General features: G+C 49.7%; 36 protein-coding genes. 12 read left to right on the forward strand and 24 right to left on the reverse strand.

Going from position 1 to position 43,256, the window contains the following annotated elements; translation table 11 throughout:
• Window positions 1-174: 174 nt before the first annotated feature.
• Window positions 175-681 carry a MarR family winged helix-turn-helix transcriptional regulator gene (locus C8E01_RS07005; protein WP_116542630.1) on the forward strand — a complete coding sequence of 169 codons (507 nt, stop codon included), beginning with the start codon at window positions 175-177 and terminating at the stop codon, window positions 679-681.
• A gap of 307 nt (window positions 682-988) precedes the next feature.
• Here C8E01_RS07005 and leuS read toward each other — a convergent pair whose 3' ends face one another.
• Window positions 989-3,760: a leucine--tRNA ligase gene (gene leuS, locus C8E01_RS07010; protein WP_116542631.1), complete on the reverse strand. Its 2,772-nt coding sequence runs from the start codon at window positions 3,758-3,760 to the stop codon at window positions 989-991.
• Between the two features lie 354 nt (window positions 3,761-4,114).
• On the opposite strand from leuS, the gene C8E01_RS07015 reads away from it, so the two are divergent.
• The gene (locus C8E01_RS07015; RefSeq protein ID WP_165820582.1) at window positions 4,115-4,765 is read left to right on the forward strand and encodes a DsbA family protein; all 651 of its coding nucleotides are present in this window, start codon (window positions 4,115-4,117) and stop codon (window positions 4,763-4,765) included.
• A 1-nt stretch (window position 4,766) separates the two neighbouring features.
• Window positions 4,767-5,462: a DUF1003 domain-containing protein gene (locus C8E01_RS07020; protein WP_116542633.1), complete on the forward strand. Its 696-nt coding sequence runs from the start codon at window positions 4,767-4,769 to the stop codon at window positions 5,460-5,462.
• 6 nt (window positions 5,463-5,468) lie between these two features.
• On the opposite strand, the gene C8E01_RS07025 is transcribed toward C8E01_RS07020, so the two are convergent.
• Window positions 5,469-6,206: a DUF3291 domain-containing protein gene (locus C8E01_RS07025; protein WP_116542634.1), complete on the reverse strand. Its 738-nt coding sequence runs from the start codon at window positions 6,204-6,206 to the stop codon at window positions 5,469-5,471.
• 117 nt (window positions 6,207-6,323) lie between these two features.
• The gene (locus tag C8E01_RS07030; protein ID WP_116542635.1) at window positions 6,324-6,818 is read right to left on the reverse strand and encodes a pyridoxamine 5'-phosphate oxidase family protein; all 495 of its coding nucleotides are present in this window, start codon (window positions 6,816-6,818) and stop codon (window positions 6,324-6,326) included.
• 141 nt (window positions 6,819-6,959) lie between these two features.
• Here C8E01_RS07030 and C8E01_RS07035 point away from each other — a divergent pair, with 141 nt between their 5' ends.
• On the forward strand, window positions 6,960-7,547 hold the full coding sequence (locus tag C8E01_RS07035) for an acyl carrier protein phosphodiesterase (protein WP_243409465.1): 588 nt from the start codon (window positions 6,960-6,962) through the stop codon (window positions 7,545-7,547).
• A gap of 65 nt (window positions 7,548-7,612) precedes the next feature.
• On the opposite strand, the gene C8E01_RS07040 is transcribed toward C8E01_RS07035, so the two are convergent.
• The 4 genes from C8E01_RS07040 to C8E01_RS07055 all read right to left on the reverse strand — a co-directional run bounded on the left by C8E01_RS07040 (window position 7,613) and on the right by C8E01_RS07055 (window position 13,378).
• The gene (locus C8E01_RS07040; protein WP_116542637.1) at window positions 7,613-8,128 is read right to left on the reverse strand and encodes an FKBP-type peptidyl-prolyl cis-trans isomerase; all 516 of its coding nucleotides are present in this window, start codon (window positions 8,126-8,128) and stop codon (window positions 7,613-7,615) included.
• Window positions 8,129-8,250: 122 nt separating this feature from the next.
• On the reverse strand, window positions 8,251-10,191 hold the full coding sequence (locus tag C8E01_RS07045; RefSeq protein WP_116542638.1) for an AAA domain-containing protein: 1,941 nt from the start codon (window positions 10,189-10,191) through the stop codon (window positions 8,251-8,253).
• A 286-nt stretch (window positions 10,192-10,477) separates the two neighbouring features.
• A complete protein-coding gene (locus C8E01_RS07050; protein ID WP_116542639.1) occupies window positions 10,478-11,062 on the reverse strand; it encodes a coiled-coil domain-containing protein in 585 nt (194 codons plus the stop codon).
• A 60-nt stretch (window positions 11,063-11,122) separates the two neighbouring features.
• The gene (locus C8E01_RS07055) at window positions 11,123-13,378 is read right to left on the reverse strand and encodes an efflux RND transporter permease subunit (protein ID WP_116542640.1); all 2,256 of its coding nucleotides are present in this window, start codon (window positions 13,376-13,378) and stop codon (window positions 11,123-11,125) included.
• 110 nt (window positions 13,379-13,488) lie between these two features.
• Here C8E01_RS07055 and C8E01_RS07060 point away from each other — a divergent pair, with 110 nt between their 5' ends.
• Complete coding sequence (locus C8E01_RS07060) at window positions 13,489-13,773, forward strand: hypothetical protein (RefSeq protein ID WP_116542641.1); 285 nt, start codon at window positions 13,489-13,491, stop codon at window positions 13,771-13,773.
• Between the two features lie 191 nt (window positions 13,774-13,964).
• On the opposite strand, the gene C8E01_RS07065 is transcribed toward C8E01_RS07060, so the two are convergent.
• Window positions 13,965-15,392 carry a DEAD/DEAH box helicase gene (locus tag C8E01_RS07065; protein ID WP_116542642.1) on the reverse strand — a complete coding sequence of 476 codons (1,428 nt, stop codon included), beginning with the start codon at window positions 15,390-15,392 and terminating at the stop codon, window positions 13,965-13,967.
• A 25-nt stretch (window positions 15,393-15,417) separates the two neighbouring features.
• On the opposite strand from C8E01_RS07065, the gene C8E01_RS07070 reads away from it, so the two are divergent.
• Both C8E01_RS07070 and C8E01_RS07075 read left to right on the forward strand, forming a co-directional pair.
• On the forward strand, window positions 15,418-16,521 hold the full coding sequence (locus C8E01_RS07070) for an AI-2E family transporter (RefSeq protein ID WP_116542643.1): 1,104 nt from the start codon (window positions 15,418-15,420) through the stop codon (window positions 16,519-16,521).
• A 204-nt stretch (window positions 16,522-16,725) separates the two neighbouring features.
• Entirely contained in the window at window positions 16,726-17,295 is a 570-nt protein-coding gene (locus tag C8E01_RS07075; protein ID WP_116542644.1) for a DUF2062 domain-containing protein, read from the forward strand.
• Between the two features lie 85 nt (window positions 17,296-17,380).
• Here C8E01_RS07075 and C8E01_RS07080 read toward each other — a convergent pair whose 3' ends face one another.
• The 3 genes from C8E01_RS07080 to C8E01_RS07090 all read right to left on the reverse strand — a co-directional run bounded on the left by C8E01_RS07080 (window position 17,381) and on the right by C8E01_RS07090 (window position 19,799).
• The gene (locus C8E01_RS07080) at window positions 17,381-18,238 is read right to left on the reverse strand and encodes an OmpA/MotB family protein (RefSeq protein WP_116542645.1); all 858 of its coding nucleotides are present in this window, start codon (window positions 18,236-18,238) and stop codon (window positions 17,381-17,383) included.
• 43 nt (window positions 18,239-18,281) lie between these two features.
• A complete protein-coding gene (locus C8E01_RS07085; RefSeq protein ID WP_116542646.1) occupies window positions 18,282-19,001 on the reverse strand; it encodes a tetratricopeptide repeat protein in 720 nt (239 codons plus the stop codon).
• A gap of 84 nt (window positions 19,002-19,085) precedes the next feature.
• The gene (locus C8E01_RS07090; RefSeq protein WP_116542647.1) at window positions 19,086-19,799 is read right to left on the reverse strand and encodes a tetratricopeptide repeat protein; all 714 of its coding nucleotides are present in this window, start codon (window positions 19,797-19,799) and stop codon (window positions 19,086-19,088) included.
• A 230-nt stretch (window positions 19,800-20,029) separates the two neighbouring features.
• Here C8E01_RS07090 and parS point away from each other — a divergent pair, with 230 nt between their 5' ends.
• Window positions 20,030-20,458: a type II RES/Xre toxin-antitoxin system antitoxin gene (gene parS, locus C8E01_RS07095; RefSeq protein ID WP_116542648.1), complete on the forward strand. Its 429-nt coding sequence runs from the start codon at window positions 20,030-20,032 to the stop codon at window positions 20,456-20,458.
• Window positions 20,455-20,916, forward strand: a complete 462-nt coding sequence (locus C8E01_RS07100) for an RES family NAD+ phosphorylase (protein WP_116542649.1) — start codon at window positions 20,455-20,457, stop codon at window positions 20,914-20,916. Before parS ends, C8E01_RS07100 begins: the two co-directional genes overlap by 4 nt.
• Before the next feature lie 8 nt (window positions 20,917-20,924).
• On the opposite strand, the gene C8E01_RS07105 is transcribed toward C8E01_RS07100, so the two are convergent.
• Window positions 20,925-22,304 carry an MBL fold metallo-hydrolase RNA specificity domain-containing protein gene (locus tag C8E01_RS07105; RefSeq protein ID WP_116542650.1) on the reverse strand — a complete coding sequence of 460 codons (1,380 nt, stop codon included), beginning with the start codon at window positions 22,302-22,304 and terminating at the stop codon, window positions 20,925-20,927.
• Window positions 22,305-22,472: 168 nt separating this feature from the next.
• Between C8E01_RS07105 and C8E01_RS07110 the strand changes: the two genes are divergently transcribed.
• Entirely contained in the window at window positions 22,473-23,732 is a 1,260-nt protein-coding gene (locus tag C8E01_RS07110) for an alkaline phosphatase family protein (RefSeq protein ID WP_116542651.1), read from the forward strand.
• Between the two features lie 73 nt (window positions 23,733-23,805).
• Here the strand turns inward: C8E01_RS07110 and C8E01_RS07115 are convergent, their stop codons facing one another.
• The 9 genes from C8E01_RS07115 to C8E01_RS07155 form a co-directional block, all read right to left on the reverse strand.
• Window positions 23,806-24,417 (reverse strand): hypothetical protein, encoded by a 612-nt coding sequence (locus C8E01_RS07115; protein ID WP_116542652.1) that lies wholly within the window; start codon window positions 24,415-24,417, stop codon window positions 23,806-23,808.
• Window positions 24,418-24,808: 391 nt separating this feature from the next.
• Window positions 24,809-25,906, reverse strand: a complete 1,098-nt coding sequence (locus C8E01_RS07120) for an N-acetylmuramoyl-L-alanine amidase family protein (protein WP_116542653.1) — start codon at window positions 25,904-25,906, stop codon at window positions 24,809-24,811.
• Window positions 25,907-26,178: 272 nt separating this feature from the next.
• Window positions 26,179-26,922, reverse strand: a complete 744-nt coding sequence (locus tag C8E01_RS07125; protein ID WP_116542654.1) for a metallophosphoesterase — start codon at window positions 26,920-26,922, stop codon at window positions 26,179-26,181.
• Between the two features lie 170 nt (window positions 26,923-27,092).
• A complete protein-coding gene (locus C8E01_RS07130) occupies window positions 27,093-27,710 on the reverse strand; it encodes a hypothetical protein (RefSeq protein ID WP_116542655.1) in 618 nt (205 codons plus the stop codon).
• A gap of 95 nt (window positions 27,711-27,805) precedes the next feature.
• Entirely contained in the window at window positions 27,806-30,706 is a 2,901-nt protein-coding gene (locus C8E01_RS07135) for a PD-(D/E)XK nuclease family protein (RefSeq protein ID WP_116542656.1), read from the reverse strand.
• Window positions 30,707-30,841: 135 nt separating this feature from the next.
• The gene (locus C8E01_RS07140; RefSeq protein WP_116542657.1) at window positions 30,842-31,261 is read right to left on the reverse strand and encodes a VOC family protein; all 420 of its coding nucleotides are present in this window, start codon (window positions 31,259-31,261) and stop codon (window positions 30,842-30,844) included.
• A 57-nt stretch (window positions 31,262-31,318) separates the two neighbouring features.
• Entirely contained in the window at window positions 31,319-31,873 is a 555-nt protein-coding gene (locus C8E01_RS07145) for a DUF4287 domain-containing protein (RefSeq protein WP_116542658.1), read from the reverse strand.
• A 100-nt stretch (window positions 31,874-31,973) separates the two neighbouring features.
• Complete coding sequence (locus tag C8E01_RS07150) at window positions 31,974-35,372, reverse strand: UvrD-helicase domain-containing protein (RefSeq protein ID WP_165820583.1); 3,399 nt, start codon at window positions 35,370-35,372, stop codon at window positions 31,974-31,976.
• 176 nt (window positions 35,373-35,548) lie between these two features.
• Entirely contained in the window at window positions 35,549-36,085 is a 537-nt protein-coding gene (locus C8E01_RS07155) for a hypothetical protein (RefSeq protein WP_116542660.1), read from the reverse strand.
• Window positions 36,086-36,747: 662 nt separating this feature from the next.
• Here C8E01_RS07155 and C8E01_RS07160 point away from each other — a divergent pair.
• Window positions 36,748-38,607: a DEAD/DEAH box helicase gene (locus tag C8E01_RS07160; RefSeq protein WP_116542661.1), complete on the forward strand. Its 1,860-nt coding sequence runs from the start codon at window positions 36,748-36,750 to the stop codon at window positions 38,605-38,607.
• A gap of 343 nt (window positions 38,608-38,950) precedes the next feature.
• On the opposite strand, the gene C8E01_RS07165 is transcribed toward C8E01_RS07160, so the two are convergent.
• From C8E01_RS07165 to C8E01_RS07175, 3 genes are all read right to left on the reverse strand, one after another.
• Window positions 38,951-39,394, reverse strand: a complete 444-nt coding sequence (locus C8E01_RS07165; protein ID WP_116542662.1) for a ferritin-like domain-containing protein — start codon at window positions 39,392-39,394, stop codon at window positions 38,951-38,953.
• Window positions 39,395-39,474: 80 nt separating this feature from the next.
• Complete coding sequence (locus C8E01_RS07170) at window positions 39,475-40,704, reverse strand: BaiN/RdsA family NAD(P)/FAD-dependent oxidoreductase (RefSeq protein WP_116542663.1); 1,230 nt, start codon at window positions 40,702-40,704, stop codon at window positions 39,475-39,477.
• A gap of 35 nt (window positions 40,705-40,739) precedes the next feature.
• Window positions 40,740-41,567 carry an SDR family oxidoreductase gene (locus C8E01_RS07175; protein WP_116542664.1) on the reverse strand — a complete coding sequence of 276 codons (828 nt, stop codon included), beginning with the start codon at window positions 41,565-41,567 and terminating at the stop codon, window positions 40,740-40,742.
• An 81-nt stretch (window positions 41,568-41,648) separates the two neighbouring features.
• Here C8E01_RS07175 and C8E01_RS07180 point away from each other — a divergent pair, with 81 nt between their 5' ends.
• Entirely contained in the window at window positions 41,649-43,103 is a 1,455-nt protein-coding gene (locus tag C8E01_RS07180) for a phytoene desaturase family protein (RefSeq protein ID WP_116542665.1), read from the forward strand.
• Window positions 43,104-43,256: the final 153 nt, after the last annotated feature.

Below are 43,256 nucleotides of genomic sequence, written 5' to 3' on the forward strand. Positions count from 1 at the left end.
ATTATAACACAAGATATATTTTTTTGCCTGTTTGTGAGTGTTTGGCATTAAAACCTACTCAAAGCATTCTAAATGCATATCTGAAGGTAAGAAAACTGCGAAGAAAGTTGCAACGTATATAAAAGTTTATATGTATATTAAGATCTATTTCGCAACTATTCACCCTATCTCACTATGCAATCTCAACGCGATGTAGGCATATTTGCCTACAGAAATGAATGGCAAAATGCCAGTCTAAACATTATCCTAACAAACAGTTTGCTGATTAACAGTTACGAAGAGTTTTTTAAAAAATATGACGTAACTGGCCAGCAGTACAATATTCTGCGCATTCTGCGCGAGCACTATCCTAAGCCGGTATCCACTTCGGTATTGCGCAATAATATGCTCGACAAAATGTCAGATACCTCCCGGTTGGTTGGTCGCCTCAAAACCAAAGGCTTGGTGGAGGTGGAGCGTAACATCTCTGACAAACGTCTGGTGAACATCGTGATTTCCGACAAAGGATTCAGTCTACTGGATCAGATAGGAAATGACTTGTACAAGCTAGACAACCTGCTACAGGGGCTGACTGAAGAAGAAGCAACCACGTTAGCTGGTCTGCTTGCAAAAGCACGGGAGTCGATTTCTACAGCAGAAAATCGTCTGTCACCTGCTCTCCAGTTTAACGAGGCTGTTTAAGAAGCTCCGGACCAAACAAAAAAGGATAGCCAATAAGGCTATCCTTTTTTGTTTTTAGGCTATGTAAGTAATGATAAATTGATACGGTTAGCACAAGGCATTAAGGCAGACCTTCTAACACTAGCAATCTATAGTGAATTGTAAAATTCACTGCCCATTTTAGCCCATCAGGTAATACAAAATACAGGAGCGGTGCTTGATATGCTTTTTGCTATTATGACAAAATATGAAGAGGTATGAAAAACCAAAAGCCGCCAGATTTGGGGTCTGAGCGGCTTTTGGAAAGTTAGTGGTAAGATGGAAATCCTTATACCACCACGTTGATGATTTTGTTAGGGACGATAATAATTTTCTTTGGTGTTTTTCCTTCCAGGAATTTAATGATCGTTTCGTCAGCCAATACTGCTTTTTCCATGTCCTCGCGTGGCGCGTCGGTGGCAAAAGCAAGCTTTCCTCGTGTTTTGCCATTTACCGATACCGGATACTCAAACGTGTTTTCAACCAGGTACTTCTCATCCCAAGTCGGAAAGGAGGCGAACGTAATGCTCTCTTTGTGACCTAGCTTCTCCCAAATTTCCTCCGCAATGTGCGGTGCGTAAGGGGCCAAGGCAATGGTAAGAGGCTCCAGAATAGCCCGCTTGTTCGTCTTAAGGGGCGTTAGCTCGTTCACGCAGATCATGAAAGTGGCAACCGAAGTGTTAAACGAAAAGCGCTCAATGTCTTCTTCTACCTTCTTCACTGTCTTGTGCAACGACTTCAACTCAGCAGCTGTCGGTTCTTCATCAGTCACGGCAAAGTTACCATCGTTGCTATGGAAGAGATTCCAGAAACGCTTCAGGAACTTAGTCACGCCATCCATGCCGTTGGTGTTCCAAGGCTTGAACTGCTCCAGTGGCCCTAGGAACATCTCGTACATGCGCAAGGTATCGGCGCCATTGCGTTCTACCAGTATATCCGGGTTCACCACGTTATACTTTGACTTCGACATCTTTTCGATCTCAACGCCGCAGATGTACTTGCCATCTTCCAGCACAAACTCAGCATTGGCGTTTTCCGGTCTCCAAGCTTTGAAGGCCTCCAGATCCAGTTCGTCGTTCTCCACGATATTCACATCCACGTGCAGGGGAGTGGTGTCGTACTGCTTGCGCAGGCCAAAAGATACGTAAGTGTTGCTGTCCTTCACGCGGTACACGAAGTTAGAGCGACCTTGGATCATGCCTTGGTTGATCAGCTTTTTGAAGGGCTCCTGTTCTACCACCAGTCCCAGGTCGAACATGAACTTGTTCCAGAAGCGGGAGTAGAGGAGGTGACCTGTCGCGTGCTCGGCGCCACCCATGTACAAGTCCACATTGCGCCAATATTCCACCTTGGCTTTGTCGGCAAAGGCCTGATCGTTCTGTGGGTCCATGTAGCGGTACCAGTACCAGCTCGAGCCTGCCCAACCCGGCATAGTGCTCAGTTCATATTCGTACTGATCCTGATATTTCCAGTCTACGGCGCGGCCCAGCGGAGGCTCACCTGTCTCGGTTGGCAGGTAGGCGTCGATCTTTGGTAACTCTAGCGGCAGCTCGTTCTCATCGAGCAAGTGCGGTATACCGTCTTTGAAGTATACAGGCACCGGCTCACCCCAGTAGCGCTGACGGCTGAACACGGCATCGCGCATACGGAACTGCGTGCGGCCTTTGCCCACGCCCAGTTCTTCGGCTTTGGCTATACCTGCAATGATCGCATCTTTTACCTCCAGTCCGTTCAGGAAACCTGAATTGATGATTTTTCCCTCTTTGGCAGCATAAGCCTCTTCCTCCAGATTACCGCCAGCTACCACTTCACGGATAGTCAGGTTGAAGTGCTTGGCAAAAGCGTAGTCACGGGAGTCGTGGCCCGGAACGGCCATCACAGCACCGGTACCGTAGCCAGCCAACACATAATCGGCGATCCAGATCGGCACACGTTCTTCGGAAATCGGGTTGATGGCGTAAGCTCCGGTAAATACACCGCTCACGGTTTTCACGTCGGTCATACGCTCACGCTCCGAGCGGTTTTTGGCCACGTTCACATAAGCTTCCACCTCGGCGCGATGGTCATCTGTTGTGATTTCATCTACCAATTCGTGCTCTGGTGCCAGCACCACGAAAGTGGCACCGTAAATCGTATCAATACGTGTTGTGAAGACTTTGATCTTCTCGGAAGCACCGCCTTCGATGGCAAAGTCAAGCTCAGCACCCACTGATTTGCCTATCCAGTTGCGCTGCATTTCTTTCACCGGCTCCGGCCAGTCGATGGTGTCGAGGCCCTGCAATAGGCGCTCGGCGTAGGCGGTGATTCGCATCATCCACTGGCGCATCAGTTTGCGCTCTACCGGATAACCGCCGCGCTCAGAAAGACCGTCTTTCACTTCGTCGTTGGCCAGCACCGTACCCAGGGCAGGGCACCAGTTCACCACAGCGTCGGCTACATAAGTCAATCTATACTTGAGAAGTGTCTCCGCTTTCTCCTGCTCGTTCATTGCTTTCCAATCTTCGGCCGAGAAGGCAGGGGTGTCTTCGTCGCAGGCAGCCTTGATGCTGGCGTTTCCGTTTGCCTCAAAGGCAGCGATCAGTTTATCAATGGACTCTGCTTTATCGGATGTATAGTTATAGTAGCTGTTGAACAGCTGCATGAAGATCCACTGCGTCCACTTGTAATAGCTTGGATCGGAAGTGCGTACTTCGCGCTCCCATTCGTAAGAGAAACCGATGTTCTTGAGCTGCTCAATGTAGCGGCCAATGTTCTGCTCCGTTGTGATGGCGGGATGCTGGCCCGTTTGGATGGCGTATTGCTCGGCTGGCAAACCAAAGGCGTCGAAACCCATCGGGTGCAGCACGTTAAATCCTTTGGAGCGTTTGTAGCGGCTCACGATATCAGAGGCGATGTAACCGAGTGGGTGTCCTACGTGCAGACCCGCCCCAGATGGGTAGGGGAACATATCCAGCACATAATACTTCGGCTTATCGGTGTTTTCATTGGCTTTAAAAGTCTGGTTCTCTTCCCAGTAACGCTGCCACTTCTTCTCTATCTGATTGAAATTATACTCTGACATAGTTTATCCTGTAATCGCTTGATCTAAACAAGCTGCTAAGATACGTTAAATTGCTAAATGGTTAAATTGTTGATTACTGATTGTTAATTGTCGGATGTTTGAATTGTTAGTGAATAGTGGTTGTGCGAAAGGTACAGATGAAGCGGGCCTTGGAAGCTTTTTAAAAGTTGTGATGCTCCAGGTATAGGCATCCTGTTTGGCGATAGTATTGCGAGATGTTAGATTTTGTATCAACTCCTAAAGTGCGAATAATTATAAATCAAAAAAATTGTGTGAATACCATTTAACAATTTAACTATGTAACAATTTAACAATGAATAAATACCTTTGCACTTTGAAGCAAAATGGAATACGATGGAAAAATACGATCTGCTGGATGTGCCGCACCTGATCTATGTGATGGACCCGATGTGCTCGTGGTGCTATGGATTTGCGCCGGTGCTGCACAGGCTCAAAAAGGAACAGGAAGGTAAGCTGAACTTTAAGCTGGTACTGGGGGGATTGCGCCCGGGTACTACTGAGCCGATGGGGGATGAAATGAAAGCCGCTATTAAGCAACATTGGCAGGAAGTAGAGAAGGCGACAGAACAGACTTTTGATTTCGGCTTCTTTGAGCGGGAGAGCTTTGTGTATGATACAGAGCCGGCTTGCCGCGCTGTGGTGACCATGCGTTACCTGCAGCCTGAAAAAGAGCTGGAGATGGCAGAGGAAGTACAACGTGCCTTTTATGCCCGCAATAACGACGTGACCAAAGCCGAAGTGCTCGCAGAGATCGCATTGGGATTAGGTATAGCGGAAGACACTTTTCTGGAGAAGTTTCACTCCGATGAAATGAAAGAGAAAACGCAGCAGGATTTCCTGATTGCCCGGCACCTGCAGGCCAACGCTTTCCCAAGTGTATACCTGCTCGTTGGCCACAACCTGAGTCTGCTTAGCCGTGGCTATTATTTATACGATGCGCTGAAGGCCAAATTGGAAGAAGCCCTGAAAGGGGCACAACATTAAAATGAAAACCGCTGTCTGCCACCTTACCAAAAGGCATCTCCCTCTAAACCAACTGGTGCTGGGAGCCAGCATCCGGCGGCCTATCTTTAAGCTGATTCAAGCCGACTACCCTGATTTCACAGATGCATCTTATGTAGCGGCGGGGAATTTAAACAAGTACCGAAAGATATATCTGGAGCAACTGTTGGAAAAAGAACTGGGCGAGATCTCGGATCTGGAAAAGGAGGTGCTCGACAGTATACAGGAAAACGAATTGCTATCTTCCAACATCGAAGAGGAGTTACAGGAAAACCTGTCGCTAGGAGACCGTATGGCCGACAGGATCGCTACCTTTGGTGGCAGTTGGACGTTCATCCTGGCTTTCTTTGGGTTTATCCTGCTCTGGATGATGGTGAATGTATACCTACTCGCAACACGCCCTTTCGATCCGTACCCCTTCATTTTGCTCAACCTGATCCTTTCCTGTCTGGCAGCCATACAAGCACCGATCATCATGATGTCCCAAAACCGTAAAGAGGTGAAAGACCGGCAGCGGTCGGAGTATGATTACCAAGTGAACCTGAAGGCAGAATTAGAGATTCGATTGCTGCACGAAAAGATCGATCACCTGATCGTGCATCAGAACCAGCGCTTGCTCGAAATTCAACAGATACAGGTAGATCTGATGGAAGACATCCTCAACCGCTGGCGGAAATAATGGGCCTTACTCGCTTTCACTGAGTACGGTAGCCAGCGGATTCACACCGTTCCACAGGCCATGGCTCTCCACAGGTATAAAGCGGGCAAACAATTCTTCGCTATACCACTTTTCAGCCCGTGTACGCCTGATCACTTCTTTGTGCAAATCACCGCGATAGGCATAAGTTTTCATGGCCTCCATCGACTCCCATACACTAAAAGTGGCCTGCCGGATCAGGGGAAGTTCGCCGAGCCCAATAGAACAAATCAGTCCTTTGGCTTCTTCCAGCGCTCTGCTCACCTTCGGCGTAAAACGCCAGAACTGAGGTAACGCCAGCCAATTAATAGAGGCTCTGGTTAATACTGCTACCGGCCCATCATACTGCTTTTCCGTCAGTTGTGGTGTAAAGGGTTGCACACCGTCCCACAGACCATGCGCTTGCATAGGTTGTAGCTTCACCGTCCAGATTTCGGATGCATGCAGCCTGTACTCCAGCATCAATTCAGAGCGCTCCAGAAACTCGTCAGCAGCCTCTTCGCTTTCCCAGGTGCACATCAGGCCATATCTGCGAAAGTTAGGTTTGATGCTGAAGCCTTTGCCCTGGCCGCTGCCTAATAATTTGTAGAATAATAATCCGGGGATTTGATCTAGTTCGGCGCCTTTGGTGCCCATTTGAGCCAAACCCCAACGGATATGGCCTTTCCGAAAACCGAAAAGCGTCAGGGTGGTTAGTCGATCGGACTGTGGGGTAATTTGTCGCAAGGGATTCGGTATTAAATGGTAAGTACAAATGCAATTTACAAAACGAATAAACCAAAAACACCTGCCGAACCGATTTGTTTGGCAGGTGTCTGGAGTTATTTTTAGCTGTTACTACAACTATAGGTCAATCTTTTTATTCTCACCCGGATCGTAGCTTTCGCCAGACAAAGTTGCTTTAACAAATCCAATCAGGTGCGTGACAGCGCTATTGGGAGAGTCCCAATATTCAGCTTTTTCAATATCAACTCTAATAAGCCCGATATTCGCGTCTTCTTTCCCATCCGGGAACCACGCCTTGAGTTCAGGAGTCCATAGCTCTTCAATTTTTGCTCTGTCTTTGGAGAGGGTTGCTTTGCCTGAAACAGAAACAAACACGTTGTCAGACGGCTTGGAGTAGCTCAGGTTCACATGCGAATCGTTTTTGATTTCGTGCGACTTGCCTGATTCATAACCGGTGAAGAACCAGACTACCCCATCTTCCCCGATTTTTTGAGTACTCATAGGGCGGCTTCTCAAACTTCCATCTTCGTCCACGGTAGTCATCATGGTAAAGTCAATGTCCTCTAACAATTCAATCAGTTTCTGCAGATTCTCTTTTCGATCGTTGTTCATAGTTTTCTAGGTTGTATGTGTTTAAGTGGTACGGGCTAATGTGCTAAAGTGTTTATACCCGTTTTGGCAATACCTTTACAACCGAATCAGGTATAAGATGTTTATATTGCAGCTGAACCAAACACAGAAACATTGAACTATTTGGCCCATATTTTCCTGTCAGGCGACGACGAAGAGCTTTTACTGGGCAATTTTATAGCCGATGCTGTGAAAGGAAAACAGCTCGAGCTATACCCGACGGGCATTGCACGGGGCATCAAACTGCATCGCCTCATCGACACCTATACCGACACGCACCCAGTGGTAAGCGAAACCAAAGCTCGCCTGCGTCCCTATTTTCGCAAATACGCTCCGGTTGTGGCCGACCTGTACTTCGACCATTTTCTAGCCAACCGTTTCGGGGAGTTTTCTTCTGAATCCTTGAAAGAATATACCTCCCGCGTCTATACTTTGATCAATCAACACTTACCTAATCTTCCGGAGCGGGTCCAGTATTTCTTTCCTTACATGATGCGGCAAAACTGGCTCTTGTCTTATGCCAAGGTGTCAGGTATAGCGCAGGCCCTTGGTGGACTAAGCCGACGTACTTCGTTTGAATCGGGTATGGAGAGGGCGGGGGAGGAGTTGCTGGAGAATTATGCGCTTTATAACGAAGACTTTTCCCTGTTCTTCCCGGAACTAATTGCCTATGTGGAGGAGGTGCTGCCGGAGTTGAGGAAGGTGGTATAGCAAGTAGGTGTAAAAAAAAGGAGCCGCTATACCTGCGACTCCTTCTTTATGAATACTGTTGGTTCTTAGTGGTGGTGCACACCGCCTTCACCGTGCACATGACCGTGGTCAAGTTCTTCGGTTGTTGCTTCACGCACTTTTTCAACCTTGCCTTTGAAGTACAGTTCTTTGCCAGCTAGCGGGTGGTTGAAGTCCATTACCACTGCATTGTCTTTCAGTTCAGCCACACGGCCCTGCAGTTGGTTGCCTTCGCTGTCCGCCATCGGGATGAAGTTGCCCACTTCCAGCATGTTTTCCGGAATGCCACCTTCTACTTCAAATACGCTCATGGGTAGCTCAACAACCGCGTTCTGGTCGAACTCACCGTAACCGGCCTCTGAATCCAGTTTAAAGTCAAACGTGTCACCAGCGCTCTTGCCGTCAAGGTTCTCTTCGAACTGATCTGGCAGGCCGCTCATGCCGTATATGAATACCATTGGATTTTCGTTATTGGCAGTTTCAACGAGGGTTTGCTCACCGCTTTCATTCTGAATACGGAGCTCGTAAGAGAGCGTCACCACTCTGTTTTTCTCAATTTTCATAATTGTGTGTTTTGTTTTGGTATCAGAAAGGTAAAAAGATTAACCGGAGAAGCATAACTCACCCGGTTTTATTTGAACGACTCCCTGATGATGAATAAATAAAATGTAAACTTATACCTACGCTAAGGCAGGCTCTCAGTTAGTTCCCAGGCACTTTTATAAGCACCGATGCTTTCCACGTAGGAAATCAACTTCGCAAAAAACGGGTTGGTGGATAGCGTGGCGCTGTCGCCTACAATAATCAGCTTGCGGCGGGCGCGGGTCATGGCCACATTCATGCGCCTTTCGTCCGCCAGGAAGCCGATCTCGCCGCGTTCGTTGCTGCGTACCAGACTCATGCAGATGATGTCGCGCTCCTGTCCCTGAAAACTGTCCACGGTACCGATGCTTAACTGGCGCTTCTGATGCAAATCATGCAGACGGGGCGTATGCTCCACTTTGTCCTGCAGGTAGTTGATCTGGGCACGGTAGGGCGCTATTACTCCGATCTTCAGCGGTGCTACTTCCTCATCCTCGTCGTAGTCCTTCAAGAGGTTCGAAAGATGGTTGATCAAAAGATCTCCCTCTTCCGGGTTGGCGGAGCTCTGCGTGTCGGGCATTTCGGCCTCATTATACCCGCATCCGGCTGTGTCGATAAACTCCACCGCCATGTCGGGTGAGAAGATCGTGTTATACCCGTGCAGTTCCGCGCTGTGCACGCTTTCGTGCGCCACCAGTTCGCCTCTGTAGAACTGCTGGTTCGAGAACTGCATGATGTGATGGTGCATGCGATACTGGGTTTTAAGCATCACCGACACCTCCGGCTGGCGATTGATACACTTCTCAAACAAAGTCACACTCAAACCGCCCTTATCCGCGTCCAGCGACTTGATGGTAGGAGGCAGCTGGCAGTGGTCACCGGCCAGCACCACGCGGTTCGTGCGGCTGATCGGAATCCAGCAAGCTGGCTCCAGGGCCTGCGCCGCTTCGTCGATGAAAACCGTGTCATAGGTCAGGTGGCGGATGGCCTTATTGGCTGCGCCCACTAAAGTACATGTGATCACCTGCACATTGTCCAGCAAGTCATCGGTGATGTAGTGCTCCACGTTGTCAGCCTCGTCGAGGAGGCGGTGGCTTTCGGATTTGTAAAGCTGGCGCTGCGCCCGCTCCTGATGCCCGAACTTACGCTTGAACTGGTAGGCCATGCGCTTATACTCTTCCGCTGTCTTTCTCAGATTCTTCAAGTCTTTGTAAGCCCGGTGCGCCATTACCTGTGCATCCAGGGTATGCTCCAACAGCACATCTGACACACGAGACGGATTACCGATGCGGATCACGTTCACCCCTTCGTTCGCCAGCTTCTCGGTGAGCAAGTCAACGGCTGTATTTGAAGGCGCCGTTACCAGCAATCGCTTCTGAGATTTCAGGGTATGGAGGATGGCCTGTACGAGCGTGGTGGTTTTGCCTGTACCCGGAGGTCCGTGGATGATCGCTACATCCTTAGCCTGCGCTATTTTCTGCACGGCTTCGTTCTGCGACTCGTTCAGCACTTGAATTACCTCCAGTTTCTCGCCCGTGAAGGTAGCCGGTTTTATACCCAGCATGATGTCACGGAGTTCGGCCAGACGCGTACCTTTGGCTTCCTGCACCTTTTTAAGGGCGATCTCCATCTCGCGGTAGCTGATCTCATCGAAGGTCAACTCGATGCCCATGCGTCCAGTTCCCACCCAGTCAGGCAGATCTTCCTTGTTCGTGGCCAGAATCACCTTGTTGCGCTTCACGCCCAGTACCACGCCGCTTAAAGTGGCTTTCTCACTGCTGTTTATGAAAAGAGAGGCTGTTTTACCGGGCTGGAAGAGGTGCAGCTGGTCACGGTCGGAGGTACGCTCCAGTTCAATCACCACTTTGTTGCCAAAACCGATTTCTTCTTTTGAGATCACGACCGGATACCAGCAAAGGCCCATTTGTTTGCGCTCGGTGATCGTGCTCTTGAGTGCCTTCAGCTTGTATTGCTGCCGGTCTTCTTCCTGTTCTATTTTCAACAGGTCCTGTACCTGCCGTAGTTCTTCAAAAATATCGATCATGCGTATCTAAAAAAGAAAGGCTGGGTACATAGCGCCAGCCTTTTCCGTAGCTTTTGTTCTATTGTCTATACCTGAAAAAGGTATCGTCTTATAACAAAAAGCGTGTACTAAATAATTCCGCTGCCACAGACTGTTTCTTATACCTGTCAGGGTTATTTCACTCTACTTTATTTGTCATCCTGTAAGGATCTTGGTAGCTCTTAGCTTAGGTTTAACCTCCGGGAGGAGGGGCCCTCTATTTCATTAAGTTTCTTAACAGAATGATACCTGTGGCAGCTATACGGCCCTAGGCCTTCTTGCGTTTTTTAGGCGCCTTCTTGGTGCTCAGTCTAACCTGCAGAAAAACTGCATAGAGGAAAAAGAGGAACGCGGCACCACCCAATATGGCGATCACACGGTCTTTGCCGTAGCGCACCTCATCGGTCGCTTTCAGTTGCTCTTTGAGATCCAGAATGACACGTTCGCGCTTCTTGGCCTGACTCTCAAGCGTGCTGATCTGCCCTTTGAGGTCGGTGATCTGGTTGTTGATCAGGCGCTCATCCTGTTGGATCATTTTACCGGCCCGCTGTCTCTCCACGGTGCTTTCGGCGATCTTGCGCACGCTGGCCTCTTTCACGGCCGCAATCAACTCCGAATCTTTGCGGATGATCTCTTTGAGGGTGTCGATGATGTTAAGGAGGTCTTTCTTGGATTGTTTACCCCAGAAATTGCTGTTTTGTCCGCTGTAATACTGGTACTCCAGAATCAGCTGTTCACGCTCGCCCATCAGACGGCTGAGCTTGTCTTCTTGCGGTGGTGCTTGTTCCTGTGCCTGCGCGCCCACAAACCAAAGGCAGCAAAAGCAAATAGCCAGTAGTTTCTTCATCATCATAAAAAGGAATGCTTTACTCTATCACGCAAATATGGCCATCCTTATTGGATTAGGCACAAATTATTTTTGTTTTGGCCTGTAAAAATAGAGGATCAGCACAGGCAAAAGCAAGAGGTCGGCCACCACGGCAAAAACAAAGGTGAGACTTACAAACACGCCCACATAAAAGGTAGCATCGAAGGACGATAGCACCAGCGTCAGGAAGCCGGCCACCAAAATGCAGGAAGTGATGATGATCGCCTTACCAGCCGAAATGATGGTGGTCTTGATGGCGTAAGGCAGTGTCTTGCCTTTGCGCAGCTCCACTTTAAGCTTGCCGAGGAAGTGGATCGTGTCGTCCACGGCGATGCCGAAGGCAATGGTGAAGATAATGGAAACGGACACCGTCATGTTAATGCCCAGGTAACCCATAATGCCCCCGATCATTAACAACGGAATGATGTTGGGCACAAGCGAAATCACAACCATACGGAGCGAGCGGTAGATAAAGCCAACCAGTATCGCTACTACCAAAAAAGCGATCAGCAAGCCCTGCAGCATGTTGCTGACCACGTAATCGTTGTTTTTGTCGAGCATCACAGCGCTGCCGGTAATGCGTGTCTGCAGTAGTTCTGGATTTAAATGCTGATCAATGAACGTACGTAGCGAGTCATTAAGCTCGGCAGCCCGCACGCTGCCCACGTCGGTCATTTTACCAGCCAATCGACCTTCCAGCTGATCAGCCGTCACTACCGCCCGCAGTTCGCTTCGTTTGCTGTAAGCCGCCAGCCGCCGTTGTACCTGTTGCATTTCGCGCTCGTTGGCCGGCAAGGTATAGTAGTCGGGTAAGCCGCCATTCTGGGCACGGTGTATAGCGCGCACCACGGTGGCAGGCGAGGTGATGAAGTTAAGGCCGTAGGTCTGGTATAGGTAGGTCTCGAGTTGATCGACCTCCTGCAACACCTCGAGATCATACATGCTTTTGCCGGGACCAGCGATCAGGTGCAGTTCGAAAGGGCGGACACCTGAAAATTTTTCTTCAAAATATTGAAAGTCCTTTATAATGGGGTCGTCATCGCCGAGGTCTTCCAGCAAAGTCGTGTCGACTTTTATCATGCTGATGCCGATGAGGGAAACCAGTACTATGCCCATGCTGGCGTAGAGGATCGGGTAAGGCTTGCGCAACACAAAGGTATAGACGCGTCGCAAAAGCATTGGCCACGACAGATCCGAACGTCGGGCACGCCGTGGGTTGGGCTTTTTGTTCAGGAGGAGAATAGCCGGCAACATGGTGAAGGCCAGTACAAAAGCCAGCGCAATACCAATGGCGGTGTATAATCCAAACTCACGGATAGGTACGATGGAGGTAGTGAGTAATGTCAAAAAGCCGACTGCAGTGGTGAGTGAAGTCAGTAAGGTAGCCATGCCCACTTCGCGGACGGTGAGCCGCAGCGCCTGTAGCTTGGTGGCGCCCTGCCCAATCTCAGTGATGTAGCGCGACATAATATGGATGACATCGGACATACCGACCACAAACATGATGGTGGGCAATAGCACCGTCATCACATCAATGGGTTTGTTGAACAGCCCCATCACCCCAAGGCTCCAGAGCACAGAAAGAAGTACCACCACCAAGGGCACCAGCACCCCCCATACTGTGCGGAAGGCAATCCACAGGAATAAGATGACCAAGAGGATGGAGGCCGACATAAAAATAGCCAGTTCGATCTTCATCTTCTCGATAAAGACTGACTGCGCCAGCACTTTTCCAGCCACATGGTGCTCCTGCAAGCCCAACCGCTCGACCTCGCCATACATGGCGGTAATCAGCGAGTCGCCGGGCTCCTTGCCCAGATCGTCCGAGGTCTGCACAAAAAGCGATACAGCCGTGGCGTCCTCTGAAAACAACGTGCCCACCAGTTCACGACTCTGGTAGATCAGCGTAGAGTCTTGGGTATAGCGCTCGGGCTCGTCAGGGTGCAGGTAGGGAATCTCAAAATAGCCAAACTGCTCAATGATTGGACTTTTGACGGTAGTAGGAGAGAGTACCGATTCCACATGCGGCTGTTGCTGCATGAAGCGGGTAAGGGTATCAACTTTCTGTAGAAATTGCTGTTCGAATAGACTGCTGCCATTGTCGAGGCCGATCAGCAAATAGTCGTTGTCGTTGCCGAACTTATCGCGGTAGCTGAAGTAGTAAGCTAAGTCCGGATCGCCTTTCGGGAAGAAGTTGTCGAAGTTATAATCGAAACGCAAACGGGAGGCGTAGAAAACGCTGAGAGCCGTCAGGATAGCGATGACGGTCAGGGCAAGTAAACTGCTGGTTTTGTGGCTCAAGGGATTAAAAAATGATGATGATCATTTTGGTGATTTGATAGAACGTGTATATTTACTCACTCAACAACAAAGGGTTGATTTCTGTTTAAACAATCGATAAACCAAGAGATATGAAGAAGATCGTTTTAGCGCTCGCACTGGCTGGATTTGTAGGTGCCGGCGTAGCCACCCCAGCCCTCGCTTGTGAAGGCGGCAAGTGCAAAATGGAGCACACCGACAAAGATGGCAAAGCGAAGAAAGCTAAAAAAGGCGAAAAGGCTGAGTCCTGCCACATGATGACGCCTACCGCGACTGCTAAAGATGGCAAAGCTACTGCAGCTGCGCCAATGTCTTGCTGCGCAAAGAAAGATGCTCCAAAGGCTGATGCTACGAAGGAAACGAAGGAACAGCGCTAAGCTTGTTTTATATTCAGAAGGGGTACTTGCTGAGAATTCAGCAAGTACCCCTTCTGAATTTTAGGGATAGCTTGTAAACGATTTGGCCTGGTTGACTTTATGTCATTTCGACCAACGGGAGAAATCTGAATCATTGTTAAATGCCTGAATTAATCCAGATCTCTCACTCGCGTTCGAGATGACATTTGGGATTACTTCACCAACCCAACCCGAAACTTCCTGCCTTTGATCTTCCCAGTCGTAAGCGCCTCTACAATTTCTTGCGCCCGCTCCGCAGGTATAGCCACATAGCTGGCTTTGTCCTGCACTTCGATGCGACCAATCTGATCGGCTTTGAGTCCAGCGGCGGCAATCAGGGCGCCCACAATATCCCGTGGACTGAGTTTGTCTTTTCGACCGGCGTTGATGTGGAGCGTAGCAAAGGCTTCTGTGGATTCCGGTTCTGCTTTCTCAACCCGTACGGCCAGTTCGGCGGTGTTCAGCCATTCATCCATGCGCACCAGACCCCAGTCACGTAGCGTTTTTTCGTCGCGGGTAGTCGCAAAGGTATAGACCTCGCCACTTCGACCGGCGCGACCGGTGCGGCCGCTGCGGTGTAGATAGGCTGCTTCTTCGTCTGGCAGTTCGTAATGGATGATGTTTTTGAGTGCGGCGATGTCGAGTCCACGGGCGGCCAGGTCGGTAGCGACCAATACCTGCGTGGTACCGTTGCGGAAGAGCGTCATGGCCTTGTCCCGGTCCTGTTGCTCCATGCCACCATGCAGGGAACGAGCTCCGAAGCCGTACTTGGCCAGCATGGCCGCTACATCGTCGGAAGCACCACGGGTGTTGCAGAACACAACGGTACCGGCGGGGTTGATGCTTTGCAGGAGGTGGAGCAAAGCTTGTTGTTTGTCCGGCTGTGCGACTTTTATACCTGTTAGACGCACCTGATCAGGTATAGTGTTGGGCGACACCTGTACAAACTGCGGATTTTTAAGTGATTCAGAGATCAGCTGCTTCACCTCGTCTGGCATGGTGGCTGAGAACAGTACCGCCTGTCGTTTTTTAGGTATAGCCTCCAATATCTGGTCTATTTCATCGGCAAAACCCATTTCGAGGAGCTTATCGGCTTCGTCGAGCACCAGCATGCGTACCTGACTAAAGTCAACAGTTTGGCGGTAGAGGTGATCAGTCAGACGGCCGGGCGTGCCCACCAGCACCTGTGGCGGGAAAGCCAGCGATGCCCGTTCCTGTGAAAATGAGTGCCCGCCATAAAAAGCGCTTATCTTGAGGTTGTCGATCTTCTGGGCGAGTTGCTTGAGTTCATGACGCACCTGAACGGCCAGTTCGCGAGTTGGAACTAGCACCAACGCCTGTACCACCTGCTTGGCGGTATCGATCTGCTGAAGTAGTGGCAAACCGAAAGCGGCTGTTTTTCCGCTGCCTGTTTCCGCCTGTCCGGCCACATCCTGCCCCTTTAGGAGCGCAGGTATAGCAGAGAGTTGTATAGGGGTGGGCGTGTGAAATTCCAGCTCAGCGAGGCGCTGTAACAGCGCAGGGGAGAGTCCCAGTTGATCAAAAGAAGCCATAGGCATGCGTACGTGAACCGCAAAGGTACGGATTCCAATATATCCCATCTGCTATTTTTTCAGTATTAGGGTTATGGCAAATGACTACAAGCGAGTAAAAAAGCTCACGTATTGGTTATTGTTCTCGGTGCTCCTGGTATTTGTCCTGGTGGAGGCGCGTGAGTTTCTTTATCCCATCGTCATGGCCTTGCTGTTTGCCTATCTGCTATACCCTGTTGTGAAGCGATTGGAGAATTGGGGCATACCGCGGCTGCTGGCCAATTTCGTAACCATTATCACTGCTATGGCCTTGTTTGCTGGCTTGCTGCTGCTGCTTTACAAACAACTATCTGTTTTCCTGACCGATTTTCCTCAACTAAAAGAGAAGGCCTTGGCCAACATTGACTTGCTTCAAGCGCACATCGACCGAAAGTTTGGCGATGAAAGCCAGGCCAACGAGCGCTGGCTGCGCCTTCAGGTTAGCAATGCAATGGATCTGAGCGGATCAGCCATCACAAACATACTGCTAGCCACTACCAACACCATTACCAAGTTTGCCCTGATGCCGGTTTACATTTTTCTGATGCTGTATTACCGCAACAAGTTTGAGACCTTTTTATTCAAGGCACTCTCGTCACACCGGCATGGCAAGGTGAAGGTGATGATCGATGAAATTTCGAGCGTGACCAAGCATTACATGGGCGGTGTGGTGATCGTTATTTTGATTCTCTGCGTTATTAACTCGGCCGGACTGCTGATCATCGGGGTGGAATACGCGATTTTACTGGGCATCGTATCGGCTTTTATCAATTTTATACCTTACTTCGGTACCTTAATTGGCGGTGCAGTTCCGCTGCTCTATACCCTGGTCGTGCAAGGAGATCCCCAGAAGACCTTGGCCGTCCTGCTCTTCTTCCTGGTAGTACAGTTCACCGAAAACAACATTCTCACACCAAATATCACTGGCAGTCGCGTCAACATCAATCCGCTCTTCACTATTCTCAGCATTATAGTAGGAGGTATGCTGTGGGGCCTTCCAGGTATGTTTGTAGCGGTACCAATCATGGGCATGTTTAAAATATACTTCGATAATAGCCCGAACCTCCAGGCTTATTCTTTTATGCTCGGCACGGAGGGTACCGAAGAACATGCGCTCACCATAGATAAAATTCTGCGTTTTCTGCGCCTGAGGAAGTAAAATGTACTTTGCGGGAGCGATTTCCGTTACTTTCAAAATAACTAATACAAAGCGGGCGTGGGCAGGTTACTTTTGCCGTATAGCGCGCATTAACCTTTAAAGCTGTGGTGGCATTATTTCTGATGCAACCCATGCAACTCTTTTAAGGTTTGGGGCGTCTTCTCTATAGTCCGATCACCCAAAAATATTTATATAGCTAACAGTTTGTCTACCTCTATCATCACTGCATTTTTCAAGCGTCGTATCGTACAGCCTGTGCTCAATCTGCTCCGGCAAGGTATGACACCGCACAAGCTGGCCGTTACGGTTGCGCTCGGCACGGTGGTAGGTATACTGCCTGCACTGGGCGTCACGACCGTGATGGGAACGGCGCTGGCCGCCCGATTCCGGCTGAATATCGCTGCCACCGTGCTGGTAAGCTATCTGGTGCATCCGCTGCAATTACTGCTGATCATTCCTTTTATCAAGGCGGGCATTTTCATGTTTGGTATGGATGACCTCAAATTGACACTCGATGAAATGATTGCTATGTTTCAGCTTGACTGGCTGGCTGCGCTGAACAAACTCTGGCTCGCCAACTTAGCGGCTGTTTCGGCCTGGGCGATATTGGCTTTACCTGTTGGAGCAGTGGTGTATTTTGCCTTGCTTCCTGTTCTAAAGCGGGTTTTGCCAAAGTCATCATCGGCTGCTGAGACTATACCTGTCAGTCCTATACCTGAGATCACTCTTCCGGTTATACCTATACATGAAGCAGAAGTGCAGCCTCAAGTCTAGTGTATAGCATTTATACTTAAGGCCTGTAAAATAAGAAAGTCAGCTCCATTTCGAAGCTGGCTTTTGTATTTATGTTTTATACTGATCAGGCTGACTCCAGGATCTGGAATAATTCGTCCAGCTTAGGCGTGAGGATGATCTCGGTACGACGGTTTTTCTGACGGGCCTCTTTTGTTTTGGCGTTGTCGAGTGGCACGTACAGGCTGCGGCCAGATGGCGTTACGCGATCGGGCTGCACACCGGATTGCGTCAGGATACGGGTGATCTCGGTGGCGCGGAGCACGCTCAGGTCCCAGTTGTCCTGCATGCCTACGGTGCCGCGGGCGATCGGCACATCATCCGTATGGCCTTCTACAACCACGTTCACGTCCTGCTGCTCTTTCAATACGGCGGCAAGTTTCTTCAGTGCCTCTACACCTTTCGGGTCTACTTTGGTAGAGCCGGAGTTGAACAGCAGTTGCTCAGCCAGCGACACGTATACCTTGCCGTTGCGAATGTTTACGGTTAGGTCTTTGTCGTTGAAGCCAAGCAGGGCATTGCTCACTTTAGCACGAAGGGCATTCACGGCCTTGTCTTTCTCGTCGAGGATGCGCTGCAGTTCGGCCAGTCGCTGCTCGCGGGCTTTAAGATCAGCGTTCAATTTATCGATCTGCGACTTGCTCATGTTCAGGTTATCGCCCAGTGCCTTGCCTTCTTTCAGGGCTTGCTGCAGACTTTGCTGATACTCTGTTTTCTGACGCTCCAGTTCGGCCCGTTCCTGCTCCAACTGGGCTTTTTCTTTTTCGAGCGCAGACTTCTGCTGCTCCAGGTCGGACTTATCCAGCTCTAGGGCGTTTTTGCGCGTCATCAGGTCATCGTATTTTTTCTTGGAAACGACGCAGGATGATAGCGAAAGACTCCCGATCAGAAGAAAGAGGGAAGCTCTGTAAAAATTCTTTTTCATATCAATCTTTAAGGTTGGATGGTGCTTGTGTGTTGTTCTTTGTCTAGTTAGCTGCCTCGGCAGCTTCGGTTTCGATGCGGAATATGCCTTTCGGGTCTGGCATGCGGGTCATAAGATCTGACAGGAAATTATAGTCGAGCGACATGATGTTGAGGTCACGTCCGCGGTGAAGGTAATCCCAGGCTTCGGCGTATTTCTTGTTGTGAAAATATACCTGCGACAAACTTGACATGGCAAAGGCATTGTTCTGATCTGCCTTTAAAGAGCGGTCAAGAAATGTAGTGGCTTGTTTTAGGTTCTTTTTCTTCTTGTCTGAAAGGTACTGCTGCAGGTAAGCGGAGCCCATATCAGACAGCAGCAGAGAATTATTCGGTTGGTACTCCAGAGCACGTTCCAACATGCCGATAGCCTCTTTGGAATTGCCTCTGCTGTTTTCCACCAGTCCAAATGCCCAGTAGGTGTTGTAATTATCCGGATTTAGCAGCCAGGCCAGGTTAAAGCGGTATACGGCCGTGTCGACCTGTCCTTCGTTCAGATACTCCCAACCGCGGTCCATAAAAAAGTTACTGGCCTCCGTGCGGCTTTCGAAGCTCTTGTCACAACTGGTCAGGAATTTTTCATCGGCTTTCTGCTGGGCATCTGTCTTAGCTACCTGCCCAAACATCGGGAGCACTTTAGGGTGCGAAGCAGGCTGCTGCTCTTGTGCGAAGGCCATGGAGGCGCTCAGGAAAATAGTGGCCGCAGCCAGGAAAATTCTTTTCATGTGATGGTATCAACTAGGTATGGTAATCCTTCCTGGTTTAAAAATACGCCACCTGACTTGAAATAACAAATGCCAACCTGTCATTTACTGGTATTTGCCGGCTGGGTCCTGCTGCTTTTCCAACAGGGCGGCAATGAAGGCGGCATCTGCTACACCTTTGTCCTTGCTGATACTCTTGTGCAGGTAACTCCACGCCTTGCCGTACTCCTGCAGGTAATAGTGGCTAATGGCTAACTTGTAATAAGCGTCCGCCGCGTTGGGGGAGTAGCGCACGGCAGTTTCGAGTAGCTTGCGGCTCTGCATCAGGTCTTCCGGGTTGCTTTCGGCATAGAACCGGCCGAGGTGACTGGTAGCCAGGTCGGTGAGCAGGCGCGGATTGTGCTGGTCCTTTTGCAGCGCGTGGTATAGCACGAAGAGCGCCTTGTCATATGCCTTTTGCTGCCCGTAAACCAGGCCGTAACCCCAGTATACCTCATTGTTAGTGCTATCCATCAGCCAGGCTCTTCCGAAAAGATGGCTCGCAGAGTCTAGCTTCTCTTCGTTAAAGTTGCGTTTAGCCTGAAATACATAGTAGGCAGAGGCTGCTTTGCGGTTCCTGAAGCGTTTTGCATCCCTGTCCAGCGTGCGCTTTAGCTGTTGCTTCTCCTGTGGGGTAAGGGCTTTTCTGGCAGTTATGACATCGGCCATGGTGAGTTCTGGCCTGGGTGCCTGTCGGTTTTCAGTAATGGCATTTTGGGAAGTACAGGCAGCCATTGAGCCTGCTATCAGTAATCCAAAAGCGATAAGGTGGCTTCGCATGCGTAAAGCGGGTTTGATTCTCGCTTCAAACGATCCAATCCCTCAGATAGTGCCTCTTCCATATAACCTTGCTGATATTGGTCTTATTGTCCATTTCCAAAAAGGTATTGCCCTATTTAATTATGAGTGCCTGTATTTAATTCGTGCGTCATAGGTATGGGTAAAATTAATTACGCAACTTGTCGTATTAATAACGACAATGTTCGTATATTTGAGAAAAGGAAATTAACATGGGAAAGGCACTAAAAATTAACGGCGGCATTAACTTTAGTCTGTTAGACGATAGGGACGTTTTTATGCTGATCACGACCGTTCGGGAAGGTATCAAATACACCACATTTCAGAATATCGCCAACAAAATTCCTTTTAGCCTGGGCGAATGGTCGGAGTTTCTTCACCTTTCTGAGCGCACCTTTCAGCGCTATAAAAAAGAGCAGCGCAAGTTTGACCCGCTGCATTCCGAGAAAATCCTGGAGATCACCCTGGTGTATAACAAAGGAGTAGAGGTGTTCGGTGAAAAAGAAGACTTTGATGCCTGGCTGGAGGCCAAAAACGTGGCCCTGGGAGGTATACGCCCCAAAGAACTGCTCGACAGCACCTTCGGCATCGGTCTGTTGCGCGACGAACTGACCCGCATTGAACACGGCGTGCTCGCATGATCGTATACCGCCTCAGTAGAAAGTTGTATTGCAATGACCTGTCCGGCAAAGGTGCTGAATTGGCGGGCGGCCGCTGGAACAGCAAAGGCACCGCCGTGCTCTATACCAGTGAATCCATTGCGCTGTGTACGGTGGAGATAGCCGTACACATGCCGCTCGGCATCGTTCCCAAAGACTACTACCTCGTTACCATCGAACTTCCGGACGATGCCCCCATCGGGGAGATTCATGAAAAAGACCTCGCTTCGTCCTGGAAATCATTTCCGCACAGCAGCGTCACCCAGAAGATAGGGGACAGCTATGTCAGGGATGGGGCATACCTGATCTTAAAAGTGCCCTCTGCCACCGTACAGGGTACGTTCAACTACCTGGTCAACCCCCGCCATCCCGAGTTCAACAAGGTGCGCATCCTTAAAACAGAGCCATTCGTGTTCGACAAGCGCCTGTTTATCAAATAATGTCGCCTTTAATGTAGGTAATAAGTGGTGCCCATTTCAGCAATGGTGCAGCCCCAGCCCAGTGTGTCCGTTATCTTCAAGCGGAGGGCCTCCAGCGCCTGGGCTTCGCCGTGGTTCAGAAAAACCTGCTGCGGCGCCTTCTTGAAGTGACTGAGCCACCAAAGCAGATCGGCTTGGTCCCCGTGCGCAGAAAGGGAGGAGATTTGCTGTATCTCGGCATGCACCGGGTAATAATTGCCCTGCATCTTGATCTCGCTAGCGCCGCTCAGTAGCAAACTTCCCCTGGTACCCGGCGCCTGAAATCCCACCAGCAGCACGGTGTTTTTCGAGTCGTCAATCAGGCGCTGCAGATAGTAGAGCACCCGTCCACCCGTTACCATGCCGCTTCCAGCAATTACAATCTTAGGCCCGGGATTATCCAGCACGCGCAGGGTCTGTTCAAAATCGCGAATCACACGCACATTGTGCATCATGGTGCGACACTCAGCGTCGCTCAGACTGTGCCAGTCCCGGTGATGCAGGTATAGCTGCGTCACATCAATGCCCATCGGCGTGTCGAGGTAGATCGGGACATTCGGTATGCTACGTTCTTCACGCAGCGTGTTCAGAATTAACAATAGCTCTTGTGCCCGTTCCACAGCAAAGCTCGGAATCACCAGCACGCCGCCTTTGGCGATGGTATGCTTCACATAGGCCTGCAGTTCGTCGTAAGCCGAGGCCTGTTCATGCAGTCTGTCGCCGTAAGTTGACTCCAACACCAGGTAGTCGGCCTCTCTCACAAAAGCGGGTGGCTCCATCAGCAGTGGTTTGCGCCGTCCGATATCGCCCGAGAAGACGATAGTGCGGCCCTTGCACTTCAGCTCTACAAAGGCAGAACCCAGGATGTGTCCACTCTTCCGGAAGCAGAACTTCATGTCCTCGTTGATGATCACCCACTCATTGTCTTTGTGCGTTTCAAAGAGCGGCATGGTTAGCTCTACATCCTCGGTAGTATAAAGCGGCTTGGCCGGGTGGTGTTTGGAGTAGCCACCCCGGTTGGCTTCGGCGGCATCTTCCTCCTGTATTTTGGCACTGTCGCGCAGGATGATTTCTGCTACATCGCGGGTAGGCAGAGTGGCATAAATTGGTCCGTTATAGCCATTTTGCGTGAGCACGGGCAGATAGCCGCAGTGATCCAGGTGACCGTGGGTGAGGATGACGGCATCCAGCTCTTCTACATCCAGGGGCAGTTTCTGCCAGTTGAGCAAGCGCAGCTGTTTTAAGCCCTGAAATAAGCCGCAGTCGATCAGCACCTGGTGCTTGTCTGTTTTGAGTAGCATTTTAGAACCCGTCACGGTGCCGGCACCGCCCAGAAAAGTCAGTGTAAATGGAGGAGTATCGTGTAGCATCTTTCTATTGGATAGTGGGTATGGGCAAGTTATACAATCCTGATATGTCGGATAATGATAAATGTTTCTTTTTCACATTTAAATTAATTAGACCTGCTGTTTAATGCTCAACATTAATTTAAAATACGCAGACTGGCAGCTAAGCAGCATTTGCCGTATCTTCGCCGCATGAAACAGATCTTCGTTTTGCTGGTTTGCCTGCTCTGGCATGGGCTTGCATTCGCACAAGTTGATACGGTGCAGCGCGTCATCTCTGACAGGTATAACAGCCCGGCGCAACAGGAAAAACCTTATGTCATCCTGATCTCAGCCGATGGCTTCCGCTACGATTACGCCGACAAATACGACGCTCAATTCCTGAAATCGAAGCGGGCGCAGGGTATAGAAGCGGAGTCGATGCTACCGGCCTTTCCGTCTAAGACTTTCCCGAACCATTATTCCATTGTGACGGGGCTCTACCCGGCCAGCCATGGCCTGATCAACAATTACTTTTACGACCCGCAGCGCAAAGAGCACTATACCATGCGCGACCGCAGCAAAGTGGAAGATGGCAGCTGGTATGGCGGTACGCCGCTTTGGGTGCTGGCTGAGCAACAGCAAATGGTGGCGGCCAGCTTTTTCTGGGTTGGTTCAGAAGCACCAATTCAAGGTATACTGCCAACTTACCATTACCAGTACAGCGAAGTGATGCCGATCGAACGCCGCATCCAGACAGTCGTAGACTGGTTGAATCTGCCAGAAGATAAACGTCCGCACCTGATCACTTTTTACCTGCCCGAAGTAGATCATGCCGGTCATCGCTACGGTCCGGATGCGCCTCAAACCAGGCAGGCTGTTTTGGAACTGGATAAGCACATGCAAATGCTAACGGAGGCCGTAGCCAAAACGGGGCTCCCTGTCAATTATGTATTCGTATCAGACCACGGCATGCTTAAAGTAGATACTGAGAATACGCTACCCATGCCAGCAGCCATCGATACAGCCAAGTTTATGGTTTCCGGAGGAGGTATGGTCGTGGAGTTGCATGCGAAGGATAAGAAAGCCGTAAAGCCAACCTACCGCAAGTTGAAGAAAGAAGCAAAGGACTATCAGGTATACCGGAAAAACAAAATGCCCAAGCACCTGCATTATGGCGCTAAAGACGACAAGTATAGTCGTGTGGGGGACATCCTGCTGCTGTCAGATGCCCCGAAGGTGTTCCATTTTTCATCACGGCCGCCATCACCCGGTCAGCATGGCTACGATGCCACACAAGTGAAAGAGATGCACACCGTATTCTATGCCTGGGGACCAGCCTTCAAGCAAGGAGTTAAAGTTGAAACCTTTGAAAACGTGGATGTATACCCGCTGATCGCAGAGATTTTAGGCTTGCCTTATACCTTTAAAATTGACGGGAGCAGACACCTGATCGAGAAAGTGCTACAATAATTCACGAGCCCTACTCACGCAAAAAGCCCGTTTCTGTTTGAGAGACGGGCTTTTTGCTTTGTGTAGGCAGCACTTATAAATTAGAACCACGGCCAGGCAGGTAGATCTGGAAACCTATCCCAACGGCGAGGCCGGAAGTACTGGTATCAACTGTGATATCGGCACTGGTACGGGTATAGTTGAGCGTGGCTTCAAGTGCCACATTGCGGGCAACAAAGTGCGCGTAGCCTGCCCGTAACCCGAGCACCGAACCGAAAATGCGATCACCGTCACTATCTTTTAAAGAACTGCCAGCAAAACCTGCCAACGCTTCACCGAACCACCGGCTGTTAGGGGAGGCTCCTTCCGGGAAATAATAGCGTGCAAAAGGTGTTAAACCATAGCTGAAGTTCTCGCCACCATCATACAATGTGAGACCGAGTTGGGCCTGTGCACCCAGCACGGCATTGTCACTGATAAAGTAACCTGCTCTCGGCTCAAGGATTAACTGGAAAGTTTCAGATTTAAAATTATAGCCAAGGGAGCCAACACTGGCACCCACCAGCCAATTACCTTGCTGTATGGCATCACTGGCCACGGCAGCTGATGTTTGGGGCTTCTCAATATTTAAATCAGTGTCCTGCGCCAGGAGCGTACTAGTTGTTAAAAATGCGCTTAAAGTAAATAGGAGATAGATTCTTTTCATAGTAGTAGAATTAGAAGTTTGTAATAAATTGTACTTAAATTATTGCAGTATAAACATTAATATTAACGAAGGGCATAGTCTTTTGTTCAGAGCAGCTCAAAATCAAGTACTTACAAAATATAAAACTCAAAAGTATAGTAGGAGATAAATTAGATTTACTAACAGAGTGATTGGCTAGTGAAGGCAGCTAGGCAATGGGTGAACACACACCTGAAGTGAGCAAAAGCGGTATGACGCTAGGGCGACCTGTTAGCTTTTTCAAGCTATGATACAAGGTTGATCAAATGAAGGGGTGATTGGGAAGGGGTGCACGTTCATACATGAACGGTACAAAGGGACATTTTGCAAAAAAAGGGCAGGCAATACCAAGATTGCCTGCCTCTTTGATGTTTTATTGAGCTGTGTAGTCGCTCAGTAAACCTTCGTAGATCCAGTTCGCAAGCGCCTGTCGGTTGTCTGCAATCACGAAGCGGCGCTGGTCTTTTACGTTACGTATATTACCGAGCTCGATAAATACAGTGGGCGGATGACTGTACTTGATAACATACAGACTGCCTCGCTGGGTCACATTACCGGAATAGTCGCGGTTGGGTTGGTAACGTCTGTACTTGTTCGTAAACGTCTGGTGAATGTTTTTGGCCAGTTGCTCCCCGTCCTTGCTGTTTTCGTGGTGGTAGAAAAACACATCGATGTTCTGGCTTTCGCTTCGGCTGTCAACGTGGATGGCCAGCATGCGCTGGTATCCACCTTTGTGCTTCAGGTATAAGCCATTCACCGCCTCTGTGCGCTGACGCAGGCGGGCGCTATGGTTGAGCGGGATGGGTTTGTTTGGGTACACGACTTCATTTCGGTCCATTTTGAGAATTCCCTCGTCCCGGATTCCGTTCTCCGGGTCCTGCACGATCATGTATACGGTAGCGCCGTGCTCCATCAGCACGCGGGCCAGGCGGATGGTCACATCGTAAGCATATTCATCTTCAGCCAGGTCGTGGTTGCCATACTTGCCCACAGCCCCTGGGTCGGGACCACCATGGCCGGAACTCAGGTAGTATACCGCGCCTTGTAGCTTCGTAGACTTTACTTCAACACGAGAATACTTCTCGCCAAACAGCGGCATCTCAATCACGCGGGCTGATACCTTGGCTGGGCCAGCAGTTACGTTGCTAAGGGTTTTATTGTCCACAGTAGCTACCCGCGTATTGTCGTTAGCAATCTCAGTATTGTCTACTGAAGCGGCGCCGTCAGGCAGGGTATAGGACTTACCGACGATAAGGCCATTGTCCTTGCCGAAGCGGTCTTTGTTGATCTCCACAAACTTATGAAGATGCTCCGAAGGGTTTAACCCATGACGGCGCAACAAGGTATAGATACCGTCGCCGGGCATGGCTACTACCTGCAGGTTAGAGCTCTGGGAGTAGGCGCTTAGGGAGACGACAAGCAAGAAAAGGGTGATGATAGAGGTACGCAATGGAATAAGATTTACCGGCATATTTTGTGATTCCGATATTACAAAAAATGGATGAAGGATAAAAGCTAATTTAACAGTTGGTGTTCTCCTTACTGCGTTTTAATACTAGGGGTTTTGTGTTTTTAACGAGGGATGCCCATGCAATATTTCGTATTGAATTAACCGGGAGGCTTAATTCGCTAACCCTAAATTAATTACAGGAGCAGCATCCAGAGCAATTTTAGTCAGAAGTTTATGCCTGGCCGGACGTGCCTTGTTAAGTTTTCGTGATACCTGATGATCAATTGCTATAGTCAGCAAAGCTTCCTGTCATTCCAGCTCATCCCGCTTCTGCCTTTCTCGCTGGGGTAAAGGGTCATGACCGGATCCGATTGCCATACCGCTTTGCTGTCAATATCCATGATGGAGAGGCAGCCTGTATAGCCGGCACCGGTGTCCAGCATGATCAGATTATCCATATGCAACGGAACTGTCTGCTTATTGTCCAGCAGGATGGTAGGGGTATGACCGATATAGACTTCTTTATAGCCGTTGATGTGAAGCGGATGCCCTTTCTGATAGCTGTTGTAGTGGTGTTCTATAAATTCCCGACTCCAGATCAGGGTATATGCATCTGTTTCTGCCACAGGTTTATTGGTGTCGAAGCCGGCATGCACAAACAGGATGTTGTCCTCGGTGATCAGGTATAGCTTTGCCTGCTGCAATAGCGCCAGGTGCTTCGGAGGCATGGGCTTACTTTCTCCATAAGAGGCAACAGTAGCTTCGCCTCCCTGTCGAAGCCAGCTTTTTAATTCGGCTTCCTGTGTTAACTGACCACTGTAATAGGCCATAGCCCACTGGTCGTGGTTGCCGAGCAGGTATACCAGGTGCTTTACTTTCAACAGCAGGTCTATACTTTCTTTTGTCTCCGACCAGCCATCCACCACATCTCCCAGAAAGATCAGTTGGTCTTTTTCTTCGTCCAACCCACACCGATCCAGGCACTGCACCAGTGCTTTATAACCCCCGTGGCTATCGGATGTGACAAACCTTTTCATAATGTACGTGAAAGGTAACCTGAATTAATAGTTGGTATCACATAGGTTAATACGTTTTTGCCTGGCACTATAATGCACTAAAACCATTAGACGTAAGAAAAAACCATTGAAACTCAATGTTTCAGCTTGCCAGCTGTTTTGCCTTTGCAGAGCCCAGACCTTACAAATCCTTACTGTACGCGGTAACTGACTAGCTCATAGCGCCGCATTAATTTGTCGGAGTCTGCGTAATACCAATCTGTTCGGATCATGCCAATCTCGGGAGTCACGTATTCTTTCACCCAGGTAGTGCTCAGCGATGAGGATGCTTTTTGCTCGGTTTGCCTTTCAAAGGTGAACTCCAAAGCCTGGTTTGCATGTGGTGAATCGGGCACAGCTACAAGGCCTGTTGTTCTTCTGTGGTAAATCCACAAGGTATAGTTCGGATATTGATAACCGTATGCGATACCAGACATGCTTGGGCTGGGGTAAGTAATATACTGTTCTCTGGCATCCTTTCTAAAGTGCACATAGCCGTCCTTGTCATTTCGGACGATCATGCCGTTATTTAAAATAAACCAGGTGGTTTTAATGATCAAGGTGTCTTTCACTACTTGTCGTCTGAACGAGCTGGTTGACAATACATCGCCGTCGGAATTATATTCGAAAACATCATACACCCATTCATTGCCAACCTGCAGGGGCATAATTGCCTCCACGGGTTCTATTACTTCTTCTTTATCACACGAGAAGAGGAAAAGTGACAGGAATAAAAGGGAGATGGAGCTGAAAAGCGGCTGTCGTTTCATGGAATAATGGTCTTCTTTTAAAAGTATGATGCCATTACCCGATGAAACGTTGCATGCTTCGTTAGAAAATATTAAGGAAATAAGATTCAAGTTTCTTACCGCGCACAAATGCCCCGGTACGGACAGTACTGGCAGATCTCCAGCTCTTTCGTTTTTCGGATCACTTCATTCGGGTCGAGCAGTTCCTGCACAAAGCGTGTGAGCAAGGTTTCGGATGCTGTGATAAAATCCTCTCCGGTCGCCTGCTCAAATGGGAAGTCGGCAGTCAGTACGCCGGCGTCCAGGTTTCGGAACGAAAGTATACCTGACTTGGGCACGATTCGAGTCGGGTCCATGTGACCGGCGTTTCGGAGTAGGACTTCCGGCTTCTGTTGTAGATTGCGCTGCAGGATGTACTCGTAGAGCCACAGCTGACGCGCTTTGTCATATTTAGGTGAGGTGATGAAATGCAGAGCCACGTCATCCGGCTTCACATTCACCTGGTTGCGTTCTACCTTGCCAGTCTTGTAGTCGATCACACGGAGTTCAGCGCCCTTCAGGTCGATGCGGTCGGCTTTGCCTGCCACCTTCACAGGTATACGCTCGTCGCCCACCTGCACCTCCAGTGTGGTTTCCAATTGCTCTTCTAGGCGCAGCACGTAGAGCGGCAGTTCATCCTCCGAGTACAGAAGACTCTCCAGGTATTTCTCGAGTACCTGCACCGCCACTTTAAAAAGCAGATAGTTCATGCCACGTTCAGGGCTCGCACCGCGTGTCACTTTTTTGAATTCTTCTTCTACCTTGGCTGACAGCTCCTTCAGCATAAGCTCCACATGTGGCTTCTCGATCGGATTTCCATTTTGCTCAAAAGGCCGGAAAAAGTCTTCCAGCACCTGGTGCACGATGGTACCAAATTGGTCGGCACCAAGCTGTTCTTCTACCTCGTCTATCTCCCTGATCTTGGCAATGCGGCTGAAGTAATACTGCAGGGAGCAGTTGATGTACATGTTTAGGTGCGAAGGGTAGAGGCCACGCTTCAGTTCCTGCCGCAGTTGCTCTAGCGTCTGGGCATCTTTGTGAATCAAGATATCCTCGTCGTACTTTTTCTGGTCGCGCAGCTCCACGGTAGCCGTCAGGTCCCGAAATTTGATCTTGGGGTTGCGCAGGGCCAGGTCGTTTTGAAGCTGCAGGATAAAACGGCTTTTCTCACCCGAACCATAGGTGTCGGATGGCAGCACGTAAAGCAGATTCACACGCTTGGCGCGCTGCAGCAGGCGGTAAAAATTATATGCCATGGCACCTTCGGTTTCAGCATAGGTTGGCAGACCGAACTGCTTGAGCACATCGTAGGGCATCAGTGACTCGTGCCGCTTCGGAGCAGGCAGTGTATTCTCGTTTACCGACAGGATGATCAGGTTCTCAAAATCGAGTGCACGGGTTTCGAGCATACCCATGACCTGCAGGTCAGAGATGGGCTCCCCGCTGAAAGGCAAACGTTGCCGGGCGATCAGTTCGTTGAGGAATTTCCGGAAGCTGCGCACCGATATCTTCTGCTCCCGACAATCGAAGATCGTGTCGAGGCGCTTGACGATGGTATAGAAAATATAGAGATACTCGGTTTCGATTGTGCTGGGCTGGTGACTGTACATCTTGTGCAACAGGTCGATCAGTTGGTAAAGTGAAGCGATGATGTCGTCGCAGTCGCGCCAGGACTTGAACAGTACTTCGAAGAGTGGCTCGTGCTTGCCCATCTTCAGCAGGTCGTTGGCTGTGATGAGCACGCGGTTGTCCTGCACAATCCGGTCAAGCACTTGCTGCACAAAGCCGTGAAGTTCCTGCTTGTCTGGCTGCTCGTTCAGGTATAGCTCATACCTGCGGATGAATGGGTGGGAGAGCAGCTTGGTAACCGTCAGGTGGTGATACTGGTATACCTTGTAACCCGATTCCTGCAGCTGCGTCACGCCTGTCAGGTGCACATCGAACAGCAGATCGATCAGGTTGTAGAGCGGTGTGCCCTTGAAGCTTAGACCCATGGTCACGTTATAGTTCGGTACCTCGTTGGGTATGGAGTGCAGCACGGGAAGCAGTAGCGTTTCGTCGGGTAGCACCACTGCCACCTGCGCATGCTTGTCACGTGAGCGAATTTCCTGTATCAACTGACCTGCCAGCTTGCCTTGCATACTCGCATTGGCAACCCCGATCACATTGATCTCTTTCTCGTCGGTGAGCAGCAGGTTCTGTTGCCAGCGCCAGTCCGGCAAATTCCAGGTGCTTTTATACTTGCGTAGGAAGCTGCCGGCTCGGTTTGGGGTGCCTTCTTCCATGTAAAAGTCATCAGAATCGAATAACACCTCGGCTTTGTTGTGCTTGAGCAGCGTGCGTATGATGTGCTCTTCGGAACTGGTGAGGGCGTTGAGACCGATAAAAAGGTACTGGGCGCATTCCGGCGACTTGGCCAGCTGCTCAATGTTATCAGCAACCATCTTGAAAGCCATACCTGTGTAGGCCTGCTTGCGCTCCTCCAGATGGTCTTTCAGATTGTGGTAAGTCTTCTCGATGTTGTCCCAGAGGCTGAAGTACTTTTTGACAGCGGGCGTCAACTCCTTGCCGAGAAACGCCGGGTCCCATCGCTCCAGCGCTTTGGCTTCACTCACATAATCAAACAATTTGCCTGTGTCAACCAGGTTCTGGTCGATGCGGCTAAAGTCGTCGAGCAGGGTGCCTCCCCAGGTGATGAACTGATCGAAGTCGAGGTTCGGATCCTGCTCACGCATCAGGTCGTAAAGCTCGAGCTGCAGATTGATCGGCTCCAGCACATCCACTTTGGCCAGCTTGGTAATGAAATCCTCCATACCTGAAACCTCTGGTGACCAGATCGGTTCGGGAGCGGCCTGCGCCAGAGCGTTCTTGAAAAAGAAACTTGCACGACGAGACGGCAGCACAATGCACAGCTCGCTGATGTTCTCTTTGTACTTCTCGTAAACGTATTTTGCCGCTAGCTCAAGAAAGGTCTGCACTTTGTTATGGAGTGGTTTAGTGAATGAGTGATGGAGTGAGTTGTTGATTGTTAATGGTTAAATTGTTTAGTGCTCGATTCGGAGAGGTCGCGAACTGTCCCTACAGGTTATCAAACTCTTAAACTTCTAAACTTTTTAACTTTCTAACTTAAAGCCATCTATAGGCAGAAAGGGGTTATAGGCAATTTCCCATAGGTTGTCGTCGGGGTCGGCAATGTAACTACTGTAGCCACCCCAGAACACTTTTTCCGGTTGCTTGAGCACGCGCACGCCTTTGCCGGCCAGTTCTGCCACCAGGTCATCTACTGCTTTCTCGGAATGTACATTATAGGCCAGCGAAAAACTTTTAAAGCCCTTGCCATCGGCTTCCAGACCGGCATCATCAGCCAGCGACTCCTGCGGGAAAAGGGCCAGCTGCAGGCCATTCAGCTGAAAGAAAATGATGCTCTCTGTACTGCTCTCGAGCGGTTGCCAGCCAAAGATGTTCTGGTAAAATTCTCGTGCGCGCTGCAGATTTCTGACGCCTAGTGTAATGAGTGTAATTCTCTGTTCCATCAATTCCCTCTTATCTCTGATTAATATTATGTTAATTCTCGCTATACCTGCTATACCTTACCTGGCTTCTTCATAAGCAGCTTTTAGCCAGCCGATCAGTTCAGCGTCTATCTCTTCTGCATTTTGTAGTCTCACCCGATGAGAGCACATGGCGTTGAAACTGCCTGAATTTTCCAGTCTTCCTTCCGGTTCGCGGCCTTTCAGGTTGATGCCCACGTCCAGCCTGGTTTTAGTGGACGGCTGGATAAGGGCAAACTGCTTTTTGCTGCGCACACTCACGTAGGCGGTTTTAGGAGCCAGCTCTACGTCAGTACCCAACAGCTTTAGCTGCGCCACAAGCGCTTCGTAGATTGGTTGCAGCTGCTCTTTGCCTTTGTACTGCTTCACCACCAGGTCTTCCGGATTTTCTGCTGAACCAGCATCAGTGCCTTTGGCTTTGAGGGCCACCATGTTAGCGAAGCCATGTGTGAAGTTGTGGTCCGACTTCAGGTATTTCAGTATCTCGCCATGCTTATGCAAACCGGTGTCCTGTACAATTTTGATCCATTCTGCGAGTGACTTCCCTGTATTCTTCTCCAGGTTGTCGATCATGGTTTGCGCTGCTTTGTCCATGTTATTATTTAATATTTAATGAAAAGTGAGTAATGGATAATGATTGTTCGAGTTATGACTAAAGAGTAATTCTTCATTAATCAATACTCATTATACCTTCCTAAAGCGCCAGGCCAATCTGCTGGCTTTTACCGCCGTAAGACCATTCGTACAGTTCTTCAGTATCAAAGTAGTAAAGGAGGCATTTTACTTTTTCGAAACCGAGTTGCTTGAAGCGCACCGCATAATGGTCAAGTTTATTGCGGTGCTCTTCCTGGGGAGGCGGCAGTTTAAACTCCAATAGCACCACCTGATCACCGTCGAACACCACCCGGTCTGGCTTGTAAAGGTAGGCGCGGGCGTCGAGCAACTCTTTTTCATGCTCCACGATCACCTTATCCGAGAAGTAGTGACTGATCTTTGGATGCTTCACCACTTCCAGCAAGCGTTCCTTCAATGTCAACTTCTCCCGATCGCTGATGATGCCCTGGTATACCATTTGGCGCAGCACATCGTCGAGTTGCGCGGCGGTCAGGATGCGGGAGAGGGCGTAGTGCAGTTTTTTGTTTTGGATGCGCTGCTCGGTCTGTGTCTCGAAGTCAAACACGTTGTTGGCGTGCTGCTTGAGTTGTAGCCGCTGTGCCCAGTCGTTTGTTTGCAGGTAATCGAGAGCATAGACCGACCCGATCTCAGGGCTGCCGCCATCCTGTTTTGTGGTCTCGCCGGCGTATACCTGGTAGCACAGTTTGCCGGGCTCCCAAAGGTTTTCCGCCACCAGGTAGCGGTATAGCAGGTGACTCACATTTTTAGCCGTCCCTTCCAGCGCCTTCTGTGCCTTTCGCTCTTCCAGCAAGTCCTTCCCGTTGCCGATCAGGTATAGCCGGTCCTTCGGGCGGGTGAGGGCCACGTAGAGCATGTTCAGGTTTTCGATAAAGGTCTTCTCTATCTCGGTATTGTATTGCCCGGCCAGCTCGGTATGCTCCAATCTGGAGCTGATGTTCACGGCCGCGCTGCGCAGCTTGCCCATTACCTTATTATCATCTGATAAGCGGCTCCACATCAAAGCTCTTGTCTGCGGCTCGGTACTCCAGTCGGCAAACGGAACGATCACGATCGGGTAGGCGAGGCCTTTGGCTTTGTGTATACTGGTGATCGTGATGGCGTTGCGATCCTTTGGCGTGTTGATGCTCAGCTTCTCTTTCTGCACATCCCAGTAAGCCAGGAAGTTGTTTAGGTTGTTGCTGTTCTTCAGGCTATACTCTAACACCAGATCCAGGAAGCGGAACAGGTATTCGCATTCGTTGTTATGCCCCAGCAGATTGAAAATGCGGATCAGCTGTTCGGTGAGTTCGTAGATCGACAGGTTGCCCGTCTCGCGCTCCTTCACATCATAACCTACTTCACGCAGGAAGTCAAAGAATAGCCTCGGATCCGACTGGTTTGCAATTTGCGCGATCGTTTGGGCCAGCACTGTGGTTGGCACTTTCCCCTCCGTCACGGTATAGATCAGGTATAACGCCTCTGATTTAGCCAGGGTATCGTTCGGGCGGTTAAATACCCGGAACATGGCAATGATCAGGTTGATCACTTCGGCAAACTGCAGCGAAAGCGAGTCCTGCGAAATGATGTCGTACTGCTTCTCCTTCAGAAAATTAGCAATCAGCTTACTCTTGGCGTTGGTACGGCAAAGTATGGCCATGTCCTTCAAGGTATAGCCATCGGCCAATCCCTGGCGCACCAGTTCAATCACCATGTTCAGGGTGCTGGCATCGTAGCTCAGTTCCTGTTCGTGGGTGTATTCATCGTAAAGCTTTTCGGTGCGCACGCAGCTGCTTAGGTCGTATTTGTAATTCAGATCATCGGGGTAGGTGAACAAGATCTGCACATGCCCGCCTGCCTTACCTGATTCTGGTGCCTCCTGCACAAACTTGTCGTCATAGATCGAAGTGAAGGTACCGTATACCTGATGCTGCTCACTGAAGAAGGTAAAAAGCTTGTTATTGAACTCGATGATCTCACGACGGCTACGGAAGTTCTGCTGCAGCACGTCGGGGGCGAGGTTTTCGCGTACCGACTCATAGCGCTCCCGGATCATGTGGCCGTGGCGACGGTTCTCGTAAAGCAGGTGCGTGTTATTTTTGTAAAGGTGCAGAATCTGCTCCATTTCCCCACCGCGCCAGCGGTAGATCGCCTGCTTGGCATCGCCCACCACCATGCTAAAATGTCCCGAGGCCAGCGCATTGTCAACGAGGGGCAGCAGGTTATTCCACTGCAGCACCGAGGTGTCCTGAAACTCATCGATCAGGATGTGGTTGTACTTCTCACCGAGGCGTTCATAGATAAAGGGTACCGGCTCCCGTAGCACAATGTCAACGATGCGCTTGTTGAACTCTGAGATATGTACCGTGTTACGGTCGAGCTTGATTTCCTGCAGGCATTTCTCCAACTCATTCAGCACCGATACCTTATACAAATGCGGTACGACAGCCGAGATCAAAGTAAAAGTACCCGTGTACTGCTCTTTAATGGACTCTATGTTATAATAAAGGTCTGTAAGTAGTTGCTTTATACCGTCGATCTGGTTTTTGGTGGCGGTGGAGGCCTTGCCGGCGTACCATTTGTCTTCTTCCACCGTCTGGCGGGCGTAGTTGTTACCGTAGGTCAGATCAGCCTCACGGTTAAACTTGGTGAAATAACCGTAAAGGCCGCGGTTGCCTTGATAAAAATCGGAAGGGGAAAGGCCGGCCTGATCGATGGCCTGCAGTGCTTTGCCGGCATCTTCCTGCAAAGCGGCCAGTATACCTTCCTGCAAGGTTTTGAGCTGCTGCCGGATCTCCCTGAAATCTTCCAGTGTCAACCCCTGCAGGTCTGTCACCGCTTCGTATACCTGTTCGTTCAGCAGGTTTTTGGCAAAATCCGCCAGGTCATCGGCCAGGGTATTCCAGCTGCGACCTTCACGGGCTTTCTCCAGGGCATAGTGCTCCAACGTTTCCGAAAGCAAGTCGTCTTTCCGGTTGCTCACCTTGTCAAGCAGCAGCTGCACAGCCGTACTCACCAGCGTCTGCGAATCCAGGTCTACTTCAAAGTTATAGGGTATGTTCAGTTCCTTTGTAAACGCCTGCACGATCTTATTCACAAAGCTGTCGATGGTGCTGACCGAAAAGTCGCTGTAATTGTACAGAATCTGGGTAAAAAGCCGTCCGGCTCGCTGCCGGATCTGTTCTTTGTCGAAGCTTTCTTCCGGGTAACGAATCTGTAATTCAGCAACGACCTTGTCGAGCAGGTCCTCGCTTTTCTGTAATGCTCCACCGGTCAGCGTGGGGTCATTGAAATTCCGCAAGGCCCCCAGAATGCGCTCCTTCATCTCAGCCGCCGCATCGTTGGTAAAGGTGATGGCCAGGATGGACCGGTAATAGTCCGGGTCTGTACTATGCAGCGCGAGTTTCAGGTATTCTTTGGTCAGGGTATAGGTTTTACCGGAACCTGCTGAGGAGGAGAGTATCTTGAAATTTGGTGACATAGCGGGCGGCATTTAAACGGGATTCTAAAGATACATTTACTGGTTGGCTTATACCAGTGCCTGACTTTAAAATAATAGGCGCCTCAAGCAAGTGTTTGTTGGTCAAGGTATAAAAAACAAAAAGCTCCCCCGCTGACGCGAAGGAGCTAAATGCCTTTCTAAGTTAGAGTAAAAGGCTATGCGTATACGATCTGCCCTTTCTTTTCTTCTTTCTCTTTTACCTGCACATGGTCACTTACGCAAACGTGGCGCACAATGCGTGCCATCGAGATGGAGTAATCCGTGATAATGCAGTGCTGTTGCTCAGTGCTCATCAGCGCCTTGCCGCCACCCAGCGTCAATTTGTTCAGTTCAATCACTTCATCAAAATTCTGTCGCAGCATCTTAAGCGCTTTAAAAGATGGCTCATTGTAATACATCGGTATTACCTGGCATACGGCATAACTGCCCTTTGCACGCTCCTTCGCAATCATGTTACACAAATTAGAGGCGTTCATTTTGTCGAGGTCCGAAATAATTACAAAGAACACCTTTGCCTCACTTTTATCAGATTTGATAACCGCATTGCTTGACAGCAGATTGCGTGAAACTTTGGCACCTTTCATGAAGTCTTCGTCTTTCAAGATCTTGTTGTGGATCTTGAAGGCCAGTGCGCCTGAGGCGATTAAATGAAAGTCCTTGCTTTTAGCTGTGATTTTGGAGAAGTGTAACATAATTAGAAAGGATTAAAGGGTTAAAGTTCAACGCTATTTTAAATTGATAAGGTATCTTTTCTATAGTTTAATCTTAAGGTTTAGCTTTCAGGTAAAAGGGCGGGGCGGAGGTAAAAAAGGCTAGCGCATAAGACCGGACGAATCGATCATTTTACTAGAACTGGCAAAGCATCTGTTTAAAATGAACTGGTTTCGATCCTATGGTACACTAAACTACGTGCAAATTATTGGATAAACCAATGATTAATTTTAATAATAGTTAATGGCTAGATTTCAAGGGTGAATGTACTCTTATAACGTGCAAACGAAAATCGTGTTTCTTATTTCAATATTTTTTTGGAATATTTTGACGCAAAATAAAAAAGAAATTGAAATTAATATAATCGTTCACCATTTTCTCAGAACAATTTTATAATCAAATAATACAGAACAACTTATGCAACACGATTATAATAATAAACTAGGACACATGATGGTGGTTTCATTTATTATGCGTACCTTTGCAGCCGATTTGGAATCAGTCTGATTTAAGTATAACTGGCTACACCGCTTTTTTTGAGCATAACCTGGTTGATTTTTTTTCTTGTCGGACTTCTTTTTCGTAAAGAAGGGTTTATGGACAGGCTGTCTCCAGATGAAGTGTAAAAAGTTATTATAACAGAATGAACAAAATCAGATTTGACGAGCTTCCGCTTTCGCCGGAAGTCCAGCGAGCTATCGCTGACATGGGCTTCGAAGAAGCATCTCCCATCCAAACAGAAGCAATCCCGGTAGTTTTAGCAGGACGCGACATTATTGGCCAGGCCCAGACGGGTACGGGCAAGACGGCCGCCTTTGGTATACCTACCATCGAGAGCATCGACGAGAACGACCGCAGTGTGCAGGCACTAATCCTTTGCCCAACGCGTGAACTGGCTATTCAGGTAGCCGGAGAAATTCAAAAACTTATTAAGTACAAGCCAGGCATCAGCATTGTGCCTATTTACGGTGGACAGGCTTACGACCGTCAGTTGCGTGCCCTGAAGCAGGGTGTGCAGATCGTGATCGGTACACCGGGTCGTGTGATGGACCACATCGAGCGCGGTACCCTCAAACTGGACAAGATCAAAAAGATCATCCTGGACGAGGCGGACGAAATGCTCGACATGGGCTTCCGTGACGACATCGAGTTTGTGCTTAGCAAAATGCCGGAAGAGCGCCAGACGATCTTCTTCTCGGCCACCATGTCCAAGCCGATCATGGACCTGACTAAGCGCTACCAGACCGATCCGGTGATCGTGAAGGTGGTACATAAGGAACTGACGGTAACTAACATTGACCAAGTATACTTTGAGGTGCGTAACTCTATGAAGCAGGAAGTTCTTTCCCGCATTCTGGACATGCACAACATGAAGTCGGTTATCATCTTCTGCAATACCAAGCGTATGGTGGATGAACTGGTGACCAACCTGCAGGCCCGCGGCTATTTCGCCGATGCCCTGCACGGCGACCTGAACCAGAACCAGCGTTCTAACGTGATGGGCAAGTTCCGTAACGCAACGCTGGAAATACTGGTAGCTACTGACGTGGCTGCCCGTGGTCTGGACGTGGATAACGTAGAGGCGGTGTTCAACTATGACCTGCCGCAGGACGAAGAGGCTTACGTACACCGTATCGGTCGTACTGGCCGTGCCGGTAAGTCAGGCAGAGCCTTCTCTTTCGTGTCTGGTCGTTCCGATATGTACAAGCTGAAGGATATCATGCGCTATACAAAAGCCAATATCCAGCTGCAGCAGGTGCCTACTTACGATGACGTGAACGAGCTGCGTACCAGCGTATACCTGGAGAAGGTGCGTGAAGTACTGGAGAAGGGCAACCTGACCAAGCACATCACCAAAATCGAAAGCCTGGTAAACGAAGAGTATACCTCCCTTGAGATCGCCGCCGCCCTTTTGAAAATGTCTTTGAAAGAAGCCAAAACAAAAGAAGCTGGCAAGGAAGCTGAAAAAGGCATGGGTGGACCTAAAGCCGGTTTCGACCGTCTGTTCATTACCATCGGTAAAAAAGACCGTGTGCATCCAAAGGACCTGATCGACCTGCTGAGCCAGAATGCTGATATACCTGCTTCTAAAGTAGGTGACATCGACCTGTACGACAAGTTCAGCTTTGTTGAGGTTCCTACTGAATACACGGCAGATATCCTGCAGAAAGTAGGCCGCATCGAAGTAGATGGACGTACGGTTATCGTAGAGAAATCGCAGAAGAAGGACGGCGAAGCCGGTGGAGGCAGCAGAGAAGATTTCGGTTTCAGTGACCGTGACCGAGGTGGAGATCGTGGTGGCAAGCGCTTCGGCGGTGGTGACCGTGACCGCGGAGGTTATGGTGGCGATCGTGATCGTGGTCCACGCAGAGAAGGTAGTGGCAGCGGATACGGAGGCGGTGGAAGCCGTTTCGGTGGCCGTGGCGACCGTGACTCTTTCAGAGGCGGTGACCGTCGCAGCAGCGGAGGTGATCGTGGCGGATTCCGCAAAAAAAGATTCTAATTTAAGCGAACCTGCCAAAAGGCAGATCGTATAATCAGGTATACAACGCTTGAAGTGTAAAAAGCTTCATCTTGTTAGAAAAGGCTGACTTGAAACGTCAGCCTTTTTGTTTTTAATTTTTTTCTCAGATCGTGTAACCTTGGCTATACCTTGCCGTTAAAGAAGGTATCATAAAAAGGTTGGAAGATTATTCTACTGTTTTACGCAGTTAGAACTGATAAGCCTGACATCAGACGGATGTCAGGCTTATTATTTTATACCTGTCTATACCTTTCTTCAAGGGCGAAGGCACAAAAAAAGGAGCTCAAGGCTCCTTTCTGTATTATCAGTCTTTTGCAATAGATCAGGCGTTGTCGCGCAGGGAACGAATGTGATCGTGTGCGTTCTTTACATCCTGGTACTGCTGCTCCACAATCGGCTTCAACTCTCCCGGCAAGTTCTTCTGCACGGCCTCTTCGTAGGCTTTCACGGCATAGTCTTCGCCACGCTCGCACTCTTCCAGAATACGCTTTCTGTCCTTAGAAGAAAGGGCAGCTTTGATATCGATCCAGGCGCGGTGCAGGGTTCCTTCGATGGAACTGGACTCGTCGTCCATCTTGCCCATTTTGTGCAGCTGGTCCTGAAGTTCGGTGATCATGCTGTCGCGCTGCACGGCGTACTTTCTGAACAGGTCTTTCAGGTCCTGGTCTTCTACATCTTCGGCAGCAGTTTTATAGCCCTTTACACCGTCTTTGCATCTTTCGATGAGATGGTGCACGGTTGAGTAAACTTCCTTATTAATTTCCATAGTGATATTTTTTTTAGGTTTTGTATGCTGATGTACTGCAATACCTACGTTTTTGTTACCAAAATGGATATATCGCTATACTAGGATATGGATACAGCCATGGCGCGACCCGCCAGGTAGCCGGTCGTCCAGGCAGCCTGAAAATTGAAACCACCCGTAATGCCATCCACATCCAGCACTTCACCGGCAAAGTACAGACCAGGGTGCAAGCAGCTCTCCATCGTCTTCATGTTAACCTGGCTCAAATCTATGCCACCGCAGGTCACGAACTCCTCCTTGAACGTGGTTTTGCCGTCTACTTCGACGGGCAACCGGAGCAAGGCTTCCACCAGCTTGTTGGTGTTTTTGGCGGGCAGTTCTGCCCATTTCACTTCGTCACCTATACCTGCTATACCTGTCAGCGCTTTCCAAAGTCGTTGTGGTAGACCGAAAAGCGGATTGGTCGTTACTATTTTCTTAGGATGTGCCTGCCGAAAACCCTGCAGTTGCTCACGTAGGTTTTCTTCGGTTTGATCATGCATCCAGCTTACAAGCGCCGTGAAGCGGTAGTTTATGCCATGAAACAGGCGAGCCCCCCAGGCAGAGAGTTTGAGGACTGCCGGACCGCTATAACCCCAGTGCGTGATCAGGAGCGGGCCACTGTACTCAAGTTTCTGCCCGGCGATGCGCACCCTGGCCTGCGGCACTGCTATACCCTGTAGCTCTTTGAGCGGCGAGCCCGGCACGTTGAACGTAAACAGGGAAGGGACAGGCTCCTGAATGGAATGACCGAGCGCCCGCAGCCAATCATAATTTTGACTCTTTGGGTTGCCACCTGAACTGACCAACACCCGATCAGCCTGCAGTTCACGGTTGTTGTTTAGGGATAAGGTATAGCCTTTCTTTTCAGGTTGAGGTACGATGCGCTCCACCGCTATACCTGTTTTGACTTCCACTCCGGCCTTGGTGGCTTCGCGTTGCAAGCAGTCGATGATGGTCTGGGAATTGTCGGTGACTGGGAACATGCGCCCGTCGGCTTCAGCTTTCAGTTTCACGCCCCGGCGCTCAAACCACTCCACCGTCTCAGTTGCTCCAAAAGTCTTGAATGCTTCCTTTAGCTGTTTGCCGCCACGTGGGTAATGCTGCGCAAAAACCGAAGGCGTAAAACAGTGATGTGTCACGTTGCAGCGCCCGCCACCCGACACCCTTACCTTGGAAAGTAGTTTGTTACTCTTCTCCAGGATGGTAACCTGTGCCTTTGGATTGGCCTGCGCACAGGCGATCGCCCCAAAATAGCCTGCCGCACCGCCACCTATCACTACTATATTCATGTTAACGAATTGCTAAATTGTTAAATGGTTAAACACTAAAAGAATGCCATTGGATTGGGGTAGGAGAAGACGTAGGCCAAATCGTCTTTCAACTTCTGGCTGCTGATCAGCTTAAAATGTGTTTCCTCCATATCTTTGAAAGTAGGAATTGTCAAATCAAGGGCTTTTGCGGCGGCTTCGTAGAAATCTCTGCGACTCGGGTGCTCGTCGGCACAGGCGTTGTATACCTGGCCCCACTTTTCCTGCGCGATGATGCGCTGCAGTATGTTCAGGCAGTCCTCGAGGTGGATCATATTGACGGGCGCGTCCCCGTTTGGCAGATCCTGCTTGCCTGCCAGGAAGCGGCCCGGTTGCCTGTCTCCGCCAACCAAACCGCCAAAGCGCACAACCGTGCACACCCAGTTCTCACTGTCCTGAAACATTCGTTCTGCTTTTAGCAGGGTGTTCTCCGGGTCCACTTCATCAGTGAAGCTGGTATCTTCTTCCGTCACAATACGATTGAGCTCCAGGTATACCGAAGTAGACGACACAAAAAGCACCCGGCCTACAGGCGAAGCTAGGAGCGCTTTGCGCAGTACTGCCATCTGTTGCAGGTAGCTCTCACCGCCATCAGATCGAAGCTTGGGAGGGATGTTAAGTACGAGCACTTCCGCCTGCAGAAAATCTTTGAGTACCTGATGGTCTAACTCCGGATCGGAGAGATTGATCAGAAAAGGCTGTATACCTGACTGGCTCAGAACCTCCAATTTTTGCTGCGAAGTAGTGGAGCCGTTTACCCGACGGCCGGAACTTACAAGGGCTTCTGCCAGCGGAAGGCCAAGCCAGCCGCAGCCCATCACACTAATGTCAGCTTTCTTTTGCATCGTTTTGGGGTTTTAGAGCTAACAATCCGTAAGCTTTCTTGTTATCGTTTGTCACAAAGGTAAGCCTAATTCAATACATACATGCAGTTCGATGTCATCCTGATCGGTTCTGGTTTTGGTTCTCTCACCGCCGCAGCCCTGTTAGCTCAAAAGGGATTGAAAATAGCCGTGCTGGAGCAGGCCAAATACCCCGGTGGCTGTGCATCTACTTACAAACGCAAAGGCTATTGGTTCGAGACAGGCGCCACCACGCTGGTTGGCCTGGACGAGCACATGCCCCTGCGCCATCTGCTCGATGTAACAGGTATAAAACTGCCGTTATTGAAACTTGAAACCCCGATGCAGGTGCATTTACCAGACAGACAAGTACTGACACGCCATGCAGACCTGGAGGATTGGATAAAAGAAGCGGAGCGGGTATTCGGAGCGAAGGGGCAGCGGCCTTTCTGGGAACATTGCTATCGGGTTAGTCAGCAGGTATGGCGCACATCGCTGGAGCAACTGTCTTTTCCCTTTTCAAATGTGCAGGACCTGTGGCAAGCGATTAGGCAGGTTCGCCCGCATCAGCTTTCGATGCTGCCGGGTGCCTTCCGAACCATGGAAGACCTGCTCAGGCGATACGGCTTACTGGACAACAAGCTGTTTACCGACTTTGTGAATGAGCAACTGCTGATCACGGCTCAAAACCACCTGGTGGAAGTGAATGAACTGTTTGGCGCAACCGCCCTGTGCTATACCTTGTTCGGCAACTATTATGTAGAAGGCGGCATGATCGGACTAGCTCGAGCACTTGAGCTATACCTGCATAATCAAGGTAGCACCATTTTGTATCGACACCACGTGAACAAGATTATTCCTAAAGATGAAGGTTACGAAGTCAGCTGTATGGCAGACACTTATAGATCCCGATTTGTGATCAGCGGGATAACGCTTAACGATACTTTTCAGTTGTTTCAGGACAAGAAGGTCAGGCAAAGACTAAAGCCCTATCTGCTGCCTTCTGAGAAGCTCAACGGTGCTTTCACCATGGCCATTGCGCTCCGCAACGCATCGGCTATACCTGTCCTGCATCACCAGGTGCATGTATCGGAGGGATTGCCTTTAATAGGGAGCCAGAGTTTCTTTGTCAGTTATAGTCATCCAGCGGATAAGGGCAGAGCGGGGGAAGGAGAGCGGGTTATGGCGATCAGTACGCATGTGCCTAACCCAGCCACACTTCGGATAGAGGACAAAAGGAAGCTGCAAGAAGCGATCATCACCAAAATGGAAGACTTGGGTATGCTCAACCGGGCAGACATCCTATACCTGGACTCGGCCACTCCAGGTGCCTGGATCTTCTGGACACAAAGAGCCTACGGCATGGTAGGCGGCTACCCGCAGTACCGCGACATTAAACCCTGGCAAATGAAAGACGCCAGACTTGACCACAGAGGCGCTTACGTCTGCGGGGACTCCGTTTACCCGGGGCAGGGAATTGTGGGGGTGTGCCTCAGCGGCATCATCGCTGCCAACAAACTACTACGGGATCATTTTTAAGTGTGCATTAAATACTTTTTTACTATCAATATCCCCCCTTTTTAATTACAGATTAAAAGGGAGTGTAATTAGAACTGTGTCATTGCTATATCTTAATTTACTGGCCCTTTTGCTGTTCTGGCTGCGTCCTTACAGCAAAAGGGCCAAACTTTT

This window comes from Pontibacter virosus, assembly GCF_003096355.1.
GTDB lineage: Bacteria > Bacteroidota > Bacteroidia > Cytophagales > Hymenobacteraceae > Pontibacter > Pontibacter virosus.

Coding starts and splice junctions, on each gene's coding strand:
- C8E01_RS07065 (WP_116542642.1), bottom strand. CDS start 15,392: ATGGGATATATTGGAATCCGTACCTTTGCGGTTCACGTACGCATGCCT.
- C8E01_RS07090 (WP_116542647.1), bottom strand. CDS start 19,799: ATGCGAAGCCACCTTATCGCTTTTGGATTACTGATAGCAGGCTCAATG.
- C8E01_RS07015 (WP_165820582.1), top strand. CDS start 4,115: ATGGAAAAATACGATCTGCTGGATGTGCCGCACCTGATCTATGTGATG.
- parS (WP_116542648.1), top strand. CDS start 20,030: ATGGGAAAGGCACTAAAAATTAACGGCGGCATTAACTTTAGTCTGTTA.
- C8E01_RS07070 (WP_116542643.1), top strand. CDS start 15,418: ATGGCAAATGACTACAAGCGAGTAAAAAAGCTCACGTATTGGTTATTG.
- C8E01_RS07085 (WP_116542646.1), bottom strand. CDS start 19,001: ATGAAAAGAATTTTCCTGGCTGCGGCCACTATTTTCCTGAGCGCCTCC.
- C8E01_RS07100 (WP_116542649.1), top strand. CDS start 20,455: ATGATCGTATACCGCCTCAGTAGAAAGTTGTATTGCAATGACCTGTCC.
- C8E01_RS07045 (WP_116542638.1), bottom strand. CDS start 10,191: ATGATCGATATTTTTGAAGAACTACGGCAGGTACAGGACCTGTTGAAA.
- C8E01_RS07165 (WP_116542662.1), bottom strand. CDS start 39,394: ATGGAAATTAATAAGGAAGTTTACTCAACCGTGCACCATCTCATCGAA.
- C8E01_RS07110 (WP_116542651.1), top strand. CDS start 22,473: ATGAAACAGATCTTCGTTTTGCTGGTTTGCCTGCTCTGGCATGGGCTT.
- C8E01_RS07080 (WP_116542645.1), bottom strand. CDS start 18,238: ATGAAAAAGAATTTTTACAGAGCTTCCCTCTTTCTTCTGATCGGGAGT.
- C8E01_RS07115 (WP_116542652.1), bottom strand. CDS start 24,417: ATGAAAAGAATCTATCTCCTATTTACTTTAAGCGCATTTTTAACAACT.
- C8E01_RS07005 (WP_116542630.1), top strand. CDS start 175: ATGCAATCTCAACGCGATGTAGGCATATTTGCCTACAGAAATGAATGG.
- C8E01_RS07040 (WP_116542637.1), bottom strand. CDS start 8,128: ATGAAAATTGAGAAAAACAGAGTGGTGACGCTCTCTTACGAGCTCCGT.
- C8E01_RS07105 (WP_116542650.1), bottom strand. CDS start 22,304: ATGCTACACGATACTCCTCCATTTACACTGACTTTTCTGGGCGGTGCC.
- C8E01_RS07150 (WP_165820583.1), bottom strand. CDS start 35,372: ATGTCACCAAATTTCAAGATACTCTCCTCCTCAGCAGGTTCCGGTAAA.
- C8E01_RS07120 (WP_116542653.1), bottom strand. CDS start 25,906: ATGCCGGTAAATCTTATTCCATTGCGTACCTCTATCATCACCCTTTTC.
- leuS (WP_116542631.1), bottom strand. CDS start 3,760: ATGTCAGAGTATAATTTCAATCAGATAGAGAAGAAGTGGCAGCGTTAC.
- C8E01_RS07170 (WP_116542663.1), bottom strand. CDS start 40,704: ATGAATATAGTAGTGATAGGTGGCGGTGCGGCAGGCTATTTTGGGGCG.
- C8E01_RS07180 (WP_116542665.1), top strand. CDS start 41,649: ATGCAGTTCGATGTCATCCTGATCGGTTCTGGTTTTGGTTCTCTCACC.
- C8E01_RS07125 (WP_116542654.1), bottom strand. CDS start 26,922: ATGAAAAGGTTTGTCACATCCGATAGCCACGGGGGTTATAAAGCACTG.
- C8E01_RS07140 (WP_116542657.1), bottom strand. CDS start 31,261: ATGGAACAGAGAATTACACTCATTACACTAGGCGTCAGAAATCTGCAG.
- C8E01_RS07020 (WP_116542633.1), top strand. CDS start 4,767: ATGAAAACCGCTGTCTGCCACCTTACCAAAAGGCATCTCCCTCTAAAC.
- C8E01_RS07175 (WP_116542664.1), bottom strand. CDS start 41,567: ATGCAAAAGAAAGCTGACATTAGTGTGATGGGCTGCGGCTGGCTTGGC.
- C8E01_RS07130 (WP_116542655.1), bottom strand. CDS start 27,710: ATGAAACGACAGCCGCTTTTCAGCTCCATCTCCCTTTTATTCCTGTCA.
- C8E01_RS07050 (WP_116542639.1), bottom strand. CDS start 11,062: ATGATGATGAAGAAACTACTGGCTATTTGCTTTTGCTGCCTTTGGTTT.
- C8E01_RS07145 (WP_116542658.1), bottom strand. CDS start 31,873: ATGGACAAAGCAGCGCAAACCATGATCGACAACCTGGAGAAGAATACA.
- C8E01_RS07160 (WP_116542661.1), top strand. CDS start 36,748: ATGAACAAAATCAGATTTGACGAGCTTCCGCTTTCGCCGGAAGTCCAG.
- C8E01_RS07030 (WP_116542635.1), bottom strand. CDS start 6,818: ATGAACAACGATCGAAAAGAGAATCTGCAGAAACTGATTGAATTGTTA.
- C8E01_RS07060 (WP_116542641.1), top strand. CDS start 13,489: ATGAAGAAGATCGTTTTAGCGCTCGCACTGGCTGGATTTGTAGGTGCC.
- C8E01_RS07155 (WP_116542660.1), bottom strand. CDS start 36,085: ATGTTACACTTCTCCAAAATCACAGCTAAAAGCAAGGACTTTCATTTA.